The organism is Pseudomonas mosselii (assembly GCF_003205295.1).
GTDB lineage: Bacteria > Pseudomonadota > Gammaproteobacteria > Pseudomonadales > Pseudomonadaceae > Aquipseudomonas > Aquipseudomonas mosselii_B.
Genome location: NZ_QJRP01000027.1, coordinates 1 through 57671, shown reverse-complemented (window position 1 = coordinate 57671; position 57671 = coordinate 1). Strand labels below are relative to the sequence as shown.

At 65.8% G+C, this 57671-nt stretch carries 47 protein-coding genes (1 of these 47 running past the window's edge); 22 read left to right on the top strand and 25 right to left on the bottom strand.

From position 1 onward, the window contains the following. Nucleotides 1-1069: the 5' end (the start) of a bifunctional 23S rRNA (guanine(2069)-N(7))-methyltransferase RlmK/23S rRNA (guanine(2445)-N(2))-methyltransferase RlmL gene (gene rlmKL, locus DMX06_RS20585; protein ID WP_110739101.1), read on the bottom strand. Its footprint begins 1130 nt before the window's first position; only the first 1069 of its 2199 coding nucleotides appear in the window; its start codon is at nt 1067-1069; its stop codon lies off the left edge, out of view. A gap of 550 nt (nt 1070-1619) precedes the next feature. Here rlmKL and rmf point away from each other — a divergent pair. Then, the gene (gene rmf, locus DMX06_RS20580) at nt 1620-1835 is read left to right on the top strand and encodes a ribosome modulation factor (protein ID WP_003248687.1); all 216 of its coding nucleotides are present in this window, start codon (nt 1620-1622) and stop codon (nt 1833-1835) included. Between the two features lie 128 nt (nt 1836-1963). Here rmf and DMX06_RS20575 read toward each other — a convergent pair whose 3' ends face one another. Continuing rightward, a complete protein-coding gene (locus DMX06_RS20575) occupies nt 1964-2986 on the bottom strand; it encodes a quinone-dependent dihydroorotate dehydrogenase (RefSeq protein WP_110739100.1) in 1023 nt (340 codons plus the stop codon). A gap of 66 nt (nt 2987-3052) precedes the next feature. Between DMX06_RS20575 and DMX06_RS20570 the strand changes: the two genes are divergently transcribed. From DMX06_RS20570 to DMX06_RS20555, 4 genes are all read left to right on the top strand, one after another. Next, a complete protein-coding gene (locus DMX06_RS20570) occupies nt 3053-4327 on the top strand; it encodes a CmpA/NrtA family ABC transporter substrate-binding protein (protein ID WP_110739099.1) in 1275 nt (424 codons plus the stop codon). Between the two features lie 10 nt (nt 4328-4337). Then, entirely contained in the window at nt 4338-4913 is a 576-nt protein-coding gene (locus DMX06_RS20565) for an ANTAR domain-containing response regulator (RefSeq protein ID WP_110739098.1), read from the top strand. 324 nt (nt 4914-5237) lie between these two features. Beyond that, complete coding sequence (locus DMX06_RS20560) at nt 5238-6449, top strand: nitrate/nitrite transporter (RefSeq protein ID WP_110739097.1); 1212 nt, start codon at nt 5238-5240, stop codon at nt 6447-6449. Nucleotides 6450-6458: 9 nt separating this feature from the next. Then, a complete protein-coding gene (locus DMX06_RS20555) occupies nt 6459-8117 on the top strand; it encodes a bifunctional protein-serine/threonine kinase/phosphatase (protein WP_110739096.1) in 1659 nt (552 codons plus the stop codon). A 339-nt stretch (nt 8118-8456) separates the two neighbouring features. Here the strand turns inward: DMX06_RS20555 and DMX06_RS20550 are convergent, their stop codons facing one another. The 8 genes from DMX06_RS20550 to ppsA form a co-directional block, all read right to left on the bottom strand. Beyond that, the gene (locus DMX06_RS20550; protein ID WP_110739095.1) at nt 8457-9497 is read right to left on the bottom strand and encodes an OmpA family protein; all 1041 of its coding nucleotides are present in this window, start codon (nt 9495-9497) and stop codon (nt 8457-8459) included. 110 nt (nt 9498-9607) lie between these two features. Next, on the bottom strand, nt 9608-10174 hold the full coding sequence (gene sigX, locus DMX06_RS20545) for an RNA polymerase sigma factor SigX (protein ID WP_050704759.1): 567 nt from the start codon (nt 10172-10174) through the stop codon (nt 9608-9610). 113 nt (nt 10175-10287) lie between these two features. Next, nucleotides 10288-11112, bottom strand: coding sequence for a mechanosensitive ion channel family protein (locus DMX06_RS20540; protein ID WP_110739094.1), 825 nt, complete (start codon nt 11110-11112; stop codon nt 10288-10290). 2 nt (nt 11113-11114) lie between these two features. Further along, a complete protein-coding gene (locus DMX06_RS20535; protein ID WP_028692938.1) occupies nt 11115-11378 on the bottom strand; it encodes a hypothetical protein in 264 nt (87 codons plus the stop codon). 168 nt (nt 11379-11546) lie between these two features. Continuing rightward, nucleotides 11547-12542: a zinc transporter ZntB gene (locus DMX06_RS20530; protein WP_110739093.1), complete on the bottom strand. Its 996-nt coding sequence runs from the start codon at nt 12540-12542 to the stop codon at nt 11547-11549. A gap of 25 nt (nt 12543-12567) precedes the next feature. Then, nucleotides 12568-13059, bottom strand: a complete 492-nt coding sequence (gene rraA / locus DMX06_RS20525) for a ribonuclease E activity regulator RraA (RefSeq protein ID WP_110739092.1) — start codon at nt 13057-13059, stop codon at nt 12568-12570. A gap of 192 nt (nt 13060-13251) precedes the next feature. Further along, complete coding sequence (locus DMX06_RS20520) at nt 13252-14244, bottom strand: alpha/beta fold hydrolase (protein WP_110739091.1); 993 nt, start codon at nt 14242-14244, stop codon at nt 13252-13254. A 136-nt stretch (nt 14245-14380) separates the two neighbouring features. Continuing rightward, complete coding sequence (gene ppsA, locus DMX06_RS20515) at nt 14381-16756, bottom strand: phosphoenolpyruvate synthase (protein WP_028692935.1); 2376 nt, start codon at nt 16754-16756, stop codon at nt 14381-14383. A 178-nt stretch (nt 16757-16934) separates the two neighbouring features. Here ppsA and ppsR point away from each other — a divergent pair, with 178 nt between their 5' ends. Then, the gene (ppsR, locus tag DMX06_RS20505; RefSeq protein WP_110739090.1) at nt 16935-17753 is read left to right on the top strand and encodes a posphoenolpyruvate synthetase regulatory kinase/phosphorylase PpsR; all 819 of its coding nucleotides are present in this window, start codon (nt 16935-16937) and stop codon (nt 17751-17753) included. Nucleotides 17754-17929: 176 nt separating this feature from the next. On the opposite strand, the gene DMX06_RS20500 is transcribed toward ppsR, so the two are convergent. After that, nucleotides 17930-22795, bottom strand: coding sequence for an NAD-glutamate dehydrogenase (locus DMX06_RS20500; RefSeq protein ID WP_110739089.1), 4866 nt, complete (start codon nt 22793-22795; stop codon nt 17930-17932). 271 nt (nt 22796-23066) lie between these two features. Here DMX06_RS20500 and DMX06_RS20495 point away from each other — a divergent pair, with 271 nt between their 5' ends. The 14 genes from DMX06_RS20495 (at nt 23067) to DMX06_RS20425 (ending at nt 40604) form a co-directional block, all read left to right on the top strand. Further along, entirely contained in the window at nt 23067-23420 is a 354-nt protein-coding gene (locus tag DMX06_RS20495; protein WP_110739088.1) for a hypothetical protein, read from the top strand. Nucleotides 23421-23640: 220 nt separating this feature from the next. Beyond that, a complete protein-coding gene (locus DMX06_RS20485) occupies nt 23641-24351 on the top strand; it encodes a FadR/GntR family transcriptional regulator (protein ID WP_110739103.1) in 711 nt (236 codons plus the stop codon). Between the two features lie 103 nt (nt 24352-24454). Then, nucleotides 24455-25648: an L-2-hydroxyglutarate oxidase gene (gene lhgO, locus DMX06_RS20480; RefSeq protein ID WP_110739086.1), complete on the top strand. Its 1194-nt coding sequence runs from the start codon at nt 24455-24457 to the stop codon at nt 25646-25648. Nucleotides 25649-25694: 46 nt separating this feature from the next. Then, a complete protein-coding gene (locus DMX06_RS20475) occupies nt 25695-27023 on the top strand; it encodes an MFS transporter (RefSeq protein ID WP_110739085.1) in 1329 nt (442 codons plus the stop codon). A 229-nt stretch (nt 27024-27252) separates the two neighbouring features. Then, on the top strand, nt 27253-28212 hold the full coding sequence (locus DMX06_RS20470) for an AAA family ATPase (protein WP_050706542.1): 960 nt from the start codon (nt 27253-27255) through the stop codon (nt 28210-28212). A gap of 4 nt (nt 28213-28216) precedes the next feature. Next, nucleotides 28217-29161 (top strand): DUF58 domain-containing protein, encoded by a 945-nt coding sequence (locus DMX06_RS20465; protein WP_110739084.1) that lies wholly within the window; start codon nt 28217-28219, stop codon nt 29159-29161. Then, the gene (locus tag DMX06_RS20460) at nt 29158-29652 is read left to right on the top strand and encodes a DUF4381 domain-containing protein (protein WP_110739083.1); all 495 of its coding nucleotides are present in this window, start codon (nt 29158-29160) and stop codon (nt 29650-29652) included. The genes DMX06_RS20465 and DMX06_RS20460 overlap by 4 nt, the downstream gene beginning before the upstream one ends. Next, nucleotides 29645-30721, top strand: a complete 1077-nt coding sequence (locus tag DMX06_RS20455; protein WP_110739082.1) for a vWA domain-containing protein — start codon at nt 29645-29647, stop codon at nt 30719-30721. The genes DMX06_RS20460 and DMX06_RS20455 overlap by 8 nt, the downstream gene beginning before the upstream one ends. Next, nucleotides 30718-32436, top strand: coding sequence for a vWA domain-containing protein (locus DMX06_RS20450; protein WP_110739081.1), 1719 nt, complete (start codon nt 30718-30720; stop codon nt 32434-32436). The genes DMX06_RS20455 and DMX06_RS20450 overlap by 4 nt, the downstream gene beginning before the upstream one ends. Then, a complete protein-coding gene (locus tag DMX06_RS20445) occupies nt 32433-34055 on the top strand; it encodes a BatD family protein (protein ID WP_110739080.1) in 1623 nt (540 codons plus the stop codon). Before DMX06_RS20450 ends, DMX06_RS20445 begins: the two co-directional genes overlap by 4 nt. A 95-nt stretch (nt 34056-34150) precedes the next feature. After that, nucleotides 34151-35389, top strand: coding sequence for an exonuclease SbcCD subunit D C-terminal domain-containing protein (locus DMX06_RS20440; RefSeq protein WP_110739079.1), 1239 nt, complete (start codon nt 34151-34153; stop codon nt 35387-35389). Beyond that, the gene (locus DMX06_RS20435; protein ID WP_110739078.1) at nt 35386-39030 is read left to right on the top strand and encodes an AAA family ATPase; all 3645 of its coding nucleotides are present in this window, start codon (nt 35386-35388) and stop codon (nt 39028-39030) included. Before DMX06_RS20440 ends, DMX06_RS20435 begins: the two co-directional genes overlap by 4 nt. Next, entirely contained in the window at nt 39027-39620 is a 594-nt protein-coding gene (locus DMX06_RS20430) for a glutathione S-transferase (protein WP_110739077.1), read from the top strand. The genes DMX06_RS20435 and DMX06_RS20430 overlap by 4 nt, the downstream gene beginning before the upstream one ends. 270 nt (nt 39621-39890) lie before the next feature. Further along, the gene (locus DMX06_RS20425) at nt 39891-40604 is read left to right on the top strand and encodes a ribonuclease T2 family protein (RefSeq protein WP_110739076.1); all 714 of its coding nucleotides are present in this window, start codon (nt 39891-39893) and stop codon (nt 40602-40604) included. A 36-nt stretch (nt 40605-40640) separates the two neighbouring features. Here the strand turns inward: DMX06_RS20425 and DMX06_RS20420 are convergent, their stop codons facing one another. The 11 genes from DMX06_RS20420 to DMX06_RS20370 all read right to left on the bottom strand — a co-directional run bounded on the left by DMX06_RS20420 (nt 40641) and on the right by DMX06_RS20370 (nt 52844). Then, entirely contained in the window at nt 40641-40820 is a 180-nt protein-coding gene (locus tag DMX06_RS20420; RefSeq protein WP_110739075.1) for a hypothetical protein, read from the bottom strand. A 288-nt stretch (nt 40821-41108) separates the two neighbouring features. Further along, nucleotides 41109-42239, bottom strand: a complete 1131-nt coding sequence (locus tag DMX06_RS20415) for a lactonase family protein (protein ID WP_181427874.1) — start codon at nt 42237-42239, stop codon at nt 41109-41111. Continuing rightward, the gene (locus DMX06_RS20410) at nt 42205-42495 is read right to left on the bottom strand and encodes a DUF5629 family protein (protein WP_110739073.1); all 291 of its coding nucleotides are present in this window, start codon (nt 42493-42495) and stop codon (nt 42205-42207) included. Before DMX06_RS20410 ends, DMX06_RS20415 begins: the two co-directional genes overlap by 35 nt. A 135-nt stretch (nt 42496-42630) precedes the next feature. Continuing rightward, on the bottom strand, nt 42631-45024 hold the full coding sequence (locus DMX06_RS20405) for an efflux RND transporter permease subunit (protein ID WP_110739072.1): 2394 nt from the start codon (nt 45022-45024) through the stop codon (nt 42631-42633). Continuing rightward, on the bottom strand, nt 45021-46037 hold the full coding sequence (locus DMX06_RS20400) for a WD40/YVTN/BNR-like repeat-containing protein (protein ID WP_110739071.1): 1017 nt from the start codon (nt 46035-46037) through the stop codon (nt 45021-45023). Before DMX06_RS20400 ends, DMX06_RS20405 begins: the two co-directional genes overlap by 4 nt. Before the next feature lie 292 nt (nt 46038-46329). Beyond that, complete coding sequence (gene pepN, locus DMX06_RS20395) at nt 46330-48987, bottom strand: aminopeptidase N (RefSeq protein ID WP_110739070.1); 2658 nt, start codon at nt 48985-48987, stop codon at nt 46330-46332. Between the two features lie 13 nt (nt 48988-49000). Then, nucleotides 49001-49831 carry a DUF2797 domain-containing protein gene (locus tag DMX06_RS20390; protein WP_028692915.1) on the bottom strand — a complete coding sequence of 277 codons (831 nt, stop codon included), beginning with the start codon at nt 49829-49831 and terminating at the stop codon, nt 49001-49003. Beyond that, entirely contained in the window at nt 49828-50088 is a 261-nt protein-coding gene (locus tag DMX06_RS20385; RefSeq protein WP_011532970.1) for a YeaC family protein, read from the bottom strand. Before DMX06_RS20385 ends, DMX06_RS20390 begins: the two co-directional genes overlap by 4 nt. 13 nt (nt 50089-50101) lie before the next feature. After that, complete coding sequence (locus tag DMX06_RS20380) at nt 50102-50986, bottom strand: rhomboid family intramembrane serine protease (protein WP_110739069.1); 885 nt, start codon at nt 50984-50986, stop codon at nt 50102-50104. Then, nucleotides 50983-51954: a metallophosphoesterase gene (locus DMX06_RS20375; RefSeq protein WP_110739068.1), complete on the bottom strand. Its 972-nt coding sequence runs from the start codon at nt 51952-51954 to the stop codon at nt 50983-50985. The genes DMX06_RS20380 and DMX06_RS20375 overlap by 4 nt, the downstream gene beginning before the upstream one ends. After that, nucleotides 51954-52844 carry an NAD(+) kinase gene (locus tag DMX06_RS20370; protein ID WP_023632574.1) on the bottom strand — a complete coding sequence of 297 codons (891 nt, stop codon included), beginning with the start codon at nt 52842-52844 and terminating at the stop codon, nt 51954-51956. The genes DMX06_RS20375 and DMX06_RS20370 overlap by 1 nt, the downstream gene beginning before the upstream one ends. 44 nt (nt 52845-52888) lie before the next feature. Between DMX06_RS20370 and DMX06_RS20365 the strand changes: the two genes are divergently transcribed. Next, nucleotides 52889-53869 carry a DUF1853 family protein gene (locus tag DMX06_RS20365; RefSeq protein ID WP_110739067.1) on the top strand — a complete coding sequence of 327 codons (981 nt, stop codon included), beginning with the start codon at nt 52889-52891 and terminating at the stop codon, nt 53867-53869. Between the two features lie 43 nt (nt 53870-53912). On the opposite strand, the gene DMX06_RS20360 is transcribed toward DMX06_RS20365, so the two are convergent. After that, nucleotides 53913-55532 (bottom strand): WG repeat-containing protein, encoded by a 1620-nt coding sequence (locus DMX06_RS20360; RefSeq protein ID WP_110739066.1) that lies wholly within the window; start codon nt 55530-55532, stop codon nt 53913-53915. 175 nt (nt 55533-55707) lie between these two features. On the opposite strand from DMX06_RS20360, the gene DMX06_RS20355 reads away from it, so the two are divergent. After that, the gene (locus tag DMX06_RS20355) at nt 55708-56253 is read left to right on the top strand and encodes a cytochrome b (protein WP_050704781.1); all 546 of its coding nucleotides are present in this window, start codon (nt 55708-55710) and stop codon (nt 56251-56253) included. On the opposite strand, the gene DMX06_RS20350 is transcribed toward DMX06_RS20355, so the two are convergent. Together DMX06_RS20350 and DMX06_RS26370 are read right to left on the bottom strand one after the other, a co-directional pair. Then, nucleotides 56244-57137, bottom strand: coding sequence for a 1-aminocyclopropane-1-carboxylate deaminase/D-cysteine desulfhydrase (locus DMX06_RS20350; RefSeq protein WP_110739065.1), 894 nt, complete (start codon nt 57135-57137; stop codon nt 56244-56246). The two genes, DMX06_RS20355 and DMX06_RS20350, sit on opposite strands and share 10 nt — an antisense overlap. Nucleotides 57138-57146: 9 nt before the next feature. Beyond that, nucleotides 57147-57368: a hypothetical protein gene (locus tag DMX06_RS26370; RefSeq protein ID WP_110739064.1), complete on the bottom strand. Its 222-nt coding sequence runs from the start codon at nt 57366-57368 to the stop codon at nt 57147-57149. Between the last annotated feature and the right edge of the window lie 303 nt (nt 57369-57671).

The following is a 57671-nucleotide window of genomic DNA, read 5'->3' as shown; positions in this document are numbered from 1 at the left end:
CCGGCGCGCCGGTGAACACCGCCGCTTCCCAGCCCATGCAGGCCTGGCGCAGGCGCTCACCGAGGTTCTGGTAAAGGTACAGCAGACTGGCTTCGTCGCCCAGGCGCTCGCCGTACGGCGGGTTGCTGATCACCAGGCCTTTCTGGTTCTGGTCCGGGCGCGGCTCGAAACTGGCCACCTCGCCCTGGTAGATCTTCACCCAGTCGCCCAGGCCCGCGCGCTCGACGTTGTTGCGCCCGGGCTGGATCAGCCGAGGGTCGGCCTCATAGCCGCGGATCCACAGCGGTGGCTTGGCCAGGCCGGCCTGGGCACGGGTCTGGGCCTCGTCGTGGACTTTGCGCCACAGCGCCGGCACATGGCCGAGCCAGGCGCTGAAACCCCAGCGCTCGCGCTTGAGGTTAGGGGCGATATCGGCGGCGATCATCGCCGCCTCGACCAGGAAGGTACCCACGCCGCACATCGGGTCGGCCAGGGCGCCGCCCTCGGCCGCGATGCGTGGCCAGCCGGAGCGGATCAGCACCGCCGCCGCCAGGTTTTCCTTCAGGGGCGCAGCGCCCTGCTGCAGGCGATAGCCACGCTGGTGCAGGCTGTGGCCGGACAGGTCGAGGGACAGGATCGCCTCGCCACGGTCCAGGCGCAGGTGCACGCGCACATCCGGGTCGACCTTCTCCACCGACGGGCGCAGGCCTTCGCGGTTGCGCAGCTTGTCGACGATCGCATCCTTGACCTTGAGGGCACCAAAGTGGGTGTTGTCGATGCCCGAGCCATGGCCGCTGAATTCCACCGCCAAGGTGCCATCGGCCGCGAGGTGGTCGGCCCAGTCGACGGCATGCACGCCGTCGTACAGGTCGTCGGCGTTCTTCATCGAGAAGCGCTTGAGCACCAGCAGCACGCGGTTGGCCAGGCGCGACCAGAGGCACAGGCGGTAGGCGGTTTCCATGTCGGCGTCGCCGCGAATGGCCGAGGTGTGTTCACGCACCTCGTTCAGGCCCAGCTGGCGGGCTTCCTCGGCGAGCAGGCCTTCAAGACCCTTGGGGCAGGTAAGGTAAAGTTCGAAACGGTCCGACATGAGCAATCCAGAGCCTTTGGCTAGGTAGATGGCAAGCCGACGCATCGGCTGCCGCTGTTTGCCCGCACGCCTTTCCAACAGGCGTCCGGGTGGCCCGACGAAACGCTCGCCAGGCCTGGCCGCCCGGTCGATCATGCCTTTGCCGGATGGCGAAAGAGGCTTTGATCGTCGAGCAGTATGAAAATTGCGTGGACGTCGGGCTCAGATGTGACCCTTCGTCGCATTACCAAATATTTCTGTCATCACCCAGCAACGCTGGCCAATTGACGTCAAGGTTGGGTAAACCCTGATCATAGCGGGCTCAACGGCAAACAAGGTTGAGTCGCATTTATTTACTTATCCCCTCACCCTCGGAAAGGTTACGTCCTTATGACAAATCGATCATTCACACTGTGACTCGCATTCGTTAGAACTGATCTCAGGCCGCACCGCAACGGGGCGGCACTTTCAGCCCGCGACGCCGGCAGCGGGCGCACACCGGCAGAACGATTCTGCCCGGCCTCGGAGAGGCCGACGGGACATTACAGTCAACAAGTGAGGGCAACACCCTATGAGAAGACTTAAGCGTGATCCGTTGGAAAGAGCATACTCACGTGGCTACCAGTATGGGGTCACCGGCAAATCCCGCGAACTTTGCCCCTTCAATCTACCCTCTGTACGCCAAGCCTGGATCAACGGCTGGCGCGAAGGTCGCGGCGACAACTGGGATGGCATGACCGGCACCGCTGGCATTCATAGACTCAACGAAAATCACGCCGTTGGCTGAACGAGGATACTGAATTCGAGTCACCATGCGCGCCCTATCCGGGCGGCGGGCTGCGGCCCAGGGGCCCCTTTTAAGGGGCCCTTTTTTATGCCCTTATCCTGCATCAATGCGCGAAGTTTCCCTCGAAACTACCTTGGCATCGCGGCGATGGCATCCACCGCTTCACGGATCAGCGCCGGCCCCTTATAGATGAAGCCCGAATAGATCTGCACCAGGCTCGCTCCAGCGGCGATCTTCTCAGCCGCATGGCGACCCTCGGTGATCCCGCCCGCAGCGATGATCGGCAGCTTGCCGCCCAGTTCACCGGCCAGCACCTTCACCGTGTGGGTACTCTTCTCCAGCACCGGCGCACCCGACAGACCGCCGGCCTCGCCACCGAACGGCAGGCCTTCAACGCCCTCGCGCCCCAGGGTGGTGTTGGTGGCGATCACCGCGTCCATCCCCGACTCGACCAGCGCTGCCGCCACCAGGGCGGTTTCCTCGTCGCTCATGTCAGGGGCGATCTTGATCGCCAATGGCACGCGCTTGCCGTTCGTCTGCGCCAGTTGCTCGCGGCGCTCGGCCAGGGCATCGAGCAGTTGCTTGAGCGAGTCGCCAAACTGCAGCGAACGCAGGCCCGGGGTATTCGGCGAGCTGACGTTGACGGTGATGTAGCTGGCGTCGTTGTAGACCTTCTCCAGGCAGATCAGGTAGTCGTCCTGGGCCCGTTCGACCGGGGTGTCGAAGTTCTTGCCGATGTTGATGCCCAGCACGCCGGTGTACTTCGCGGCACGCACCCGCGCCAGCAGGTGGTCAACGCCCAGGTTGTTGAAGCCCATGCGATTGATGATGGCGGTGGCTTCCGGCAGGCGGAACAGCCGTGGCTTGGGATTGCCCGGCTGCGGGCGCGGCGTCACGGTGCCGATCTCGACGAAGCCGAAGCCCAGCTGGGCAAAGCCATCGATGGCCGCGCCGTTCTTGTCCAAACCGGCGGCCAGGCCGACCGGGTTGGCGAAGTTCAAGCCCATCACCGTCACCGGCAACGCCGCCGGCTGCTTGCACAGCAGGCCGTTGAGCCCGAGACGGCCACCAGCGCCGATCAGGTCCAGCGAGAGGTCGTGGGAGGTTTCCGGGGAGAGCTTGAACAGCAACTGGCGGGCCAGGGTATACATGGGCGGGCGGACTCGCGGTGTGTGAGGGGGCGATTATAGCCAGCGCGCCGCCGGGGCGACAGGGCCATGGCACATGGGTTGCTAAGTCAGTTGCATGCAACCCTCCGCGAACGCCCGAGGATACTCGTGAACACAGCCCTCCCGACATCGCCCCTGGCCTGGGTCAACGGCAGCGACGCGCCGGAAAAGCCCAGCCTGGACATTGGTTTCATGGCCCTGACCGACTGCGCCTCGGTGGTGGTCGCCGCCACCCAGGGCTTCGCCCAGCAGTTCGGCCTGACCCTGAACCTGCGCCGCCAGGCCTCCTGGGCCGGGCTGCGCGACAAGCTGGTCAGCGGCGAGCTGGACGCCGCCCATTGCCTCTATGGCCTGGTGTACGCGGTGCACCTGGGCATCGGCGGTGTGGCTGCCAGCCCTTTGGCCGTGCTCATGGGCCTGAACCAGAACGCCCAGGCCATCAACCTCTCTCCCACACTGCAGCGCAAGGGCGTGACCAGCCCCGAGGCACTGGCGCGGCTGGTGCACCAGCAAGGGGCACGGCTGACCTTCGCCCAGACCTTCCCCACCGGCACCCATGCCCTGTGGCTGTACTACTGGCTGGCCAGCCAGGGCATTCATCCGCTGCACGACGTGACCAGCGTGGTGGTACCCCCGGCGCAGATGGCCGCCCACCTGCAGGCCGGACGCATCGACGGCTTCTGTGTCGGCGAACCCTGGTCGGCGGATGCCCTCGCCAAGGGTCAGGGCTTCACCCTGGCCACCAGCCAGTCGATCTGGCCCGATCATCCGGAAAAGGTCCTGGCCAGTGCCCTTGGCTTCGTCGAGCAGTACCCCAACAGCGCCCGGGCGCTGATCAAGTCGGTGCTCGCCGCCGCGCGCTTCATCGAGCAAAGCCAGGAAAACCGCCGCGGCACCGCGCAACTGCTCAGTGGCAGCGCCTACCTGGACACCCCGGTTGGCAGCATCGAGCCGCGCCTGCTCGGTGATTACCAGGACGGCCTGGGCCATCGCTGGCACGACCCTCACGGCCTGCGCCTGTTCGACCAGGGCCGGGCCAACCTGCCGTACCTGTCCGACGGCATGTGGTTCATGACCCAATTCCGTCGCTGGGGCCTGCTGCGGGACGACCCGGACTACCTGGCCGTCGCCGGCCAGGTGCAGCAGTTGGCGCTGTACCGCGAGGCCGCCACGGCGCTGGGCGTACCCTGCGCCGACCCGCCCATGCGCAGCAGCCTGCTGATCGACGGCAGCCGCTGGGACGGCAGCGACCCCCATGCTTATGCGCGCAGCTTCACCCTGCACGCCCTGAACGCGGCGCCTGACGCCCGCGCCCATCGCTGAGGGGCTAGCCATGTTGCGCATCCTGCTGATCGACGACACGGAAAAGAAGGTCGGCCGCCTGAAGGCCGCCCTGATCGAAGCCGGCTTCGAGGTGATCGAGGCGGGTAGCCTGAGCATCGACCTGCCCGCTTGTGTCGAAACGGTGCACCCGGACGTGGTGCTGATCGATACCGAGTCACCGGGCCGGGACGTAATGGAACAAGTGGTGCTGGTCAGCCGCGACCGCCCCCGCCCCATCGTGCTGTTCACCGACGAGCATGACCCCGGTGTGATGCGCCAGGCGATCCAGGCCGGGGTCAGCGCCTACATCGTCGAGGGTATCCAGACCACGCGCCTGCAACCGATCCTCGATGTGGCCATGGCCCGGTTCGAAAGCGACCAGGCGCTCAAGGCTCAACTGCTGGCCCGCGACCAGCAGTTGGCCGAGCGCAAGCGTATCGAGCAGGCCAAGGGCCTGTTGATGAAGATGAAGGACTGCAACGAAGAACAGGCCTACACCCTGATGCGCCGCCAGGCCATGAGCCGCCAGCAGAAGCTGATCCAGGTGGCGGAACAGATCATCGCCATGTCGGAGATGCTGGGGTAGTCACGAGGTAGCTGTAAGGCCATGGTGTCGGCGGAACGCCTTCCCTGTAGGAGCGGCCTTGTGTCGCGAAAGGGCCGCGCAGCGGCCCCGGCGATCTTTGCATGAGCACTGAAATCCTGGGGCCGCTGCGCGCCCCTTTCGCGGCACAAGGCCGCTCCTACTACAAAGATTGCGCGAGACTGGATATTGGCCCGCCTCTTGCTCTGAAAACCCCGGTAGCCAACGGCGGTTGCCCCCATACCCCGACAAAGACGTCGCTCGCCCATCCACGGCCGTGGACCGGGCAGCGGCGTCTTTTCGTTTCCGCGCCCAACGAGGTGTTCGATGAATACGAGCTTCTGGAAATCCGGGCATGTGCCCACGCTGTTCGCCGCCTTCCTGTATTTCGACCTGAGCTTCATGGTCTGGTACCTGCTCGGCCCCCTGGCGGTGCAGATCGCCGCCGACCTGCAGCTTAGTGCCCAGCAACGGGGACTGATGGTGGCCACACCGATCCTGGCCGGCGCGGTGCTGCGCTTCGCCATGGGCCTGCTGGTCGATCGCCTGTCGCCCAAGACCGCCGGGCTGATCGGCCAGGTCATCGTGATCGTCGCCCTGGCCTGCGCCTGGCACCTGGGGGTACGCAGCTACGAGCAGGCGTTGCTGCTGGGCGTGTTCCTCGGCTTTGCCGGGGCCTCGTTCGCCGTGTCCCTGCCGCTGGCCTCGCAGTGGTATCCGCCCCAGCACCAGGGCAAGGCCATGGGCATCGCCGGCGCCGGCAACTCCGGCACGGTGTTCGCCGCGCTGCTGGCCCCGGCGCTGGCCGCAGGCTTCGGCTGGAACAATGTGTTCGGCTTCGCCCTGCTGCCCTTGCTGCTGACCCTGGTCCTGTTTGCCCTGCTGGCGCGCAACGCCCCGCAACGCCCCAGCCCCAAGGCCATGGCCGACTACCTCAAGGCATTGGGTGATCGCGACAGCTGGTGGTTCATGTTTTTCTATAGTGTGACCTTCGGCGGTTTCATCGGCCTGGCCAGCGCCCTGCCCGGCTACTTCAGCGACCAGTACGGCCTGAGCCCGGTGACTGCCGGCTACTACACCGCCGCCTGTGTGTTCGCCGGCAGCCTGATGCGCCCGCTCGGCGGCGCCCTGGCTGACCGCTTCGGCGGGATTCGCACCCTGCTGGCGATGTACGGCGTGGCCGCCGTGTGCATCGCCGCGGTGGGCTTCAACCTGCCCAGCGCGGCGGCGGCCCTGGCGCTGTTCGTCAGTGCCATGCTCGGGCTGGGCGCCGGCAATGGCGCGGTGTTTCAACTGGTGCCACAGCGCTTTCGCCAAGAGATCGGCGTGATGACCGGGCTGATCGGCATGGCCGGTGGCATCGGCGGCTTCCTGCTTGCCGCGGGCCTGGGCACCATCAAGCAGCATACCGGCGACTACCAGCTCGGCCTGTGGCTGTTCGCCAGCCTCGGCCTGCTGGCCTGGTTCGGCCTGCATGGCGTCAAGCAACGCTGGCGCACCACCTGGGGCTCGGCGGCGATCACCGCGGCGCGGGTCTGAGGCCGCCCCATGAGCCTGCAACTGAGCTTCGCCCAGGCCAGCGCCACCGGACCGCGCCCGGAAAACCAGGACGCCCTGCGCCTGGTGACCCCCGCGCCGGAGCTGGCCGCCAGCAAGGGCTACCTGTGCGCCCTGGCCGACGGCGTCAGCCAGTGCGCCGACGGCGGCCTGGCGGCACGCTCCAGCCTGCAGGCCCTGGCCCTGGACTACTACGCCACGCCCGCCACCTGGGGCGTGGCCCAGGCGCTGGACCGCCTGCTCACGGCGCAGAACCGCTGGCTGCGGGCCCAGGGCAATGGCCAGCCGCTGCTGACCACCTTCAGTGCCCTGGTGCTGCGCGGAAGGCGATTCACCCTGGCCCATGTCGGCGATTGCCGGGTGTATCGCTGGCAAGCCGACCAGTTGCACTGCCTGAGCGAAGACCATGTCTGGGACCAGCCCGGCATGCAGCATGTGCTCAAGCGCGCGCTGGGGCTGGACCAGCAACTGCTGGTGGACTACCTGGAAGGCGACCTGCGCGAAGGCGAATGCTTCGTGCTGCTCAGCGACGGCGTGTGGGCCAGCCTGGGTGACGCGCACATCCGCTCGATCCTGCGCGAGCAACCCGACTTGCAGGTGGCCGCCGACACCCTGGTCACCAGCGCCCATCACTGCGGCAGCCAGGACAACGCCAGCGCCCTGCTGGTACGGGTCGACCAGTTGGGCCCCGGCACCCTGGGCGATGCCCTGGCCCAGCTCCAGCAATGGCCGTTGCCGGGCGCGCTGCGTGACGGTCAGTCGATCGATGGCTGGCAGGTCGACGGCCTGCTGGCCCAGAGTCGGCAATCGCTGCTGTACCGGGTCCGCGACCCGCACGACCAGCCCTGGCTGCTCAAGACCCTGCCGCAGTCGCGCGATCAGGAGCCCGGTGCCGCCCAGGCCTTGTTGCTGGAGGAATGGTTCCTGCGTCGGGTCGCCGGACGTCACTTCCCTGAGGTACACCCGGCCAGCCAACGCCAGCACCTGTACTACCTGATGCGCGAATACCCGGGCACGACCCTGGCCGGGCGGCCCCCACTACCGCTGGCACAATGGCTGGAGATCGCCCGTCAACTGCTACAGGCGGTAGGCGTGCTGCACCGGCGCAATCTGCTGCACCGCGACATCAAGCCGGACAATCTGCACCACGGCAGCGATGGCCAACTGCGCCTGCTGGACTTCGGGCTGGCGTACTGCCCTGGGCTTTCCGAGGACCCGCCCAATGCCTTGCCGGGCACACCCTCGTTCCTCGCCCCGGAAGCCTTCGACGGCTTGCCCCCCGCGCCACGCCAGGATCTGTATGCCGTGGGCGTGACGCTTTACCATCTGCTCACCGGTCACTACCCCTACGGCGAGGTCGAGGCGTTCCAGCGGCCACGCTTCGGCACGCCAGTGAATCCGGCGCGTTATCGGCCGGATTTGCCGGAGTGGCTGCAGCGCAACCTGTTGCAGGCGGTGGCGGCAGACCCGGCGCAGCGCTTCGAGACCGCCGAGCAGTGGCTGCTGTTGCTGGAGCGGGGGGATCGCCAGGAACTGGCCGAGCGGCCACGGCCGCTGTTGGAGCGCGAGCCGTTGAAGGTATGGCGCACGATTGGGTTGGTGTCGCTGCTATTGAACATGGTGTTGTTGCTGGTGCTGCTCAAACGCTGAGCGCGCAGGCGAGTGACGTTCCATGTAGGAGACTGCCCAGCCCCTCGGGCCACGCTGTCGCGCAGGGAACTGTCCCCCTGTGGGAGCGGCCTTGTGTCGCGAAAGGGCTGCGCAGCAGCCCCAGGATTTCAGCGCTCATGCAAAGAACGCCGGGGCCGCTTTGCGGCCCTTTCCGACCGGTCCGACGCCTCGGCAAGGCCGCTCCCACAGGGATCGCGCTAGCTTTAGCAATTGAGCAAGACAGTTGCTCCTACAAAGGAGGGGCAACCCATGCCCCGAGAAATCGCGGGCAAAGAAAAACCCGGCCAAGGCCGGGTTTTTCGTGAAGCATCAAGCCAATTACTTGGCCTGGGCTTCTACCTGAGCTTCTACGCGACGGTTGACGGCGCGGCCAGCTTCGGTGGCGTTGTCGGCGACCGGACGGGTCTCACCGTAGCCAACCGAGTCAACACGGCTCGATTCGATGCCGTACTGCTGGGTCAGGACTTGCTTGACAGCGCTGGCACGACGCTCGGACAGCTTCTGGTTGTAAGCGTCTGGGCCCACGGAGTCAGTGTGACCTTCCACGGTGGTGGTGGTCTGTGGGTACTGCTTCATGAAGTCAGCCAGGTTCTTGATGTCGCCGTAGCTGTTTGGCTTGACGACCGACTTGTCGAAGTCGAACTTGACGTCCAGCTCAACGCGAACGACTTCGGCAACAGCCGGGCAGCCATCAGCGTCAACGGTAACGTTGGCTGGGGTGTCAGGGCACTTGTCGACGTTGTCGCAGACGCCATCGTTGTCGCTGTCGGAGCAGACTTCGGCAACTGGAGCTGGCGCAGGAGCGGCTTTCTGGCCACCGCTGCCACCGAAGTTCAGACCCAGACCAACGGTCGGACCCCACTCGGTGTTGCCGTTGTCGATGTTGTACATGGCTTCGACGCCGGCACGGGCGAAGAACATGTCGGTGATGTACCACTTGGCGCCAGCGCCAACGTTGGCGAAGGTGGAGTGGTCACGGCCGCCACGAGTGGCCTGGCCCAGGCTCTCGTGAGCGAAACCAGCGGAAACGTACGGACGCAGTGCATCACCGACGGTACCGAAGTGGTAGGTGGCGTCCAGCTTGGTCTTGGAGCCTTTGATGTCTTTGTTGAAGACTTCACCACGAGCGTTGTGGGTCTCGTTGTAGCCCAGGTCCAGGGAGACGTCGTCGGTCAGGAAGTAACCGAGGCGAACACCTGGATTGGTGCCGGTGTTCTTGAAGTTACGTTCGCTGTCGTAGTACTGCTTGGTAACGTTGCCTTCGATTTCGACAGCGCCTTGGCCTTGAGCCAGAACGCCGAACGAAGTAGCGGCCACGAGCGAGCCAATGGCCAAGCCCAAGGTGTTTTTCAATTTCATCCGTTAAATCCCCATCTGGTGATAGTTAAGCAGTCCCACCAACATCCGGGGGACAACTCGACGGCAAGTCTAGCAGAACTTGCCGGTTGGTTAGAGGTATTTGCTGGCCACTAAGTTTCAGCCAGGCCAGCAAATTTCTCTCTAAGCTTGTCGAGCGCACGCTTGTAGCGCATTTTCGTGGCGCTCAGGCCCATGTGCATGATGTCCGCGATCTCCTGAAATTCCAGCTCCGCGACAAATCGCAGCACCAGGATTTCCCGGTCGATCGGATTGACATGCACCAGCCATTTGTCCAGCCCGCCTTTCTCCTCCGGCTTCGGTGCCTTGTCCTCGGACGCCTCTTCAACAGGGTCCAGACTCAGGGCATCCATCAACCGGCGCTTGCGGCGCTCCTTGCGGTACTGGGTGATGCATTCGTTGTAGGTGATGCTGTAGAGCCAGGTCTTGAACTTGGACTTGCCCTCGAAGTTCTTCAACCCGTAGAGCACCTTGAGCATCACCTCCTGACAGACATCGTCGGCATCCCGATCGTTCCCCAGGTAGCGCGCGCAGACGTTGAACAGCGTGCGCTGGTAGCGGCGCATCAGCTCCTCGTAGGCGCGGGTGACGTGAAACAGCTCCTCATGCGAACGCGCCACCAACTCCTCGTCGGTGAGCTCGCGGGGGTCATAGCGCATGGGCGGCGAATGAACTTTATTCAAAACGGATCTGGCCGACAGTCAGGTCAATGTCGCCGCTCGGCCCCCTGGGCCGATTTTTGCGGCGGCATACATTAACAGCTTTTGTGCGGTTAGCGGCTATTCACGCGCTGCTCGAGCAGCTCGCGATTAGACAGCGACACCAATTCGCCATCATCGGTCAGCAGGGTCGTCTTGACCGTGCCGATCTCCTCGATGTGCCCTTCGACCTCGCCAATGCGCACTTGCTGGCCGACTTGATACAGCTCGCGCACATAGATCCCGGCCAGGATCTGCCCGGCGATTTCCCGGCTGCCCAGGCCCATCGCCAGCGCAACTGCCAGACCAACGGTAATCAACCCGATGACGATCACATGGTTCAGCAGGTCGGTCTTGACCTCGAGCTGGCTGATGGCCACCGAGATGCTGATGATGATCACCAGGCCCTGGGCGATGCGCCCGACGCCAGCGGCGTATTCCAGGCCGATACCTTCGGCGGCGCCGCGCACCAGGCCGTTCACCAGTTGCGCCAGGAGCACGCCGGCCAGCAGCACCAGGGCCGCGCCGAACACCTTGGGCAAGTACAGGGCGAGCATGTCGAGGGTCGCCGAAACCCGCTCGAGCCCCAGGGACTCCGCGGCCGAGACCAGGAAAATCAGGAGCACGAACCAGTAGACGATCTTGCCGATCAAGGTCGAGATCGGCACCTGGATACCGACCCGGGCGAGCATCTTGGTCAGCCCGGTACCGCTCATCAGGCGATCAAGGCCGAACTTGGCCAGCACCTTGGACAGCAGGGTGTCGAGCAGCTTGGCCACGACGAAGCCGAGCAGCACCACGACCAGCGCGCCGAACAGGTTGGGGATGAAGTTCGCCACCTTGGTCCAAAGGGCAGTCATGGCGGTGACCAGGCTCTGGGTCCAGAGATCGAGTTCCATATTCAATCGGCCTTATCTGCGTTGCTGCCGGCGGCAGGTTTGCGGGTAGAGTTGCGACGGACCGGCGCGACATGCGCCGAGCCATTGTTCACGGCGATCAGCAGCGCCTGGCTCCAGCGGCCAAGCAGGCTGAACAGATCACCCGCGCCGACCTGGCGGTTGGCGGTCTTGAGCACGCGACCCAGGCAGGCGGCATCGTCACGGTCCTGGCCGGACGGCGACGCCTTGAGCAGGTCGCGCAGGGATTCTTCAAACGGATCGTGCATGGGCACCTCGCGCAATGTCAGTCAAAGACGAGGGCGCCGAGCGATGGGTCACACAGGGATGTGGGACGAATGTTTCAAAATGAGTGTGCGAGCCCATCGCGGGGCAAGCCCGCTTCCACGGAACCACGCTGAGAACGTGGGAGCGGGCTTGCCCCGCGATACGACACATCACACCCACCGCAAACGCCGGAACAGCAACCACTGCCCTACCGCCAGCCCCAGCACGATCAGGCTGGCGAACAGGAATCCATAGGGGCTGTCGGAGCCCGGAATGCCGCCGACATTGATGCCCAGCAGCCCGGTGACGAAGCTCATGGGCAGGAAGATGCAGGTAATGATGCCGAACCGGTACATGGTCCGGTTCATCCGCTCGCTGCGCCGCCGATCCTCGCTTTCCAGCACCAGCGCGGCACGCTCGCGGGCCAGTTCGAGCTCTTCGAGGTAGCGGATCAGACTGTTGTTCAGCTCGTTCCAGTAGTCGGCGTCGGCATCGGCGAACCAGCTGCATTTATTGCGCGACAGTTGGGCATAGATGTCGCGCTGAGGGGCGAGGAAACGCCGCAGGCCGGCGGCGCGGCGACGGATCTGCTGCAGGTTGCCCTGGGCAGGAGAATACCGTTCGTCGGATTCTACCTTTTCCTCTTCCAGATCGACTGCTTCGGCCAGGTCGCTGACCAACGCCTGGACCTTTTCGGTCAACAGTTCACCCATCAGCAACAGCAGTTCGGAAGCCGTCTTCGGCCCCCGGCCCTCGTCCAGTTGCTGCAGGACCTCGTCACTCGCCCGCAGGGGCCGCAGGCGCAGGGAAATGACCCGCCGCGCCTCGGCGAAGATGCGCACCGAGACCATGTCCTCGGGCTCGGCGCCCGGATTGAGGTTGACCCCACGCAGGAACAGCAGCATCTGCTCGTCGGCCAGCGGCAGCAGGCGCGGGCGGGTGTTCTCCTCCAGCAGCAGTTCGCAGGCGAACTCGCTCAGACCACTGTCGTGGAGCAGCCAGGTGCGGGTTTGCGGGTGACTGCGGTCCCAGTGCAGCCACAGGCTCTCCTGGGGCTGCAGTTGCAGATCGTCCAGCTCGGTGCGGGCGATCGAGCGCGCGCCACCCTTGCCATCGAGCACCAGGGCATGCACCAGGCCCCACTGCGCGTTGTCTTCCTCGAACATCAAAGCTCCATCGGTGTACGGCGCGTCACTCGGGCATCTTCAGCGGGCTCGGCGAGACCAGCACGCCATTGTTGTCGGCATACACGTACTCGCCCGGGCGGAAGGTCACGCCGGCGAAGGTCACCACGACGTTGAGGTCGCCGATGCCACGCTTGTCGGTCTTCATCGGGTGGCTGGCCAGGGCCTGAATGCCGACATCGGTCTGCGCCAGCACATCCACGTCGCGCACGCAGCCGTAGATCAGCAAGCCTTCCCAGCCGTTCTTCGCTGCCTTCTCGGCGAGCATGTCGCCCAGCAGCGCGCGGCGCAGCGAGCCACCGCCGTCGACCACCAGGACCTTGCCCTTGCCGTCAAGCTCGACCTGCTCTTTGACCCGCGAGTTGTCCTCGAAGCACTTGATGGTGACGATCTGGCCACCGAACGAGTCGTGGCCGCCGAAGTTGCTGAACATGGGTTCGAGCACCTGGACCAGATCCGGGTAGGCGTCGCACAGGTCGGGCGTTACGTAATGCTGCATGGGAAACTCCTGTCAGTCACAACGAAAGCGGATGTGGAGCAAGGCTACACCGCAGGAGGCCGGCAGTCATCCGGGACCGAGCAGTCAGTTTGCTTTTGTCTGCTCCGGCCTCTTCGCGGGTAAACCCGCTCCCACAGGGTTTCGCACCTCACCTGTGGGAGCGGGTTTACCCGCGAAGAACCCCACGCGGAATCAACTGGCGGGCACCGGCTCCATCACCACCGTCGAAGCATGCACCGGCACCTGCGGATCCCTCAGCCAGCGTTCCACCAGCGGCCACACCTGGGTTTGCGCCGCCTTGCTGACCAGCATGTCGACATGCCCGAAGGCCTCGAAGCCCTCCTCGCGCCCCAGGCGCAGGAACTGCCTGGCGTCACCACCGAACTGCTCGAACAGCTTGCGGCAGGCCCACACCGGGTCCTGGAAGTCGCCGGCCCCGGCCACCGCCAGCAGCGGCACCTCGACCTCGGCCAGGCCCGCCCACCAGTCCTTGTCCTTGTCGCCGAAACGGCCGAACAGGCCATTCCAGCGCAGGCTCTCCAGGGCCAGGCCGATGGGTTCGTCCTCCGGACCACGCTTGAGGCGCGAACCCGAGATCTGCGCGAAGCGCTTGAGCAGCACGCGCGCGCCCCACTCCACCGGCGGTACTTTCAGCGGCCAATAGACCCGGCTGACCTGGGTGCCGAACAGTGCCGCGCTGGCCACCAGCGCGGTGTCCAGGTAACCGCTGCCCAGCGCCGCCGCCAGGGTGGTGCCGCCCAGCGAGTGGCCGACCCAGTGCGGCGCCTGCCCGGCCTGCTCGCGGACGAAGGCACCGATCACCGGCAGGTCGTAGCGCGCATAGTCGGCCACGCGGTTCTGTCGCCAGGCGCGGTTGCGCGGCGACAGGCCATGGCCGCGCATCTCCGGGATCCACACATCGAACCCGGCGCGGGCCAGGTAGGCGCCCAGGCCGATGCCCTTGGGCGAATACCAGAAGCGCCGGTTGGAGAAACTGCCGTGCAGGAGGATGACCGGCACGCCCTGGGCGTGGTCCTGATCGGCCAGTCCCAGGCGGGTGACGGCCAGCTCGACGCTCGGATCGGGGCTGTTGCCGGCCTTGATCCGGTAGACATCTTCGCTGAGGTCGCCGCGGCGCTCGGCACTGAGCAACGCGACGGGGAATTGGGTGGAGCTGCTTTGCATGGGTTCACGAACAAACTGAGGATATGAACGTGGGAGCGGGCTTGCCCCGCGATTGAACCAGACCTGCAGACACTGCTGTCCCATCTGGCGCTATCGCGGGGCAAGCCCGCCCCCACAGCGTGTTGCCTTCAGCGCATCAGGCCGCGCCCTGGCCCTCGGCCAGGAAGAACCAGGTTTCGAGCACCGAGTCCGGGTTCAGCGACACGCTCTCGATACCCTGCTCCATCAGCCACTTGGCCAGGTCCGGGTGATCCGAGGGGCCCTGGCCGCAGATGCCGATGTACTTGCCGGCCTTGTTGCACGCGGCAATGGCGTTGGCCAGCAGCTTCTTCACGGCCGGGTTACGCTCATCGAACAGGTGGGCGATGATGCCGGAGTCGCGGTCCAGGCCCAGGGTCAGCTGGGTCAGGTCATTGGAGCCGATGGAGAAGCCGTCGAAGTACTCGAGGAACTCTTCGGCGAGGATCGCGTTGGACGGCAGCTCGCACATCATGATCACGCGCAGGCCGTTGTCGCCGCGGGCCAGGCCGTTCTCGGCGAGCAGGTCGACGACCTGGCTGGCCTCGCCCAGGGTGCGCACGAACGGCACCATGATCTCGACGTTGGTCAGGCCCATCTCGTTGCGCACGCGCTTCAGCGCACGGCACTCGAGCTCGAAGCAGTCACGGAAAGACTCGCTGATGTAGCGTGAAGCACCGCGGAAGCCCAGCATCGGGTTCTCTTCTTCCGGCTCGTAGAGCTTGCCACCGATCAGGTTGGCGTACTCGTTGGACTTGAAGTCCGACAGGCGCACGATGACCTTTTTCGGGTAGAAGGCCGCGGCCAGGGTGCTGATGCCCTCGACCAGCTTCTCGACATAGAAGCCGACCGGGTCGTCGTAGCCGGCGATGCGCTTGTCGACGCTTTCCTTCAGTTCCGGTGGCAGGCCGGCGTAGTTGAGCAGCGCCTTGGGGTGCACGCCGATCATGCGGTTGATGATGAACTCCAGGCGCGCCAGGCCAACGCCTGCGTTGGGCAACTGGGCAAAGTCGAAGGCGCGGTCCGGGTTGCCGACGTTCATCATGATCTTGAACGGCAGTTCCGGCATGGCATCGACCGAGTTCTGCTTGACGTCGAAGCCCAGCTCGCCTTCGAAGATGAAGCCGGTGTCGCCTTCGGCGCAGGACACGGTGACGCCCTGGCCGTCTTTCAGGACCTGGGTGGCGTTGCCACAACCGACGACCGCCGGGATGCCCAGTTCACGGGCGATGATCGCCGCGTGGCAGGTACGCCCGCCGCGGTTGGTGACGATGGCGCTGGCGCGCTTCATCACCGGCTCCCAGTCCGGGTCGGTCATGTCCGAGACCAGCACGTCACCCGGCTGGACCTTGTCCATTTCCGAGACATCGTTGATCACGCGGACCTTGCCGGCGCCGATGCGCTGGCCGATGGCGCGGCCCTCGACCAGCACGGTGCCCTTCTCCTTGAGCAGGTAGCGTTCCATGACATTGGCGCTGGAGCGGCTCTTCACGGTCTCAGGGCGGGCCTGGACGATGTACAGCTTGCCGTCGTCACCGTCCTTGGCCCACTCGATGTCCATCGGGCGCTGGTAGTGCTGCTCGATGATCATCGCCTGCTTGGCCAGCTCGTTGACCTCGGCGTCGCTCAGGCAGAAGCGCGCGCGCTCGGCACGCTCGACCTCGACGGTCTTGACCGAGCGGCCGGCCTTGGCTTCGTCGCCGTAGACCATCTTGATCGCCTTGCTGCCCAGGTTGCGGCGCAGGATCGCCGGACGGCCGGCCTGCAGCGTCTGCTTGTGCACGTAGAATTCGTCAGGGTTGACCGCGCCCTGCACCACGGTTTCGCCCAGGCCGTAGGCGCCGGTGATGAACACCACGTCGCGAAAGCCCGACTCGGTGTCGAGGGTGAACATCACGCCGGCAGTGCCGGTTTCCGAGCGAACCATGCGCTGCACGCCGGCGGACAGGGCCACCAGCTTGTGGTCGAAGCCCTGGTGCACGCGGTAGGAAATGGCGCGGTCGTTGAACAGCGAGGCGAACACTTCCTTGGCCGCGCGGATCACGTTGTCGACGCCGCGGATGTTGAGGAAGGTCTCCTGCTGCCCGGCAAAGGAGGCATCCGGCAGGTCCTCGGCGGTGGCCGAGGAACGCACGGCCACGGCCATGTTTTCGTTGCCGCCAGCCATCTCGGCGAAGGCCGTACGGATTTCCGAATCCAGACGCGCCGGGAAATCGGCTTCCATCACCCACTGGCGAATCTGCGCGCCGGTCTTGGCCAGGGCGTTGACGTCATCGACGTCCAGCGCATCGAGCGCGGCGTGGATGCGGTCGTTGAGGCCACTTTGCTCGAGAAAATCGCGGTACGCCTGAGCCGTAGTGGCAAAGCCGCCCGGCACCGAGACACCGGCACCTGCGAGGTTACTGATCATCTCGCCCAGGGATGCGTTCTTGCCCCCCACATGCTCCACATCATGGACGCCGAGCTTATCGAGGGAAACTACGTACTCTACCAAGGTGATCTCTCCACTAACTGTATTGGAAAAGCTCAAGGGCGCCCGCCTGCCTGACTGACTGGGCCGGACGCTTGTGGCCTGGACCTGGAAAATAAGTGAGAATGCCGAGCAACCGCGTTCGGCAAACCGAACCTATCATATCCAGAAATCTTCGGCAGCTTAAGGCCCCCAGGTGCAAATGAAACGAACCGCGTTCTTCATCTCCGACGGTACCGGCATCACTGCAGAAACGCTGGGCCAGAGCCTGCTCGCACAATTCGAGAGCATTCCGTTCAATAAATTCACGCGCCCCTACATCGACACGCTGGACAAGGCCCGGGCCATGGTCCAGCAGATCAACGCCGCGGCCGAGCGCGACGGGGTGCGTCCGATCATTTTCGACACCATCGTCAACCAGGACATCCGTGAGGTCATGGCCACGTCCAATGGCTTCATGATCGACATCTTCTCGACGTTTTTATCCCCGCTCGAGCAGGAATTGACCGCCCATTCGTCGTATTCCGTGGGCAAATCCCACTCGATCGGCGGCAGTTCCAACTACATGGAGCGCATCGAGGCGGTCAACTTCGCCCTGGACAACGACGACGGCGCGCGCACCCACTACTACGACAAGGCCGACCTGATCCTGGTTGGCGTGTCGCGCTGCGGCAAGACCCCGACCTGCCTGTACATGGCCATGCAGTTCGGCATCCGCGCCGCCAACTACCCGTTGACCGAGGACGACATGGAGCGCCTGCAACTGCCGGCGGTGCTGAAGAAGCACCACAGCAAGCTGTTCGGCCTGACCATCGACCCCGACCGCCTGACCGCCATCCGCCACGAGCGCAAGCCCAACAGCCGTTACTCGAGCTTTGCCCAGTGCGAGTTCGAGGTGCGCGAGGTGGAGAACCTGTTCCGTCGGGAGAACATTCCCAACATCAATTCCACGCATTTCTCGGTGGAGGAGATCTCGGCGAAGATCCTGGTGGAAAAAGGCGTGGAGCGGCGGTTCAAGTAAGCCTGAACCGGCCTCTTCGCGGGTAAACCCGCTCCCACAGGGATATCACTGGGCTTGAGGCAGTGAGGTCCCTGTGGGAGCGGGTTTACCCGCGAAAGGGCCAGACCTGCTGACAGAAGGCCCAAAGAAAAGCCCCGGCATCACTGCCGGGGCTTTCTTTTACCTCAACGCAAGGCTCAGGACGGAATCACCGCCGCCTGCCCGCTCATCGCCAGGTCGACCAACTCGCGGTTGGCCACCGCGTACATCGCATAGTCGGTACCGGTGGCGTTGCGCAGGTCGTCGAGCATGGCGCGCCAGCGCTCGACCATCACCCGGTGCTGCTCGCACCACAAGGCCACGCGGGCATCCATGTCTTGCGGCGCGTCGGCCATCTGCAGCACGGAGATGGTGATCGCCCGCTGCTGCAGGTCGATGTCGTCGCGGAACGCCTCGCGGGCCAGGGCCTGCCAGTTGTTCTCCACCGGCAGGTTGCTGATCTCCTGCAGGTACCAGGTCAGGTCCAGCGAGCTGCCCACGGCAAAGAACGCCTTGGCCACTTGCGCAGGATCATGCCCGGTCACGTCGGACGCTTCGATGATCGGCAACAGGGTGTACAAGTGCGTGGTGCCGGCGACCATGCGCGCCAGCAGCTCCGGCACACCGGCCTCGACGAAGCCCTGGTAGCGCACCATCCAGCGCTCGCGGGTCGGGCCTTCCAGCAGCTCGTCGAGCTTGAGCCCCAACTGCGCGAGCACCGGCCCGAAGTGGGCGACGTCGCGGCCCGCATCCTGCTCGTTACGGCGGCTGCGCAGGAACCAGCGGGTGGCACGACGGCCCAGGCGCATCAGCTCGTCCATCAGGGTCAGCTGGATCTCGGCCGGGACCTGGTAGTCCAGGGCCTCGATCTGACGGAACCAGTGCGGCAGGTGGAAGATGTCACGCACGATCACGTAGGCGCCGGCGACGTTGGCCGGGCTCATGCCGGTGGACTCCTTCAGGCGCTGGACGAAGGTGATGCCCATGTTGTTGACCAGGTCGTTGGCGATCTGGGTGCTGACGATCTCGCGTTTCAGGCGGTGACGGCGCATCGAGTCGGCGAACTTGCTCACCAGCGACGGCGGGAACGCGGTTTCCATGTCGCGGGTCAGGTAGTCGTCGTCCGGCACCAGCGACTTGAGCAACTGCTCCTTGAGGTCGATCTTGCTGTACGAGATCAGCACCGACAGCTCGGCGCGGGTCAGGCCCTGGCCTGCGGCCAGGCGTTCGGCCAGCTGCTCCTCGGTGGGCAGGAACTCGATGGCGCGGTCCAGCTTGCCACGGGCCTCGAGGTCGGCCATCAGGCGCTTGTACTCGGCGATCCGCTCGCGAGCGCGGCGGGCAGCCAGCGACAGCGCTTGCGTCTGCTTGTAGTTGTTGCCCAGCACCAGCCCCGCGACTTCGTCGGTCATGCTGCCCAGCAGCTGGTTGCGCTGCTTCTCGGTCATGTCGCCCCCCTGCACCACCTCGTTGAGCAGGATCTTGATGTTGACCTCGTGGTCGGAGCAGTCCACGCCGCCGGCGTTGTCGATGAAGTCGGTGTTGGTGGCGCCGCCGTTGAGGCCGAACTCGACCCGGCCGAGCTGGGTCATGCCCAGGTTGCCGCCCTCGCCCACCACCTTGCAGCGCAGCTCGTTGCCGTTGACGCGCAGGGCGTCGTTGGCCTTGTCGCCGACATCGGCGTGGCTTTCGCTGCTGGCCTTGACGTAGGTGCCGATACCGCCGTTCCACAGCAGGTCCACCGGCGCCTGCAGCAGCGCGTGCAACAGTTCGGTCGGGGTCAGGCGATCGGCCTCGATGGCAAAGCGCTCTTTCATCTGCGGGCTGATGGCGATGCTCTTGGCACTGCGCGGGAAGATCCCGCCGCCTTCAGACATGATGCCGGTGTCGTAGTCGCTCCAGGCCGAGCGCGGCAGGTCGAACAGGCGCTTGCGCTCGACGAAGCTGGTGGCCGGATCCGGATTCGGATCGATGAAGATGTGCAGGTGGTTGAACGCGGCCACCAGTTGCAGCTTGTCGGACATCAGCAGGCCGTTGCCGAACACGTCGCCGGCCATGTCGCCGACCCCGACCACGGTGATCGGGTCTTCCTGCACGTTGATGCCGCGCTCGCGGAAGTGACGCTGCACGCCGACCCAGGCGCCACGGGCGGTGATGCCCATCTTCTTGTGGTCGTAGCCGGCCGAGCCGCCGGAGGCGAAGGCGTCGCCCAGCCAGAAGCCGTAGTCGATGGCGATGCCGTTGGCGATGTCGGAGAAGGTCGCGGTGCCCTTGTCGGCCGCCACCACCAGGTACGGATCGTCGTCATCGTGACGCACCACGTTGGCCGGCGGGACCACGCCACCGTCCTTGAGGTTGTCGGTGATGTCGAGCAGGCCGGAAATGAAGATGCGGTAGCACGCCACGCCTTCGGCGGCGATCTCGTCACGGCTGCCGCCCAGCGGCAGGCGTCGCGGCAGGAAGCCGCCCTTGGCGCCCACCGGCACGATCACCGAGTTCTTCACCTGCTGGGCCTTGACCAGGCCGAGCACTTCGGTGCGGAAGTCCTCTTCGCGGTCTGACCAGCGCAGGCCGCCGCGGGCGACGTTGCCGAAGCGCAGGTGCACGCCTTCGACCCGTGGCGAATAAACGAAGATCTCGAATTTCGGCACCGGTTTCGGCAGCTCGGGGATCAGCTTGGGGTTGAACTTGAAGCTGAAGTACGACTTGTTCTGGCCGTTGGCGTCCGGCTGGTAGAAGTTGGTGCGCAGGGTGGCCTTGATCAGGTCCAGGTAGCGGCGCAGGATGCGGTCCTCGTTGAGCACCTGGACCTCGTCCAGGGCGCTGAGGATCGCCTGCTCCAGACGCTGCTGCTTGTCGTCCAGATCCTCCTGGGTCAGCTTGCGCGCCAGGTAGAAGCGGGTCTTGAACAACCGGGTCAGCTCGCGGGCGATGTCGGTGTGGTTGTTCAGGGTGCTGGCGATGTAGCCCAGGTCGAAGCCCAGGCGAATCTGCTTGAGGTAGCGGGCGTAGGCGCGCAGCAGCGCCACGTCGCGCCACGGCAGGCCGGCGGTCAGCACCAGGCGGTTGAAGGCGTCGTTCTCGGCGTCGCCCTTGACGATATGGACGAAGGCGTCCTGGAAGGTATCGTTGAGCTGCTGGATATCAAGATTGAGGCCTTCGCTGTAGGTGAAGGCGAAGTCGTGGATCCAGAACTCGCGACCACTTGCGTGGCGCAGGCGGTACGGGAACTCGCCGAGCACGCGCAGGCCAAGGTTTTCCAGGATCGGCAGTACGTCCGACAGCGCCAGCGGCGTATCGGCGTGGTACAGCTTGCAGTGCAGCTGGCGCTCACCCAGCTGGGTCAGCGGCTGGTAGAAGCTCATGGCCAGCGGCTTGGCTTCCGACAGGTTCAGCACATGCTGCATGTCGACCACCGCCGAGTGCGCGGCGAAGCGCTCGCGGTAGCCGGCCGGGAAGCCTTTCGGGAAGTCGGCCAGGATGTTGGTGCCGTGGGCCTCGCCGAAGTTCTCCACCACCAGCGCCGAGAAGTCGTCCTGCCACGAACGGCAGGCCTGGATCACTTCGTTTTCCAGCTGCTGCGGATCGATGTCGATGCGGTTCTTCGGGTCCACCCGCAGGATCAGCTGCACGCGGGCCAGCACCGATTCGGAGAAGAAGGTCCAGAACTCGCAGTCGGTAGCCTTCAGGCGCTCCATCAGCACCTGCTGGATCTTCTGCCGCACCTCGGTGGAGTAGATCTCGCGTGGCACGTAGGCCAGGCAGTAGCAGAAGCGGCCGTACGGATCCTTGCGCAGGAACACGCGAATCTTGTTGCGCTCCTGGATCTGCACGATCGACATGACGGTGCTGAGCAGTTCGTCGACCGGCGTCTGGAACAGGTCGTCGCGCGGCAGCACCTCGAGGACCTGAGCCAGCTCCTTGCCCAGGTGGGCCTTGGGGTCGAAGTTGGAGCGGCGCTCGACTTCGGCGACCTTGCCACGGATGTACGGGATGGTGTGCACGCTCTCGCCGTACACCGACGAGGTGTACAGGCCCATGAAGCGGCATTCCTTGATGACCTTGCCATCCTGGTCGATCTGACGGATCGACACGTAGTCCGGGTACGCCGGGCGGTGCACGCGGCTCGGCTGCGAGGCCTTGGCGAACGACAGCAGGCGCGGCTCACGCAGGTAGGCGACGGCGTAGTCCTCGATGCGCAGGTCGTCGGCGCCCAGGCCTGCGCGCAGCAGGCGGGCCAGACCGAGGAACGAGGCCTCGTCATAGACCAAATGACCGCCGTCGGTGTCGGACTCGACGGTGAACTCTTCGTAGCCGAGGAAGGTGAAGTGGTTGTCCAGCAGCCACGACAGGAAGCTCTTGACCTCGGCCTTGTCGTTCTGCGCCGGGCCGAAGGCGTTCTGCTCCACCAGTTCCAGCAGCTCGCGGATCTTGGCTTTCATCGGCTCGAAGTCGGCGACCACGCCGCGCACTTCGGCCAGCACCTGTTCCAGCTCCATGCTCAGGGTGTTGAGCTCGGCGGCATTGGCGCAGCGGTCGATCTCCAGGTACATCAGCGACTCATGGCTGACGCCCTCGCCCTGAGTGCCCTTGGGCAGCAGCTCGACCAGCTCGCCCTTGGCGCCGCGGCGCACGCTGAGCACGGTGGTCTGCAGGGTGTGGATGCTGTAGCCGCGGCGGTTGAGCTCGGTGCGCACCGAGTCGACCAGGAACGGCAGGTCATGGTGCAGCACCTCGACCACGGTGTGGGTCGATTGCCAGCCGTGGCGTTCGTAATCGGGGTTGTAGACCCGCACCTGCGGGTGTTCGGGGTCGAAGCGCTCGATGATGCGCCAGGCGGACAGCGTGCAGCCGGCCAGGTCCGACAGCCTGCGCTGGGTGAGTTCGTCCAGAGAGATGATGCCGAAGAACTGCTCGGCGAACAGCGCCACTTGTGGCAGGGACTGTTCGCTGATGTGCTGCGCCAGGGCCACCTGCAGTTGATGCTGGAAGTCGGCTTTGCTGGCTGCGGTGAAAAACGCCATCTGTGGTACTCCGCTTGGGCTTTGTTATAGGTGAAGCGTCGCATACGTCCGCCGGGTACGGATCAACGATAGCCAACCCGCGGCAAGCCGGACGGTAAAACCAGGCGTTGGACACGAGCGTCATGTCCACCGACTGGGGAGCTTAACGACTGAACGGTCACCGCGGCTTGCAGCGCTGCGACAATTTCGGTCAATGCGCGGTAACTTTACGTTTATCGCGGCCGCCAAGGCTGTCAGAATTCCTTTCCCTTGCCATTGACCCGAGCCGCCCATGCAACTGAAAACCGCCCTGCTCTTCGCCACTCCCTGCGACGACGAGGAAGACAACATGGCGACCCTGTGCTGCCACAGCGACAAGGGCCAGATGTTCCTGCTGACCCGTTATCCGGACGAGGACACCGTCGACCTGACCCTGGATGACGAGCCGTCGACGCTGGACGGGCTGAAGGTGACCCTGAGTGCGCAGCGGCTGCTGATCGAGGTGGCGGCTGGGGATCGTGATGCGTTGAAGGGGGACGAGGAACTGGAGATCATCCTGACCAGCGCCGGGACCGACATGGAGGAAGTGAAGGAAACCTTGCAGAACATCCTTGCCGGCACCGGGACGTTCGTGTCCGAAATCTGAGCCGTTACATCGCCCGTGTAGGAGCGGCCTTGTGTCGCGAAAGGGCCGCATAGCGGCCCCGGCAATCTTTGCCTTGGTGCTGATATCCCGGGGCTGCTTCGCACCCCTTTCGCGACACAAGGCCGCTCCTACAGGGACCGCGCAAGCCTTCAGGACATTGACAGGCCACTATCGGAACAGGCATTGTCTGACAACCTGACCTATAAGAACATCCATGTCCATGCTAGAGCTCCAGCGCCCCGACACCCTCGTCGACCGGGTCGTCAGCGCCATCCGCGCCGAGATCGATTCCGGCCGCCTGGCTGCCGAATCGCGCCTGCCCACCGAACAGCAACTGGCTGAACAGCTCAATGTCAGCCGCTCGGTGGTGCGCGAGGCCGTGGCGCAGCTCAAGGCCGACGGGGTGCTGATCGCCCGCCGCGGGCTCGGCTCGTACATCTCGCAGACGCCCAGCGGCACGGTGTTCCGCTTCCCCGGCAGCCAGGGGCGCAAGCCGGACCTGGTGCAGATGTTCGAGATGCGCCTGTGGATCGAGACCCAGGCCGCCGCTATCGCCGCCCGCCGCCGCGACGCCGACGACCTCGAGCGCATGGCCGCAGCCCTGGGCACCATGGAAGACCCGCGCAGCGACTTTGCCAGCGCCTCGGCCGCCGATGTGGCCTTTCACCGCGCCATCGCCGAAGCCAGCAAGAACGACTACTTCGTCGCCTTCCACGATTTCCTTGGTGGCCAGCTGGCTGCCGCGCGCCGTACCGCCTGGGAAAACTCCGCCACCCCTGCGGTGGGCGGTTCGGCCGATGCCCTGCGCGAGCACCGGGCGCTGTACCAGGCCATCGCCGACGGCGACCGCCTGGCGGCTGCCGGCTGCGCCGAAGCCCACCTGCGCGCCTCGGCCAAGCGCCTGAAACTCGACCTTCCCGACCTCGACTGATCCTGGAGAACCCCATCGCGAACCTGGCAAGGCCTTCACGCGCACTACTTAGTCTGACAACCTGATAAGCAGATTCACCGACAAGAATACCAAGGTACCCTGCATGACCTACGACTATTGCATCATCGGCGGCGGCATCGTCGGCCTCGCCACCGCGATGGCCCTGCTCGAACGGCGCCCCGGCGCTTCGTTGCTGATCCTGGAAAAGGAGGCCAGCCTCGGCCGCCACCAGACCGGCCACAACAGCGGCGTGATCCATGCCGGCATCTACTACGCGCCCGGCAGCCTCAAGGCCGACCTGTGCAAGCGCGGCGCCCAGGCCACCAAGGACTTCTGCAGCGCGCACGGCATCGCCTTCGAGGTCTGCGGCAAGCTGCTGGTGGCTTCCAACGACCTGGAGGTGCAGCGCATGCAGGCGCTGTACGAGCGCTCGCAGCAGAACGGCCTGAAGGTCGAGCGCCTGGATGCCGGTGCCCTGCGCGAGCGGGAGCCGAACATCGTCGGCAAGGGCGCATTGTTCCTCGATGCCACCGGCATCGTCGACTACCAGCAGGTGTGCGAGGCCATGGCCAAGGTGATCCGCCAGGCCGGTGGCGAACTGCGTCTGTCCACCACCGTGCGCGCCATCCAGGAACATGGCGACCACGTCGCGATCAGTGCCGACGGCAACGCCTGGCGTGCCCGTCAGCTGGTGGCCTGCGCCGGCCTGCAGTCCGACCGCCTGGCGCGTCTGGCAGGGGTGAAGATCGACCATCAGATCATCCCTTTCCGCGGCGAGTACTACCGCCTGCCGGCGAGCAAGAACCAGATCGTCAACCACCTGATCTACCCGATTCCCGACCCGGAACTGCCGTTTCTCGGCGTACACCTGACGCGGATGATCGACGGCAGCGTCACCGTCGGGCCCAACGCGGTGCTCGGCTTTGGCCGGGAGAACTACCGCAAGTTCTCGGTGAACTGGCGCGATGTCGCCGAGTACGCGCGCTTCCCCGGCTTCTGGAAAACCATCTGGAACAACCTCGGTTCCGGCACCGCCGAGATGAAGAACTCACTGTTCAAGCGCGGCTACCTCGAGCAGTGCCGCAAGTATTGCCCGTCCCTCGAAGTCGAGGACCTGCTGCCCTATGAGGCCGGCATCCGCGCCCAGGCGGTGATGCGCGACGGCACCCTGGTGCACGACTTCCTGTTCGCCGAGACCCCGCGCATGGTGCACGTATGCAACGCACCATCGCCCGCCGCCACCTCGGCCATCCCCATCGGCCAGATGATCGCCCAGAGGATTCTCGAGGCCCGCTGATCCACCCGCTGCATCCACAATTACAAAGACAACAAGGAAAACCCCTATGTCGGTATACGAGGCGGCCCCGACCGCGCCCGAAACCCCCGAACAGCAACGCAAGCGCCTGCGCAAGGTGGCGGCGGCGACCATCTTCGGCTCGATGCTGGAGTGGTACGACTTCTACCTCTACGCGACCATGGCGGCGATCGTCTTCTCGAAGATCTTCTTCGACCCGAGCAACCCGGCGGTGGCCTCGCTGCTGGCGTTCTCCACTTTCGCCATCGGCTTTATCGCCCGCCCCTTCGGCGGCGTGCTGTTCGGCTACCTGGGCGATCGTTTCGGACGCAAGCACGTGCTGGTGATCACCTTCTGCATGATGGGCCTGTGCACCATGCTGATCGGCCTGATCCCCGGCTACGCCACCATCGGCATCTGGGCGCCGATCCTGCTGGTGATCATCCGCATCATCCAGGGCCTGGGCGCTGGCGCCGAACTGTCCGGCGCGGCGGTGACCTCCTACGAGCACGCCAGCGAGGGCAAGCGCGGCAGCCAGGGCGCCTGGCCGGCGCTGGGGCTGAACCTGGGCCTGCTGCTATCCTCGCTGACCGTTTACCTGCTGACCATGAACGGCAATGAGTTCCTCCTCGCCGGCGGCTGGCGCATCCCGTTCATCGCCAGCATCGCCCTGGTGGCCGTGGGCCTGTGGGTGCGCAAGAGCATCCCCGAGACCCCGGACTTCAAGGAGCTGGACAAGGCCGACGACAAGCCGCAGGTGTCGCCGCTCAAGCTGCTGTTCAAGAACGACCTCAAGGGCCTGGCCGTGGTGTTCTTCGTGGCCGTGGGCTACAACGCCCTGAGCTATATCTTCAAGACCTTCTCGCTGGCCTACCTGACCCAGTTCAAGGGCGTCGAGGCGCATGTCACCTCGCTGTCGGTGACCCTGGCCAGCCTGGTGGCGATCTTTGCCGTGCCGTTCTTCGGCTGGCTGTGCGACAAGTGGAGCAGCAAGACCGTGCTGATGCTCGGCGGGCTGCTGTCGGCACTGTTCGCCTTCCCGTTCCTGCAACTGTTGTCGACTGGCGAGCCGATGATGATCTACCTGGCCATTGCCGTGGGCACCGGGGTCCTGGCGCCAATGATGTTTGCCCCGCAAGGTTCGTTCCTCAGCCGGCAGTTTCCGACCCAGACCCGCTCGTCGGGGTTCGGTACCGGGCGCGAGGTCGGCACCGCCGTGGCCGGCGGCCTGGCGCCGCTGGGCGGGCTGGCGCTGGTGGCCGGGTCGGCGACACACTCCACCGATGGCGTGGCGCTGATCCTCGCGGTGGCCGGAGTGCTGGTGGTGGTGTTTGCGTTCCTTGACCAGGGCTGGCGGCATTCGAAGGCGAAGAACTAACAGCGCAGGGAGGTGACGGGCATGGATGCCCGTCAAGCGCTGGGCCCCAGGATGGCCCCTGCAGCGAGGTCCTCACGGGAGCAAGGCAGGATGAACGGAGCACCTCGACCCTTTACACGATTTTTGCAAACCGCCATTGGTCGCCACCCCCCCGGATGGATTAAAGTATCACCCCTCGCCCGGCAAGCGCTCCCAGCGCGCCAGGGCCCATCCCCAGGAACCGCCAACGATGGAACACCGTGAAGCGCTGATCGCGCTGCGCACCTTTCTCTCCTCCCAGATCCTCGGCCAGGAAAAATTGGTCGAGCGCCTGCTGATCGTGCTCCTGGCCGACGGCCACATGCTGGTCGAGGGCGCCCCGGGGCTGGCCAAGACCAAGGCCATCAAGGAGCTTGCCGAGGGTATCGAGGCGCAATTCCATCGTATCCAGTTCACCCCCGACCTGCTCCCGGCCGACATCACCGGCACCGAGATCTACCGCCCGGAAACCGGCAGCTTCGTGTTCCAGCAAGGACCGATCTTCCACAACCTGGTACTGGCCGACGAAATCAACCGCGCACCGGCCAAGGTGCAGTCGGCGCTGCTCGAAGCCATGGCCGAGCGCCAGGTCAGCGTTGGGCGCAGCACCTACGAGCTGTCGCCGCTGTTCCTGGTAATGGCCACGCAGAACCCGATCGAGCAGGAAGGCACCTACCCGTTGCCCGAGGCCCAGCTCGACCGGTTCCTGATGCACGTGAAGATCGGTTTCCCCGATGCCACCGTCGAGCGGCGCATTCTCCTGCAGGCCCGCGGTGAAGCCCTGGGCGGCGAAGTGAAGCCCGAGCGCCGGGTCAGCCAGCAGGCGATCTTCGCCGCCCGCAAGGAAATCCTCGGCCTGTACATGGCCGATGCGGTGGAGGAGTACCTGGTGCAGCTGGTCATGGCCACCCGCACCCCGGCCAAGTTCGACAGCGAGCTGGCCGACTGGATCGCCTACGGCGCAAGCCCCCGCGGCTCGATCGCCCTGGACCGTTGCGCGCGCGCCCACGCCTGGCTGGCCGGGCGCGACTTCGTCAGCCCCGAGGATATCCAGGCGGTGCTGTTCGACGTGCTGCGCCACCGCATCATCCTCTCGTTCGAGGCCGAGGCAGCCGGGGTCGACCAGGACCGCGTGGTCCAGCGCATCCTCGACGTCGTCGCCGTCGCCTGATCCCATGCCCACCGCACAGCTGGTCGAACCCGGCATCCGCATCGGCCTGGCCGACCTGATCGACATGCGCCACCGCGTGCGCGAGATCCAGCTGTTTTCCCGGCCCGGCCAGCGCAGCCCGTTGGTGGGCCTGCACCACTCCAAGCTGCGTGGCCGCGGCGTGGACTTCGACCAGGTGCGGGTCTACCAGGCCGGCGACGATGTGCGCAATATCGACTGGCGCGTCACCGCGCGCACCCAGGAGCCGCACACCAAGCTTTTCCACGAAGAGCGCGAGCGGCCGATCTTCATCATGGTCGAACAGAGCCAGCGGCTGTTCTTCGGCTCCGGACTGGTGTTCAAATCGGTGCTGGCGGCCCAGGCCGCGGCCCTGTTCGGCTGGGCGGCGCTGGGCCACAACGACCGCATCGGCGGGCTGGTGTTCGGCGACAGCGAGCCTCATGAGATCAAGCCACGACGCAGCAAGCAGAGCCTGCTGCAACTGCTCAACCGCCTGGCCAAGGTCAACCAGGCCCTGCACACCGAGGCCGTGCCGCAGCCTGACAGCCTGGGCCTGGCCCTGCGCCGGGCGCGCGAGGTGCTGCGCCCGGGCAGCCTGGCCATCGTCATCTGCGACGAGCGCGCCCTGAGCGCCAGCGTCGAGCAGCACCTGGCCATGCTCTCACGGCACTGCGACGTGCTGCTGATGCCAGTCAGCGACCCCCTCGACCATGCCCTGCCCGCCGCCGGCCTGCTGCGTTTCGCCCAACGCGGCGCGCAACTGGAACTCGACACGCTGGATGCCAACCTACGCCAGGCCTACCGCCAGCAGGCCGAGGCGCGCATCGAGCGCTGGGAACTGCTGGCGCAGAAACTGCGGGTGGTGCTGATGCCATTGAGCACCCAGAGCGAAATGATCGAGCAACTGCGCGAATACTTGAATGCGCAGCGCCCCGGGGGCGCCCGATGAACCCGCTGGACCAACTGCAGCCGCTGATCGCGCCGCCGGCCATCGGCCTGTGGCCGCCCGCGCCCGGCTGGTGGCTGCTGCTGGCCCTGCTGCCGCTGTTCGGCTGGGGTGCCTGGCGCCTGCGCCACTGGCGCCCGGGCAAGCGCAAGGTGGTGCGCGCCGAACTGCCGCTGGACCCGATCCGTGTCGAGGCCCTGGCCGAGCTGGCACGCCTGCCGCGCCCCTACGACGGCGCGCCGGCCGGCGCCTGGCTGCAGCAGATCAACGCCCTGCTCAAACGCCTGTGCCGCAACCAGTACCCCGGCGCCAACAGCCACACCCTCAGCGGCCGGCAATGGCTGGCGTTTCTCGACAACCGCTGCCCGGCCGCCGGCCTGACCCGCTGGATGGTGCTGGTCGAAGGCACCTACAAGCCCGAGTGCAAGCTCGACGACAAGGCTATCGTCGGGCTCGCCCAGGCAGTCGACACCTGGATCCGCAAGCATGTTTGAACTGGCCTGGCCGTTGATCTTCCTGCTGTTGCCGCTGCCCTGGCTGGCGCGCCTGGCGCTGCCCGCCGCCGACAGCGGCGAGCCGGTGCTCAAGGTGGGCTTCCTTGATGAACTCGAAGGCCTGGCCGGGCGCCGCGCACGCTTGAACCTGCCGACCTGGCGCCAGCAAGCACCGTTCATCCTGATCTGGCTGTTGCTGTTGCTCGCCGCCGCCCGCCCGCAGTGGCTGGGCGATCCGCTGCCGGTGTCGGCCAGCGGCCGTGACCTGCTGGTGGCGGTGGACGTGTCGGGGTCGATGGACTTCCCTGACATGCAGTGGAAGGACGACGAGATCAGCCGCCTGGACCTGGTCAAGGCGCTGATGGGTGACTTTCTCCAGGATCGCCAGGGCGACCGCGTCGGCCTGATCCTGTTCGGCAGCCAGGCCTACCTGCAAGCCCCGCTGACCTTCGACCGACGCACCGTGCGCACCTTCCTCGACGAGGCGCAGATCGGCATCGCCGGCAAGAACACCGCCATCGGTGACGCCATCGGCCTGGCGGTCAAGCGCCTGCGCCAGCGCCCGGCGCAGAGCCGGGTGCTGATCCTGATCACCGACGGCGCCAACAACGGCGGGCAGATCCACCCGCTGACCGCCGCCCGCCTGGCCGCCCAGGAAGGCGTGCGCATCTACACCATCGGCATCGGCGCCAACCCCGAGGCCAGCGGCACGCCGGGCCTGCTTGGGCTGAACCCGAGCCTGGACCTGGACGAAGCCTCGCTCAAGGAGATCGCCGAGATCACCCACGGCAGCTACTTCCGCGCCCACGACGGCGCCGAGCTGGGTGCCATCGGCGACACCCTCGACCAGCTGGAACCGGTGGCCCAGCAGCCGACCCAGGCGCGCACCGCCCACGAACTGTATGCCTGGCCACTGGCCCTGGCGCTGTTGCTCAGCATGCTGCTGGTGGTGGCCGTGCAGTGGCCGGACAACCTGCTGCAACGCCTGCTGCGCAAGCCACGCTTCCTGCAGCCCCACCCGGAATGGCGCCAGCGCCTCAAGCGCCTGCGCCTGAGGAGGCGGCGATGATCGAACTCTGGCCCCAATGGCTGCGCCCGCTCTGGCTGCTGGTGATCCCTCTGCTTGGCTGGCTGCTGTTCAAGCTCTGGCACCGGCGCAAGCGCGCCGGGCGCTGGCAGCTGATCCTGCCGCAACCGTTCCACGCGGTCTTGCTCGGCGGCGGCAGCGGCAGCAACAGCAAGCTGCCGTGGATCGCCCTGGGCCTGGCCTGGCTGCTGATCGTCCTGGCCCTGCTCGGGCCCAGCTGGCAGCGCCTGGAGGAAACCCGCCAGCGCCCGGCCGACCCACTGGTAATCCTGCTCGAGCTGACGCCGCAGATGCTCGCCGAGGACAGCGCGCCGAATCGCCTGGAACAGGCCCGGCGCAAGGTCCTCGACCTGCTCGAGCACCGCCGCGACAGCCAGACCGCGCTAATCGTCTACGCAGGCTCCGCCCACACCCTGGTGCCGCTGTCCGATGACCTGGGCACCACGCGCAACCTGCTCGAGGCCATCGATCCGTCGATCATGCCGCAGCCCGGCCAGCGCGCCGACCTCGCCGTGCACAAGGGCCTGGCCCTGCTCGCCCAGAGTGGCCTCGGCCAGGGCCGCCTGCTGCTGATCGGCTCCTCACTGAGTGAACCGGAGCGCGAAGGTATTCGCCAGGCCCTCGGGCGCCAGGGCCCGAGCCTGCTGATGCTGGGCGTCGGCAGCGCCGAGGGGGCGCCGGTGCGCAAGGCCAATGGCGAGTACCTGAAGGACGACCAGGGCGGTATCCTCCTGCCACGCCTGGACAGCGCCTCGCTGAAGAGCTTCATCGGCTCGACCGGCGGCCGCTACCGCCATGCCCGCATCGACGACCTCGACCTGCGCGGCCTGGGCCTGTTCGACAACCCGCGACTGCTGCACAACGATGGCCAGACCCTGCAGCTGGACAGTTGGGCCGACCAGGGCTACTGGCTGCTGTTGCCCCTGCTGCTGCTCGCCGCCTGCGCCGGCCGGCGTGGCTGGCTGTTCTGCCTGCCGCTGCTGCTGGCCTTGCCGCAACCGAGCCAGGCCTTCGAGCTCAACGACCTGTGGCTGCGCCCCGACCAGCAGGGCCAGCGCCTGCTGGAGCGGCAACGCCCCGCCGAGGCGGCCCGGCACTTCGAGGACAGCCAATGGCGTGGCATGGCCCTGTACCAGGCCGGCGACTTCGAAGGCGCCGCTGCCGCGTTCGCCCAGGCCGGCACGGCGACCGCGCACTACAACCGGGGCAACGCCCTGGCCCGTGCCGGCGAGCTGGAGGCGGCGCTGGACGCCTATGAGCAGGCGCTGGAGCGCCAGCCCGACCTGAAGGCAGCACTGGACAATCAGGCCCTGGTCCAGCAATTGTTGCAACAGCGCCAGGCCAAGGCCGATGCACAGTCGAACAACGCCGATGCCCAAGGCACGCCCGGCAACGAGACCGAGGGCAACAGCAGCTCGACCAGCAATCAGGCCCAGGGCACGCCTGGCAACGACGAACAGGCGCAAAACCAGCAGAATGGCGACAGCCAGGGCAACAGCCAGGCCCCGCCCGGCGCCGCCGATGGCGATGACGACAACCTCACCCAGCCGCCCCAGCGGCCGCTCTCCACCAGCCTCGACGCCGAACAGCGCCAGGCCCTGGAGCAATGGCTGCGGGAGATCCCCGACAACCCGGCGGAACTGCTGCGGCGCAAATTCTGGTACGAACAGCAATTGCATCAGGAAACCCCACGATGAGTCGCCTCGGCGTCTTTCTCCTAGGCCTGTTGTGGAGCCTCGCGGCCCAGGCCGAACCGATCCTGCAGGCCAGCGTCGACCGCACGCGGCTGGAAGCCGGCGAAACCCTGGAACTCACCCTCGAGAGCCAGGACGTCACCCAGTTCGGCAAGCCCGACCTGCGCATCCTCGAGCCCGACTTCGAGGTGCGCGGCACCCGCCAGCTCAATAGCTTGCACACCCTGGACGGCGAAACCCGTGCCAGCACCCGCTGGATCATCACCCTGCTGCCCCGGCGCAGCGGCACCCTGCGCATCCCCGAGCTGCAGCTGGGCCAGTCGCGCAGCCAGGCCATCGAGCTGCAGGTGCAGGCCGACAGCCAGCGTCCGGACGTGGCCTCGCAAGTGTTCGTCGAAGCCACCCTGGACAGCAGCGAGGTCTATGTCCAGGCCCAGGCCGTACTGACCCTGCGCATCTACCATTCGGTGGCGCTGTACGACGACAGCAGCCTCAGCCCACTGCAGCTGGAAAACGCCAAGGTCGACCCGCTGGGCGAGTCGCGCACCTATGAGAAAGAGATCAACGGCGTGCGCCACGGGGTGATCGAGACCCGCTATGCGATCTATCCGCAACAGAGCGGCAGCCTTGAAGTGCCTCCGCTGCGCTTCACCGCCACCGCCGCCGACAATGGCGAACAGCCGGCCGGCACACCGCGGGTCGGCCGCCAGGTGCAGGTCAGCTCGCTGCCGCTGCGCCTGACGGTCAAGCCGATTCCGGCCGGCTATCCGGCCGACCGCCCCTGGCTGCCGGCCCGCAGCCTGACTCTGGAAGAGCACTGGAACCCCGACCCCGAACACCAGCCGACGCAGATTGGCGACTCGCTGACGCGCAACATCACCGTGCGCGCCGAGGGCCTGTCGAGCACTCAGTTACCACCGCTGCCGGCCACCGAGGCTGCCGGCCTGCGCCGTTACCCCGACCAGCCGTTGCTGCGCAACGAGATCGGCGAACGCGGCATGGTCGCCAACCGCGAGGAACGCGAGGCGCTGGTGCCGACCCACGCCGGCGAACTGTCCCTGCCCGCGCTGGAGGTGACCTGGTGGAACACCCGCGAAGACCACCTGGAGCACAGCAGCCTGCCGGCCCGCACGCTGAACGTGCAGGACAACCCGGCCCTGAGTGCCGACACCCCGGTCGGCGACAGCAACATCAGCCCCGGCCTGCTCTGGCCCTGGCAGCTGGCCACGCTGGTCCTGGCCCTGACCACCCTGCTCGGTTTCACCCTGTGGTGGCGGGCCCGCTCGCAACCGGCGGTGCTGCGCGCGGCACAGGTCGGCCCGAGCCCGCGCACGCTGCTCGACGACCTCAAGCGCGCCTGCCAGGCCAACGACCCGCAGGCCACCCGTCAGGCACTGGACGCCTGGGCCCGGCAGCAGCCGGAAACCCTGGCCGAGATGGCGGCGCGCTTCGTGCCGCTGTCGGATGCGCTGGATGGCTTGAACGGCGCGTTGTACAGCGAGAGTGGCCAGTACTGGCACGGCGACGAGCTGTGGCGCGCGATCGGCGCGATTCCGTCGGCCGAGCAGGTGCTGGCGCCGTCGGGTGAAGCGGGTAGCCTGCCGCCGCTGTATCCCAAGTAGCCTCATCGCGGGGCAAGCCCGCTCCCACGCCCCGCGATGAGTTACCATACCGCCCTTGTCCATAAGCCCCCTGCCGCCCACCCAACGGATCTTCCATGCGTCTGTTTCATACCTCCGACTGGCACCTGGGCCAGAGCCTGCATGGCCAGGAACGCGACTTCGAACACGCCTGCTTCATCGACTGGCTGCTCGGCCAGTTGCGCCTGCGCCAACCCGACGCGCTGCTGATCGCCGGCGACATCTTCGACACGGTCAACCCGCCGGTCAAAGCCCAGGAGCGCCTCTACGACTTCATCGTCCAGGCCCACGAGCAACAGCCCAAGCTGGATATCGTGATGATCGCCGGCAACCACGACTCCGGCTCGCGCATCGAGCTGCCGGCGCCGCTGATGCGCCGCCTGCGCACCCACGCCCTGGGCCGGGTGCACTGGCTTGACGAAGGCCAGCTGGATACCGAGCGGTTGCTGATCCCGTTGACCAACGCCCGTGGCAAGGTCGGCGCCTGGTGCCTGGCCCTGCCCTTCCTGCGTCCGGCCGAAGTCACCGGCCCCGCGCTGGGCGACGACTACCTGCAAGGCATCACCCAGGTCCATGAACAACTGATCGCCGCGGCGCAGAAGAAGCGCAAGAAGGACCAGGCGCTGATCGCCATCAGCCACGCGCACATGGCCGGCGGCAGCATCTCGGAGGACTCCGAGCGCAGCCTGATCATCGGCAACGCCGAGGCCCTGCCGGCACGGCTGTTCGACAAGGTCATCAGCTATGTCGCCCTCGGCCACCTGCACAAGCCGCAGAAGGTCAACCGCGAGCAGCGCATCCGCTACAGCGGTGCGCCGATTCCGCTGTCGTTCGCCGAGATCAACTACCCGCACCAGGTCCTCGAAGTGGAGCTGGACGGCGCCGAGCTGGTCAGCGTCGAGGCGCGTCCGGTGCCGCGCGCGGTGGCCCTGCAGCGGCTCGGCCCGGCTCCACTGGGCGAACTGCTCGAACAGCTCGGGCAACTGCCGGTGATCGACCTGCTCGAAGATCCCAACCGCCAGCCCTGGCTGGAGGTGCGGGTGCGCCTTGACGAGCCGCAGCCCGACCTGCGCCAGCAGATCGAAGGCGCCCTGCAAGGCAAGGCCGTGCGCCTGGTGCGCATCAGCGCCGAATACGCCGGCAGCGGCCGCGCCGAAGACGACGAGCAGGCTTTCATCGAGCTGGCCCAGATGACCCCGCAGGACCTGTTCGGCCGTGCCTGGGTGCAAGCCTACGGCAACCCCGCCGACGAACAGGCCCTGGCCGATTTCGCCGAATTGCTGCAGGACGTCCTGCAAGAGGAGGAGCAGGCATGAAGATCCTCGCCATCCGCCTGAAGAACCTGGCCTCGCTGGCCGGCCCTGTCGATATCGACTTCACCGCCGAGCCCCTGGCCAGCGCCGGCCTGTTCGCCATCACCGGGCCCACCGGCGCCGGCAAGAGCACCCTGCTCGACGCCCTGTGCCTGGCGCTGTTCGGCAGCGTGCCGCGCCTGAACGACATCGCCCGGGAAGCCAAGGTACCGGACGCCGACGGCGAAATCCCCACCTCGGATCCGCGCAACCTGCTGCGCCGCGGCACCGGCAGCGGCTTCGCCGAGGTCGATTTCGTCGGCATCGACGGCGGCCGCTACCGCGCCCGCTGGGAAGCCAACCGCGCCCGCGAAAAGGCCACCGGCAAGTTGCAGAACAGCCGCCAGAGCCTCTACGATCTGGACAGCGAGCAACTGCTGGGCAGTGGCAAGAACGAATACAAGCAACTGGTCGAGGCCCGCCTGGGCCTGAACTTCGAGCAGTTCACCCGCGCGGTGATGCTGGCCCAGAGCGAATTCGGCGCCTTCCTCAAGGCCGACGACCGCGAGCGCAGCGAACTGCTGGAAAAACTCACCAACACCGCGATCTACACCCGCTTGGGCCAACGTGCCTTCAGCAAGGCGCGGGAAACCGGCGAGGTTCACAACGACCTGAAGAAACAGGCCGAGCACCTGCTGCCGATGGAGGCCGAAGCCCGCGCCGCCCTCGACCAGGCACTGGAACAGGCCCAGCAGCAGTTCAAGGCCGAGCAGACGCGCCAGCGTCAGCTGGAACAGCAGCGCACCTGGTTTGCCGAACAGCAGCGCCTGCAGGCCCAGCACAGTGAAGCCGGCACGGCCCTGCAAAACGCGGAACACCAGTGGCAGCAACTGGCCGAGCAGCGCGTCGACCTGCAACGCCTGGAGCGCCTGGCGCCCCAGCGCCACCAGTTCCACCGCCAGCAGCACCTGGCCGCGCAACTGGCCCCGGTGCTGGCCGATATCGACCAGCAACTGCGCCAGCAAACCGAACTGCAGCAACACACCGACGCGCTACAGCAGGCCCTGGAAACGGCCCGCCAGCACCTGGTCCAGCACCAGGTCCTGCACGGCGAAAACGCCCCGCGCCTGCGCCAGGCGTTCGCCGCCCAGGGCGACCTGGCGCACCTGGACAAGGAGCTTGCCGAGCAACGTGAAGCCTGCACCCAGGTCGAACAGGAAGTCGGTGCAGCCCAGCAGCAACTGCAGCAGCTGGAAGACAACCAGCAGCGCAGCCTGCAGCAACTGGCCCGGATCGACGGCGCGCTGGCCGAAAGCGAACCGCTCGGCAGCCTGGCCGACGCCTGGCAGGCCTACCTGCCGCAACTCAAGCAAGTAATGCTGATCGGCGGCCGCCTGGCCAAGGGCCGCGAAGAGCTGCCCGGCCTGCAGGCCCAGGCCAGCCAGGCCAACGCCCAGCTGCAAGCCCAGCGCGAGCATTTCGAGCTGCTGTTCCGCGAGGCCGGGGCCGAACCCCAGGCGCTGGCCGAGCAGATCGACCTGCTCGGCGCCATGCTCCAGGACAACCGCAAGCAGCAACGCGCGGTCGAGGAGCTGTCGCGCCTGCATGGCCGCGAAACGGAACTGCGCAACGGCCTCGAGGCGCTGCGCGAGCGCCAGCAACAGGCCATGCAGCAGCGCCAGCACCTGATTGGCGAAGGCACGGCGGCCAAGGCCGAACTGGAAAGCGCCGAGCAGGCGCTGACCCTCACCCGCCAGTTGCTCGAGCGCCAGCGCATGGCACGCAACACCAGCGTCGAGGAACTGCGCGCCCAGCTGCGCGATGGCGAGCCCTGTCCGGTATGCGGCAGCGCCGAGCATCCGTTCCATCAACCCGAAGCGTTGCTGCACAGCCTCGGGCGCCACGACCAGGCTGAGGAAGCGGCGGCGCAGCGGCAGGTCGAACAGCTCAATACCAGGTTGGTGGAACTGCGCACCCAGCTGGGCGTGGTCAACGCCCAGCTCAAGGATTACCAGCAGCAACAACAGCAAATGGGCGAGCAGTTGCAGCCCGTGCTCGAGCAGGTTCAGGCCCATGCCCTGTGGCCAGCGCTGGCGCCGCAGGACGACAGCGCCCGTGGCAAGTGGCTCGACGGTCAGCTGCGCCGCCTCGGCGACGAGATCGACCGCGACGAGAAACGCCAGGGCGCCCTGCTCGCCCTGCAAAAGGATGCAGCCCGCCTCACCCAGCAATTGCAGGCCGCAGGCCAAGCCCAGCAACAGGCCCAGCGCCACCTCGACCAACAGCACCAGGCCCTGGCCGCCGACGAGCAACAACTCGCGCAGGCCCTCGAAAGCCTCGAAAGCGTGCTACCCCCGGACATTCTCCAGGCCCTGCGCGACGACCCGGCCAATGCGTTCCTCGGCCTCGACCAGCAGATTGCCGAACGCCGCCAGCAACTCGACCTGCGCAAGGACGAGCTGGAAGAACAACAGGCTCGCCAGGTCCAGCTGGACAAACAGCGCGATCAGCAACAGGCACGCCTGCACAGCCAGCAGCAGCTGCAACAGAAGCTCGCCGTGCTGGACGAACAACGCCACAAGGCCCAGGCCACCCTGGGCGAGCTGCTCGGTGAACAGACCAGCGCCGAAGCCTGGCAGCAGCACATGGACACCCAGCTGGAGCAGGCCCGCGCCGCCGAGGCAGACAGCGCCCGGCAACTGCAGGCGCTGCACACCCAGGGCGTGCAACTGGCCGGCGAGCTCAAGGCCAACCAGCAGCGCCAGCAGGCACTGGAGCAGGAGCACCAGCAGTTGCAGGGCGAAATTGCCCAGTGGCGCAGCGAACACCCAGAGCTGGACGACGCTGGCCTCGACCGCCTGCTGGCCATCGACGACAGCCAGGTGAGCGAACTTCGCCAACGCCTGCAGGCCGCGGAAAAAGCCGTCGAGCAAGGCCGCGTGCTGGTCCTGGAGCGTGAGCAGCGGCTGCAGCAACACACCGCCCTGGCCCATGGCGAACTGCCCGTCGAAGCACTGGAAACCGCCCTCGCCGAGCTGGCCGCACAGCTGGCGACCCAAGAGCAACAATGCGCCGAGCTGCGCGCCCAACAGGCCGAGGACCAGCGCCGACAACAGGCCAGCCAGACCCTGGCCGAACAGATCGACCAGGCCTACCAGCAATGGCAACGTTGGGCACGCCTGAATGCGTTGATCGGCTCGGCCTCGGGCGATGTGTTCCGCAAGATCGCCCAGGGCTACAACCTCGACCTACTGCTGCACCATGCCAACAGTCAGTTGCGCCAGCTGGCCCGGCGTTATCGCCTCAAGCGCGGCGGCAGTGCCCTGGGCCTGCTGGTGCTGGACACCGAGATGGGCGACGAGCTGCGTTCGGTGCATTCGCTGTCGGGCGGCGAGACCTTCCTGGTATCGCTGGCCCTGGCCCTGGGCCTGGCGTCCATGGCGTCGAGCACCCTGCGCATCGAATCGCTGTTCATCGACGAAGGCTTCGGCAGCCTCGACCCCGAGTCGCTGCAACTGGCCATGGACGCCCTCGACGGCCTGCAGGCCCAGGGGCGCAAGGTGGCGGTGATCTCCCACGTGCAGGAGATGCACGAGCGCATCCCGGTGCAGATCCAGGTGCGCCGCCAGGGCAATGGCCTGAGCGACGTGGAGGTGTGCGGGTGATCCTCTACTCGTTCCGCCGCTGCCCCTGGGCCATGCGCGCGCGCCTGGCCCTGCGCTACGCCGGCTGCGACGTGCAGGTCCACGAGGTGAAGATGAAGGAAAAGCCTGCCGAGCTACTGGCACTGTCGCCCAAGGGCACGGTGCCGGTGCTCGATACCGGGGATGTGGTGCTGGAGGAAAGCCTGGACATCATGCGCTGGGCGCTCGCCCAACATGATCCAGAAGATTGGCGCCTGCAGGCCGATCCCGCCGCGGCGCAACAGGCCGAAACGCTGATCACACGCAACGACGGCACCTTCAAGGCGCAGGTGAACCTGTACAAGTACGCCGAGCGCTACCCCGAGCACACACGGGCGTACTACCGCGCCCAGGCCGAGCCCTGGCTGGCCGAGCTGGAACGCCTGCTCGAAGCCAGGCCCTACCTGCTGGCCGCTCACCCAAGCCTGGCCGACGCCGCCTTGCTGCCCCTGATGCGCCAGTTTGCCGGGGTCGAACCCGAATGGTTCGCCGAGGCGGCTTATCCGCGGTTGCGGAGCTGGTTGCAGGGCTGGCTGGAGTCAGCGCTGTTCAGGGCCATCATGGCGAAGTAGCACCTGCCAGAGGCGACGTCAGATCGCCAGGATCGGCGAAGACATCAGCAACAGCACAACCGCCGCGATACGCCACATCATCATTCACCCTCCCGGCATGTCAAAAAATTAGCGCCAAATTTAAACATATGGCCATGTGGCATCACCACGTTCTTTACATTGGAATCAACCGACCTGGCATTTTTGCCAGTGGCCGGAAGTGATCGACGCCGGTATTAGTGTGCCGTGAGCTGCGGCTATCGCTGCGGCCAGTGCCAAGGGACATGGCCAATGGACATGCGTAAAAAGTTGCTTGGAGCACTTCTGCTCGCCTGTATCGGCAATGCCTGGGGGCTGGATACGAACGAGGCCGCAGGCCCCGATCAGAACGCGTTCAAGACCGACTTCCTGGTCTACTCGTTCACCTGGCAACCGACCTTCTGCATCATGAAGCCCGCGACGCCAGGCTGTGAGCAGCCGCCACAGCGGCTGCTGAGCCACGGCATTTGGCCGTACAGCAAATCCGAAGGGGAAGTGACCAATCGCCACCCGCAGTTCTGCACCACCTCGCCTGCCTGTGACAAAGAGGCTTGCACGATGCCAGCAGACGAAATGAAAGTGGTACTGGACAACAAAGCGCTCCGGGCGCTGGTGACCAAGGAGCCGGAAGGCATGTTTGCCCATGAATGGCGAAAGCACGGAACCTGCTCTGGAAAGACCATGCAGGCGTATTTCCAGGACATGGTTACCCTTGCCGGGGTCGCGAAGTTCAAAGACCAGGAAGCGTTCAACGCACTTGTGGGTAGCGCGGCGCCATTTTCCACGATCAGGAAGACCTTCCCGGACAACACGGCGTTTCGCTGCTACAAGAAAGACAACGTGCAGTACCTACACGAGGTCTTCTACCTGATCGACGCCAATGGCGAGCCCTATCATGGGGAAAGGAATCTGCAGATTGGCATTCGCTGCAACGAGGAGCAGACCCGGATCCCCAAAGGCGTCTGAACGCCTTTGGGGATCCGGGTCCGCGACCAGGTCAATTCAGTGCTGCGCCTTATGATCCAGGGCCGCGTAGAAGTTGGCGCTCTGCTGCAGGTACTTCTGGGTATAGCTCTGGACTGAGGACTTATGCTCGGAAACCTGGACCTGGGCATGGGCCGGCAGTACGACGGAGGCGGAAATGGCGGAAGCGGCGATGACCGGGAAGAGATTGAAGTTCATGTGGGCTGACCTCGACTTCGGTGGTTGACGTTGGCCCGTCGGGGGCCTTGGGTCAAAACTTACGCCGATGGACTCGACCACTGAAATTCATTGCAGCAGTAGCGATTATCACGCCTATCGATAATTGGACGCGCCCCCCCCTGTGGGAGCGGCCTTGCGTCGCGAAAGGGCCGCTCAGCGGCCCCGGCGATTTTTGCGTCAACGCTGAAATTCTGGGGCTGCTACGCAGCCCTTTCGCGACGCAAGGCCGCTCCCACAGGGGGCGAGGCGACCCGGCGGGGGGGATGATCACTCCAGAAATTTGAGGTCCGAAGGCGCCTGCTGGGGCAGCTTCTGCACCGTATCCCCCAGCTTGCCGCTGCGCGGATCGCGGTGCATGACCACGATCTGGTTGCTCTTCTGGTTCGCCACCAGCAGGTAGTTGCCATCCGGATCGAGGGCAAACTCCCGAGGATGGTCGCCCTCCACCGAACGTCGCTGCAGCAGGGTGAGCCGGCCATCGTCCTTGCCCACGGCATACACCACGACCTCGTTGGCTGTGCCACGGTTGCTGACATACAGGAAACGTCCATCGGCCGACAGGTGCAGGCCGCCTGCGGCCTTCGCCGCAGCTTCCGTGCTCTCGGTCAGCGGCAGGCGCTGGCGCAGGGTCAGCGCGCCGTCCTGCACATCGAACACTACCACCTCGGCGCTCATCTCCAGGGTCAGGTAGGCATGCCGGCCCTTGGCGTCGAACAGCAGGTGACGTGGCCCGCTGCCTGGAGGCAACTCGACCGCGGGCGGGATCGCCGGGCTCAACGGATGCTCGGGGCTGGCGCCGTCGTAGCGGTAGATGAACACCTTGTCGGCGCCCAGGTCGCTGGCGTACAGGTGGCGGCCATCGGGCGACAACACCAGCGAATGCACATGGGCACCGGCCTGGCGTTCGGGGTTGACCTTGCTCGGTGCGTGCCGGGCCTGCTGCACCACCGGCTTTAGCTTGCCGTCCCGGGCCACCGGGATCACCACCAGGCTGCCACCGGGGTCGGGGGCAACGGCGTAGTTGGCAACGAACAGGTAGCGCTGGTCGTGGCTGAGGCTGGCGTGGGTCGGCTCGTCGCCCTGGCTGGGCACCTGGTTCAGCAGCTTGATCTCGCCCTGCTTGCCCAGCGAGAAACTGCTGACCTGGCCCTTGGGCATTTCATTGACCGCGAACAACTGGCGCTGGTCGGCGGACAGCACCAGCCACGAGGGGCTGACGCTCTTGACCACTTGCCGGGGCTTGGCGTCGATCTGGCCTGTGCGGGAGTCGAAGTCGTAGCGGTAGATCCCTTCGCTGCCGTTGTCGGTGTAGCTGCCTACCAGCAACGTGGCGGCCTGGGCGTTAACTGACAAAGCCATGAGGCTAGCGGTCAGCAGGCGTGTCCATTTCCTGTTCATCGTCTTCTTCATCCGGGGCACGAAAGGCACTCATACAGACTAGACGATGCTCGCCTTCGTCACTGGCCAGGCTCCAATCGTCGCCCGCGCCGGTGGCGGCGCTGATCTGGTCGGGGGTGAAGGTCCAGCGACGCAGCTGGCGGCCATCCATGCACTCGATGGTGAGGCCGGATGCGTCGAAGGTGAAGTCGAAGGCGTGCAGGCCGTCGATCAGGAGCATGTCGCAGGATGCGAGGGCGGTGGCGAGGGTGGACATGGGACGAGAGATTACCGATGGAAAAAAGAGCCGACAGTATACGCTGTGGGAGCGGGTTTACCCGCGAATGCGTCGGTGAGTGCACCATCGTATTCGCGGGTAAACCCGCTCCCACAGACTCTACTGCCGCCTTGGTCAGTGAGCGAAGATCGACCCGCCTTCCTTGCCCGCCAGCTTCTCAGGCTTGATCAGGAACCGCGCCAGCGCCGGCAGCAGCCACAGGGCGCCGAACATGTTCCACAACAGCATGAAGGTCAGCATCAGGCCCATGTCGGCCTGGAACTTGATGGCCGAGAAGATCCAGGTGCACACGCCGATGGCCAGGCACAGGCCGGTGAACAGCACTGCCTTGCCGGTGGAGCGCAGGGTTTCGTAGTAGGCCTCCTGCAACGGCAGGCCGGCGCGCAGGAAGCTCTCCAGGCGGCTGTAGATGTAGATGCCGTAGTCCACGCCAATGCCCACGCCCAGCGCCACCACCGGCAGCGTGGCGACCTTCACGCCGATGCCCATGAACGCCATCAGCGCGTTGCCCAGCACCGAGGTCAGCACCAGCGGCAGGACGATGCACAGCGTCGCGGCGAAGGAGCGGAAGGTGATCATGCACATCACCGCCACGCAGATGTAGACCAGGATGAGGATGGTCAGCTCGGCCGACTTGATCACCTCGTTGGTGGCCGCCTCGATGCCGGCGTTACCCGCCGCCAGGAGGAACTGCAGGCCGTCCTTGTTGTGGCTGTCGGCAAAGGCCTTGGCCGCGGCGGTGACCCGCTCCAGGGTCTCGGCCTTGTGGTCGTTGAGGAACACCAGCACCGGCGCCAGCGAGCAGTCGGCGTTGTACAGGCCGTCGGCGCGGGCGATGGAGTTGTTGAGGATGTCCGGGTTGCGCGACAGGGTCTCCCATTTCAGGCTGCCCTCGTTCATGCCCTTGATGACCTGTTTCGACACGGTTACCAGGGAGATGGTCGACTGCACCCCCGGGGTGTTGTCCATGGTCCACATCAACTCGTCGATCGGCGCCATGGTCGAGTGGATCGAGCAGCTCTCGGCCGGGGTCTTGACCATGATCACCAGCACGTCGGAACTGGTCGAGTAGTTGCTGATGATGAAGCTGTTGTCCTGGTTGTAGCGCGAGTCCGGGCGCAGCTCCGGCGCGCCCTGGTCGAGGTCGCCGATCTTCAGGTTCTGGCTGTACCAGAGGCCGCCGGCGAAGGCCAGCAGCGCCAGCACCACCGACACCGGCGCCACCTTGGCGCTGGCGAAGTTGGACAGCAGGCGCCAGAACGGGTGCTCGCGGGTAGCGTCCTTCTTGCTGCGGGCGATAGCCTTCTGGCTGATGCCGACGTAGCTGATCGCCACCGGCAGCAGGATCAGGTTAGTGAAGACGATCACCGCCACACCGATCGAGGCGCCGATGGCCAGCTCGCGGATTACCCCGATGTCGATGATCAGCAGGGTGATGAAGCCCACGGCGTCGGCGAGGATGGCGATCATCCCCGGCAGGAACAGCTGGCGGAAGGTGCGCCGCGCTGCGGTCAGGGCGTTGTCGGCATCGCTCGACTGCAGGGCGATGCCGTTGATCTTCTGCACCCCGTGGGAGATGCCGATGGCGAAGATCAGGAACGGCACCAGCATCGAGTACGGATCCAGGCCGAAGCCCACCGCATGCATCAGCCCCAGTTGCCAGACCACCGCCACCAGGGTGGTGATGAGCACGGCGATGGTGCTGCGGATGCACCAGGTGAACCAGTACAGCAGCGCCCAAGTGATCACCAGCGCCACGCCGAAGAACATCGCCACCATCACCAGGCCGTCGATCAGGTCGCCGACCTTCTTGGCGAAGCCGACGATATGGATCTTCACGTCGGGGTTCTGCGCCTGGAACTTGTCGCGGATCTTCTCTTCCAGCTGGTGCGAGAACTGCTGGTAGTCGAGCTTTACCTGGCGCCCCGGGTCCTGCGGGTCGGGGTAGCTTTCCAGCAGCGGGATATCGATGATGCTGGACTTGAAGTTGTTGGCCACCAGGCGCCCGACCTGCCCGGACTTGAGCACGTTGTCGCGCAAGGTGTCGAGGCTGTCCTGGGATCCGTTGTAGGTGTTGGGGATCACCTCGCCGCCGGAGAAGCCTTCTTCAGTGACCTCGCTCCAGCGCACGCTGGGGCTCCACAGCGACTTCAGCCCCGCGCGGTCGACGCCGGGGATGTAGAACACCTCGTCATGGATCTGACGCAGGGTCTCCATGTAGTCCTTGTCGAAGATGTCACCCTTGGTCGACTCCACCGACACACGCACGGTGTTGCCGAGGTTGGCCAGGTCGTTGCGGTGCTCGAGCATCTGTTCGATGAACGGATGCTGCAGCGGAATCATCTTCTCGAAGCTGGTGGAGGGGCGGATCTGCGTGGCCTGCCAGAACAGGAAGATGCTCACCAGCACGCAGATGGCGATGACGATGGGGCGGTTGTTGAAGATCAGGCGTTCCAGCAGGGTGGCCTTGTCCTTGTGCTGCATGTCGAAGCTCTCCCGGCTGGTCATGGACGCGCCTCCTGGGTACCGTCGGCCGAGGCCAGGTGCACGCCCCCTTGCCCGACCAGCAGCAGGCCGCCACCCCCCAGGCCGCTGACGCCCGACAGGGCGATGCGGTCGGCGCGGTTGCGCACGCTGAAGCTCTGCCCGTCGTCATGGCTGCGCAGCACGCTGCCGCCGTTGCCGACCAGCACCAGGCTGCCGTCTTCGAGAAGCGTAGCGCTTGCCAGGCCGAATTCGAGCGGACCGCGTTCGGCCTTCAGCTCGATCGGCTGCCAGCTGTCGCCGAAATCGCTGGAGCGGAACAGGTTGCCGCGCAGGCCGTAGGCCAGCAGGGTGTTGGGCTGGGCGGTGCCGATCACGCCGAACAGCGAGCCCTCGTAGGGGCCCTGGACCTTGGTCCAGCTCTGGCCTGCGTCGCTGGAACGGAACATGCCGCCCTGCTCGCCGACGATGAACAGGCCGGCATCCTTCACCTGGGTGATCGCGTTGAGGTGCAGTTGGTCGGGGTTGTCCAGGCGCTCGGCGACGTCCTGCCAGTGCTGGCCGCCATCAAGGGTTTCCAGCAAGGCACCGTAGGCGCCCACGGCGAAGCCGTGCTGCGGGTCGAGGAAGCGTACATCGAGCAAGGGTGCCTCGCGGGACAGGTCTTCGAATTGCTTGCTCCAGGTCGCGCCGCCGTCGCTGCTGGCGAGGATCTGCGCGTCGTGGCCGACGGCCCAGCCGCGCTTGTCGTCGAGGAAGAACACGGCGGTGAGTAGCTGCCGGGTGGGGACCCGGGCCTGGGTCCAGGTCTTGCCCTGGTCGTCGGAGAACAGAATGTGGCCGCGGTCGCCGACCACCACCAGGCGTTGCCCGGCATGGGTAGCGCCGATCAACAGGCTCTGACTGGCCTTGGCCGACTCCACCGAGTATTGCTCGGCGGCCACCGCCGCCAGGACATGCCCGGCCCCGATACCCAGCGTCAGCGCCAGCATCGCGCTGGCCGCCAGGCTGTAGCGTGCCCTTGCCCGCTCTCTCATGACTGCCCCCTGTTGTGTTCTTGTGCTGGGTCAATCTATTGCCAGGTACTGCGAAAACCCTGTTCCAGAGCCCTGGAATAGCTTCGGGCCATCGTATCGGGGATGTTCGGCGGAACACAACGAGCGGGACGTTATGTTTTGTTAACCACAAGAACAATTGGGGCCGCCGTGCGGCCCATCGCGACGCAAGGCCGCTCCCACAGGGATGGCGCCAGGGCAGAACTGGTGCATATCCTGTGGGAGCGGCCGTGCGTCGCGATGGGCTGCGCAGCAGCCCCAATATCTACCCAGCTTACGCCAAGCTCTTGCTCACCACCTCATACACATCGCTGGACAGCGCCCCGGACGCGAGAATCCGCTCCAGCTCGCCCTTCATCAACGCCTGGCGCTTGTCGTCATATTTGCGCCAGCGGGTCAGCGGTGCGAGTTGACGCGAAGCGATCTGCGGATTGAGCGCATTGAGCTTGATCACCAGGTCCGCCAGGAAGCGATAACCCGAACCATCGGCGGCGTGGAAGTTGACCAGGTTCTGCCCGGCGAAACCACCGATCAGCGCACGCACCTTGTTCGGGTTCTTCAGGGTGAAGGCCGGGTGCTCCATCAACGCCTGGACCCGTGCCAGGCCGCCCGGCAAGGTGCTGGCCGCCTGCACGCTGAACCACTGGTCCATGACCAGCGGGTTGTCCTTGAAGTGCTCGGCGAAGGCTTCCAGCGCCTTGGCCCGCTCGGCTTCGAACGGCGAATTGACCAACACCGCCAGGGCGGTGAGGCGCTCGGTCATGTTGTCGCAGTGCTCGAACTGCTCCAGGGTCGCCTCGAGCACCGGCGTCTTGCCGGTCAGCATCAGGTACGACAGGGCGATGTTCTGCAGGCTGCGGCGGGCGAAATGCTCGGCCGAGGCCACATAGGCGGTTTTGCGCGAGGCCTCGCGGTTGGCCTGGTAGCGCGCCCACAGGGCGTCGAACAGCTGCTCGGCGATCTGCTGGCGGGCGAACTCGCGGGCGGCGTGGATCGCATCGACATCGGCCACCTGGCTGATTTCGGTGAGGTACGCCTCGCCCGGCAGCGAAAGCATCTCGGCGACCATGGCGGGGTCCAGCGACGCATTGCCGAGCACGGTGCCCAGGGCGGTGATCAGGCGCTGGTCAAGCGTGAGCGCTTCGCCGCGCTGGTGCTGGCCGATCAGTTCCTGCAACACCTGCACCGACAGTTGCTGACCGGCTTCCCAGCGGTTGAAGCCGTCGCTGTCGTGCTGCATGAGGAACATCAGCTGGTCGCGGTCGTACGGGAAGCTCAGCTTGACCGGCGCGCTGAAGCCGCGCAGCAGCGACGGCAGCGGCTTGGCCTTGATCCCCTCGAAGGTGAAGGTCTGCTCGGCCTCGGTCACCGACAGCACGCGGCTGCTGCCGACGGCCTGCGCCTCGCCCACCAGGCGCAGCGGCAGGTCGTTGCCTTCGGCGTCCAGCAGGCCCAGGGCCACCGGGATCACGAACGGCAGTTTCTCGACCTTGTCCGGGGTCTGCGGGCAGCTCTGGCGGAAGGTCAGGCTGTAGGTCTGCGCAGCGGCGTCATAGGCCTCGCTGACTTCCAGGCGCGGCGTGCCGGCCTGGCTGTACCAGCGCTTGAACTGGGTCAGGTCGACGCCGTTGGCGTCTTCCATGGCCTTGATGAAGTCGTCGGTGGTCACCGCCTGGCCGTCATGACGCTCGAAGTACAGGTCGCTGCCCTTGCGGAAGCCCTCGGCGCCCAGCAGGGTGTGGACCATGCCCACGACCTCGGCGCCCTTCTCGTACACGGTCAGGGTGTAGAAGTTGGAGATCTCGATGAAGCTCGCCGGGCGCACCGGGTGGGCCATGGGGCCGGCATCCTCGGCGAACTGGTGGGTGCGCAGGTAGGCGACATCCTCGATGCGCTTGACCGTGCGCGAGTTCATGTCGGCGCTGAACTCGGCGTCGCGGTACACCGTGAAGCCTTCCTTGAGCGACAGCTGGAACCAGTCGCGGCAGGTCACGCGGTTGCCCGACCAGTTGTGGAAGTACTCGTGGGCGACCACACCCTCGACCCGCTGGTGGGCGGCGTCGGTGGCGGTCTCGGCGCGGGCCAGCACACAGCTGGAGTTGAAGATGTTCAGGCCCTTGTTTTCCATGGCGCCCATGTTGAAGTCGTTGACCGCGACGATCATGAAGATGTCCAGGTCGTACTCGCGACCGTAGACTTCCTCGTCCCAGCGCATGGACTTCTTCAGGCTGACCATGGCGTGGTCGCACTTGTCGAGGTTTTCCGGCTCGACATAGATGCGCAGGGTCACATCGCGGCCTGACTGGCGAACGAACGTGTCTTCCTTGCACCAGAGGTCACCGGCCACCAGGGCGAACAGGTAGGCCGGCTTCTTGAACGGGTCTTCCCAGGTCGCCCAGTGGCGGCCGTCCTCGCCCGGGCCGCTGCCGACCGGGTTGCCGTTGGACAACAGCACCGGATAGCGATGCTGCTCGGCGATCACCGTGGTGGTGAAGGTGCTCATCACATCCGGGCGGTCGAGGTAGTAGGTGATCTTGCGAAAGCCCTCGGCCTCGCACTGGGTGCAGAACATCTTGCCGGACTTGTACAGGCCTTCCAGCGCGGTGTTGCTCTCCGGGTGGATCTTCACGCTGGTGTCCAGGGTGAAGCGCTCGCCCTTCGGCTGCACGGTGAGGCTGTCGTCGTCGAGCTGGTAGTCGTCGGCGCCCAGCGCCTGGTCGTCCAACTGCACGCCCAGCAGCTCCAGGTGCTGGCCATCGAGCACCAGCGGCGGCAGGCCGGCGCCGCGCTCGGGGTTGCGGCGCATGACCAGCTGCGCATGGACCAGGCTGTGGTCCTCGAACAGTTCGAAGGTCAGGTGGGTCTCGTCGATCAGGTACTCGGGGGCCTGATAGTCCTTGAGGTAGATCACTTGCGGTTGTTCGGTACGCATGGTGACGATCCTTTTACTGGAGCACGGCCAGCTGGTAGGCCGTGTACTTGCGAATGTTGATCACGCCGGTGTCGAAGATCAGGTACTGGCCCTTGATGCCCAACAGTGTGCCTTCCACGACCGGGTCCTTGTCGAGGTTGAAGCTGACGATCTTTTTCGGGTAAGCCTCGACCGGGTAGCGCATCTGCACCACCTCGGCGTCGGGCAACGGCTGGATGGCCTGCAAGCCGAAGCGCTCCTGCAGGCCGCGGATGCCGTCGGCGCAGGCGTCGAAGATCTGTTCGCGGATGGCCGGCAGGTCGAGCACCTCGGCGTCGCCCTTGAGCAGCGCGCGCCAGTTGGTGCGGTCCGGCACCTGGCTGCGCAGCACGTCCTCGACCAGCCCGGATTGCTGGCGGGTGGCCACGCGCATGATCGGCAGCGCCTGGCTGGCGCCCTGGTCGAGCCAGCGGGTGGGCAGCTGGGTGGCGCGGGTGATGCCGACCTTGATGCCCGATGAGTTGGCCAGGTAGACCACGTGGTCGGTCATGCAGAACTGCTCGCCCCACGAAGGCTCCCGGCAGGTGCCGGCGTCGTAGTGGCATTTCTCCGGGGCCATGATGCACACATCGCACTGGGCCAGCTTGGTCATGCACGGGTAGCAGTACCCCTGGCTGAAGCTGGTCTTGGTGCGTTTGCCGCAGTGGGTGCAGTGGATCGCGCCGAGGTATTCCAGGCGGATCGACTGGCCGATCAGCGGGTTGACCGGCACCTCGGCGTCATCCAGGCGGAAACTGTATTGAACGACCGGTGCGTCCAGGCGCACCGCCATCTTGCTCAAAGAGCCACGAGCGAGTTCGATCAATGTACCGAGTCCGACTTGAACAGGATGTTGGCGATTGGCGCCGACTTCGAAGCGCACTCCTGCGGGCCCATGTAGCCGGTGCGCTGCTCTTCGGGGAGGTTCTTCATCTCCCAGGCGATCACCGCCTGCAGCGACAGCTCCTTCTGCTCGGCGGTCAGCTTGCGGCCGTCGGACCATTTGCCGATCTCCACGGCCGTCTTCAGGCTCTCGTAGATCTCGGGGGTGATGTTTTCGATCATTTGCGCGAACGTGGACATGGTGTCTCCTCAGTCAGGCGGTCAGTTTACGCCGGGCAAGCCATCCGCCCAAGAGGCCGGTCAGGCATCCGATGAGCAACCCGCCGACATGGGCGGCGTTGGCGATCTGACCGAAGCCCAGTTGGCCGACCACGCCGCTCAGGCAGATCACCAGCCAGATCAGCATCATCACCAGCACGCCCTTGGGCAGGTTGAACTGCGGATTGGGCGCCAGCCACTGGTACAGCCAGACATGCCCGAGCAAGCCGTAGAGCACCCCGGACAGGCCGCCGAACAGGCTCGGGCCGCTGGTGAAATGCTGGGCCAGGTTGGATACCAGGCTGAACAGCAAGGTCAGGCCCAGCAGCATCCACGGGCCCTGGCGCAACTCGATGCGCTTGCCCAGTTCCCAGTACCACAGGCCGTTCATCGCCAGGTGCAGCACGCCGAAGTGCAGCAGCATCGGCGACACCAGGCGCCACCATTGGCCTTCGGCCAGGCCTTGGAGCAACGGAGTGAAGTACAGGTAGTCGCCCTGCACCTTGAACGACAGGAAGGTGAACCAGCCGATCGTCGACAGGTTGTCGCCCAGGCCGGTTACCCCGGCGACCACCAGGCTCAGGATCAGCACTGCGGCGGTGACCTTGCAGGCCAGGGCCTGCTCCTTCAGCGAAGGAGGCGCCGGGGCATTGGTCGGGCCGGCTGTCACAGGTTCGGGCAGGGCTTCAAGATCGGCATTGCCGTCAGGGAAACGCCGGTACAGCTCGAGCACCTCGCCGGCCATGGCCGGCGGCGCCCACAGCACCTGCTCCTCGCCCTCCTCCACCACCCTGTGCGGCACCTGCAGGCGCCGCAGCAAGGCAACGAAACCACTGAGATCGACCGCCAGCGGCAGGCGCAGCACTTCGATCACGTTCATTGGCTGGCCTGCGGGCGGTCGACATCGACCCAGACGAACTTGTGCGGGTCGATGCGGGTTTCGTCATCCAGGCGGTAGGCCGCCAGCTTGCCGTACAGCACGGCGCTGTAGTCCAGGCAGGCGAGGTTGGCGCGGATCGGTGCCGGACGCCCACTGCGCCAGTAATGGCCGACGAACAGCAGCGGCTCGTCCTCGTCGTAGCGCAGCAAGGCGTTCTTCTGGCTGTGGCTGAGGGGCGTGCGGGCCACCTCGTCGGGCAGCGCGTCGGGCTGGAAGACGATGTCGCCGTAGGTCTGCGGGTCTTCTTCCCAGAACTTGGTGCGGAAGAAGGCGCGGGTCAGGCCGTCGCCGCCGGTCAGCGTCAGGCCGTCCGGCAGGCGCATGTCGGTGCCGCGCAGCAGGCGATTGCACACCGTGGCGGCGAAACTGCCGGACACCGCCGACGCCTGCACGAAGTGCTCGTCGATGCGGCCCGTGGGGTACTGCCGGCGCAACGGCTCGATCAGCCCCGGATCCCAGCAGGCATGCACCAGGCGGAAGCGTCCGGCGTCGACGAATAGCGGCAGTTCGTAGAACCACTGGATGAAATCGTGCCAGTCGCCCGGATGCTGGGCGAACTGGGTGAGGGTCTCGTCGATCAACCGGGCATGGCGCGGGGTGTGCTCGCGCACGAAAGCCTTGCCGCTGCCGGGCAGTGCCGGGGTGACCCAGCCCAGGGCGTTGTACTCATGGTTGCCCATGATGCAGAAGGCCTGGCCCGCCTCGACCATGTCGTGGACGATGTGCAGCGCCTCGCGGATACGCGGGCCACGATCGACGATATCGCCGAGGAACAGCGCCTGGCGCCGCGGGTGGCGCCAGACCCCGCCGACCCGCTTGTAGCCGAGCGCGTCGAGCAGGCGTTCGAGGGTGAGCGCACAACCATGCACGTCACCGATGATGTCGAAACTGCGCGCCGGATCGAGCATCAGTCGTCCCTGCCGCCCAGGCGGCTGCCCCAGCCGAGCTTGGTGCGGCAGACCTCGTAGTAGTTGTGGTCCAGCGGGTGGATCAGGCGCAGTTTCTGCGGTTTCTTGCTCACCGTGATGGTATCGCCGGGGGCACAGGTGAAGTGGTTCTGGCCGTCGCAGGAAACCTGCGGGTAGATCTGCAGGTCCTTGGACACGACGATCTTCAGCTCGCTGTTGCCGTCCACCACGATCGGCCGGCCCGACAGGGTGTGCGGGTACATCGGCACGATGACGATGGCGTCGAGCTTGGGGTGCATGATCGGGCCGCCGGCCGACAGCGCATAGGCGGTGGAACCGGTCGGGGTGGCGACGATCAGGCCGTCGGCCTTCTGGCTGCAGACGAACTGGCCGTCGATGTAGATCTCGAACTCGATCATCCGCGTCGACTTGCCCGGGTGCAGCACCACATCGTTGAGCGCGTCGCCCTGGCCGATGGCCTCGTGGTGGCGGCGCACCTCGGCCTGCAGCAGGAAGCGGTTCTCCACCAGGTAGTGGCCGTCGAGCACTTCGGCGACTTTCTCTTCCAGCTCGTCGGGGCGGATGTCGGTGAGAAAGCCCAGGTTGCCGCGGTTGATCCCCAGTACCGGGATGTTGTGCCGGGCCAGGGCGCGGGCTGCCCCAAGCAGGCTGCCGTCGCCGCCGACCACGATGACCAGGTCGCAGACCTCGCCCAGCAGCTTGCGCGTGGAGGTCTGCAGGCCGTGGCCGGGCAGGACTTCGGCGATGGTGTCCTCGAGGATCACGTGCAGGTGGCGCTCGAGGAGGAATTTTTTCAGTCGGCGAATGGTGTCGAGCACCTGGGAGCTGCCAAGGCGTCCGATGATACCGATATTGCGAAATTGCTCCATGGTGCTCCTGCAAGGCTCTGCGGCGGGGTGACAATGCCGGGATTATGGGCGAAAGGACCGGCCAGCGGCAAACCGGCTATGCTCGCAGGATGATGCCCTTCGCCGACCTCGAGCCCCTGCCCCGCCAACTGCGCCACCCCGCCGTGCGCGACCTGGCCTGGGCGCTGCTCTCCCCCCCGCTGCTGGCGCAGGCCGGCTGCCCCCAGCGTCACCCGCTGCAGGGCAGTGCCTGGGCCGATGATCCACAGCGCCTGGGCCAATGGCTCGCGTCGCTCGACCAGGAGCCTGCGCCGCTGCTGGCCTGGCTGACACGCTTGAACAGCCGGCGCCTGGGCCTGTACTACGAAAGCCTGTGGCAGTTCGCCCTGCAGCAGGCGCCGGGCATCGAGCTGCTGGCGGCCAACCTGGCGATCCGCAACGGCGGGCATACCCTGGGCGAGCTGGACATCCTGCTGCGCGACCGCGAGGGCGATCATCACCTGGAGCTGGCCATCAAGCTCTATCTGGGTCCACCGAGCGGTGACGGCGGCAACCCGGACCTCTGGCTCGGCCCCGGTTGCCATGACCGGCTGGGGCGCAAGCTGGCGCACCTGGTGCAGCACCAGTTGCCCATGTCGAGCGGACCGCGGAGTCACTCGGTGCTGGCCGGACTGGGCCTGGATCGGGTGCAGGCCCACCTGTGGCTTGGTGGCTACCTGTTCTACCCACGATCGGGGCAGACCCGACCACCTGACGGGGCCAACCCCCAACACCTGCGCGGTGGCTGGCTGCGTCAATCTCAATGGAGCGAAGCCGAGAACGGATGCTGGCAGCCCCTGCCACGCCAGGCATGGCTGGCACCGGCGCGCCTTGAAGCACAGGCCTGCTGGGACACAGCGCGCTTCACCGCCTGGCGGGAAGGGCTGGAGCCCGATGCCCACGCACACCTGCTGAGCAGGGTGGAGGAACAGGCGGACGGGATGTGGGAAGAGGTCGAACGGATGTTCCTGGTGGCCGACAACTGGCCGGACCTCCCCCCGCGCTGAAACAGCTCCTGCCGCCGATTCACCGGCGACGGGAGCTCAAGCGTCAGGACGCCTCGGCCACCGGCTCAGGCGCCGGGCAGTGAGCCTGGGCATCCTTCGGCCACAGCACCTGGCCCTTGCCGTCGACCACCTGTTCCGCACCACAGGGCAGGCGGTTGGTGTCGAACACCACGCTGCCATCCAGGCGATACAGGGCGCGCAGCGTACGCACGGCGTCATCGCCATTGCCCTCGACCCGATAGGCGAAGATCGCGCCACGCGCCTCGTCGACTTCCAGGTCTTGCCATTTGGCGGGCACCAGCAGTTTGCCATCGAGGTCATACAGTGCGCGCAAGTTGTCCGACCTGCTACCCTCGGCAGCGAGCAGGTGATGGCCATCGGCCAACAGCTTGAACGACACGAACTGTTCCGGCTTGACCAACACCTTGCCCTGCTCGTCCATCAGGCCCACGGTATCAGTCTCACTCGGGCTACCGAGGAGCATGACCGTCTTCTTCGGCGATTTCAGCTCGGTGAAGGCATAGCGCTTGGGCGCGACCACACCGATCTGCTTGTAGGTGGGCTGGAACACAACCTTCCCCTGGTCCAGGTCGATGGTTCCGTAGGTTGCCAGGAACATGTTCTGCAGCTTGCCGATATGGTTGAAACCAGGGCGGTGCCCACTCATGCCGAGCAGGCCAATACCCGCGTCGCCGATCGAGTCGTACTCGGGCTCGATCAGCCATTTGCCGTCATGCCCGATCATCCCGGCTTTGCCGCGGTCTTCGTCGGTACGCGGCAACTGCACCATGCCGCCAACCTTGCCGAACGTCTCGCAGTTCTGGTACTGCGCCTCGATCACGACCTTGCCTTGATAATCCAGGTAGCCACAAGGTTTGTCGTAACCATCCCGATACGCCACCAGGCCACCGCCTGGCGTGCCCAGCCAGCCCTTGTCGAGCGCAATTACCAGGTCGCCGTTGGCATCAGCCAGGCCCTTGCCTGCGCCGCCTTCGCGGGAGACCACCAGATACCCGTCGGCCGCGCTGACAATGGTGTCGAAGTCCAGCTTGCGCAACACCTTGGTCTTGAGGTTGTATCCCCAGCTTTCGCCTTGGCGCTCGGCGAGCACCCAGTTGCCGCGCTTGGCGAAATCCTCGCGCACGTACATTGAGTCGAATACCGCCTCGCTGACCTTCTCGCCCTGAGGCGTGAGGATGCCGCGCAGTTCGTCGATCTCGTAGACGATAAAGTCGTTGTCGCCACCGACATAGACATTGTCGAAGATGGCCGGCTGGACTTCCTTGCCCTGCTCGTCCATCACTCCGACCTTGCCATTGCGGACGTAGCCGAACAGGCCAGGGGTCAAGGTGTAGAGCTCGTCGGTGAGGTCGGCGCGAATCACCTGCTTGCCGTCACCACTTGCCAGGTGCCAGTAGTCGCCACGCCCGAAGATGAAGGCGTTGGTGAAGGGTTGGGTATAGATCTGGGTGAACTCGCTGCCTGGGGCGACTCGGAATTCGCCGTTCTGGTCCAGTACGGCGCATTCGTCGTTCACGCACAGCGGAATGGTCAGGGCGGCAATCGGTGGCGTCTTGACCGCCGGGGTTTGCTCGCAGCCGGCGAGCAGGAGGGACAGGGCGCCGAACAGCGCTACCCGAGGGGTGGAGATGAGGCGTTTCATTGACACAGGATCCTTGTGCGATGGAGATCGGGTGCAGGCCCAAAGCCATCACCCAAGCCTGCTGTGTCGGCCGCATTTGATAGATCTGAAGCAAACACATTTCCACGCCAGCGATTAGAGTTAGGGGCAGGCGCCAGCAAGAGCGCCCTTTTTGACCTGATGACGAGGACCCACCATGGTTTCATCCACCCCCGCGGCCCACTATGCGCGGCTGTCGATTGCCCTGCACTGGCTGATGCTGGTGCTGTTGGCCGCCGTCTACGCCTGCATCGAGCTGCGCGGCCTGTTTCCCAAAGGCAGCGCCGAACGCGACCTGATGAAAGACCTGCACTTCATGCTCGGGCTGACGGTGTTCGTGCTGGTCTGGCTGCGCCTGGCCCTGCGCCTGTCGCGCCCCACGCCGCCGATCGTGCCCAGGCCACCGGCCTGGCAGACGGGCCTGTCGCACCTGGTGCACCTGCTGCTGTACCTGATGATGATCGGCCTGCCGCTGGCCGGCTGGGCGATCCTTAGCGCCGCCGACAAGCCGATCCCGTTCTATGGCCTGGAGCTGCCGGCCATCGTCGCCCCGGATCCGGACCTGAGCAAGTTCATCAAGGGCTGGCACGAGCGCATCGGCAGTTGGGGCTACTGGCTGATCGGCCTGCATGCGCTGGCCGGGCTCTATCACCACTATGTGCGGCGCGACAACACACTGCTGCGCATGCTGCCCTACAAGTAGCCGCGTCGTCCCTGCAGGCCTCCGGTGTGCAGGAACACCAGGCGGGTGCCGGGGGCGAAACGCCCGGCCTCGATCTGGTCGCGCAGGGCCAGCAGGGCCTTGCCGGTATAGAGCGCCTCCAGCGGCATGCCGGTGTGCCGTTCGCTGTCGGCGATGAACGCCAGCAGCGCGTCGTCGATACGGGCAAAGCCGCCACGGCTGGCGTCGTGCAGCTCGTAGCCCTGCACGCCCGCCAATGTCGCGACGGTTTCCGGCACGCCGCGGTCAAGCGGCACGGCGAGAGCGCCATGGACGGCGTGCCTGCCCGCCTCTTCCAGCACCAGGCCCGCCAGGGTCGTACCGGTTCCCGCTGCCAGCCACCAGGCGTCGTAGTCCGTCCAGCCGAGCGTTGCCAGTTGCGCCCGGCATTGCTCGACGATCAACCCGCAGCCCTGGGCACCGGCCAGGCCGCCACCGCCTTCGGGGATACAGTGCCAACCTGGGTACCGGGCCTGCCAGGGCTGCCAGAAATCGGGCTCATGGCGGGCGCGGTAGCCGCCGAAACCGAGCCAGTGCAGTTCCATGCCCAGGGCGCGCAGGTCCTGTACCGTGGGTGTTTCCTGGGGGTGGCCACGCAACAGGCCGGCCGTGGCGAAACTGAAGCGCTTGCCGGCCGCCGCCAGGGCGTGGAGATGGTTGGAGTGGTTGCCACCCAGGCTGATCAGACCCGGTGCATCTGCCTTGCGGGCCTGAAGCAGGTGATGACGCAGCTTGAACCATTTGTTGCCGCTGATCAGCGGGTCGATCAGGTCCAGACGCAGGACCGCGGCTTTGATTCCCGCGTGGCGCAACCAAGGCAGGTCCAGGCGTTGCAGAGGGGCTTGGGGGAGAGAAAAATCATACATGAAAGCAGTTTATCTGATCGCGCAGATGCAGATGTGCTGCTCGTTGCCGTTGCCGTTGCCGTTGCCGTTGCCGTTGCCGTTGCCGTTGCCGTTGCCGTTGCCGTTGCCGTTGCCGATCAAGAGTCTAGCCTCATACCTCGCTAGCGACAGCTGCGTCACCCCAGGCGCCGCCCGTAACTTCGCGACTTCAGGAGGCCGAACGCAGGCCTTGCGCAGGGAGGTGACGGCCATGGATGGCCGTCAAGCGCTGCGCCCCAGGATGGGGCGTTCAGCGCGGTCCTCCCGGGAGCAAGGCCGGAGTGAGGGGACCCGGAGCGAAGCGTAGGGCCGGATGAATGGAGCGAGGATTTTTTGGTTCCTTTTTGATCCTTCTGTATGGACCGGACACATGGTGGACACGTGTGCGGAGACATGGTTGACACATTATGGTCCGTAATCAGGTTTATTCACGTCGATGGTGCGCAGGCGTTGATGGCAGAAATAGACATCGAACATGTCCCCACCGTCTCGCCCAGGGCGTATCGCTATGGTCTG

Bases quoted from the DNA above. Each gene is read 5' to 3' on its own strand.
- DMX06_RS20375 (WP_110739068.1), bottom strand. From the start codon at position 51,954: ATGCTCGATCCGGCGCGCAGTTTCGACATCATCGGTGACGTGCATGGT.
- DMX06_RS20450 (WP_110739081.1), top strand. From the start codon at position 30,718: ATGATCGAACTCTGGCCCCAATGGCTGCGCCCGCTCTGGCTGCTGGTG.
- DMX06_RS20360 (WP_110739066.1), bottom strand. From the start codon at position 55,532: ATGAAACGCCTCATCTCCACCCCTCGGGTAGCGCTGTTCGGCGCCCTG.
- sigX (WP_050704759.1), bottom strand. From the start codon at position 10,174: ATGCGCTATGACCCCCGCGAGCTCACCGACGAGGAGTTGGTGGCGCGT.
- DMX06_RS26370 (WP_110739064.1), bottom strand. From the start codon at position 57,368: ATGGCCGTCACCTCCCTGCGCAAGGCCTGCGTTCGGCCTCCTGAAGTC.
- DMX06_RS20470 (WP_050706542.1), top strand. From the start codon at position 27,253: ATGGAACACCGTGAAGCGCTGATCGCGCTGCGCACCTTTCTCTCCTCC.
- DMX06_RS20485 (WP_110739103.1), top strand. From the start codon at position 23,641: ATGCTAGAGCTCCAGCGCCCCGACACCCTCGTCGACCGGGTCGTCAGC.
- DMX06_RS20475 (WP_110739085.1), top strand. From the start codon at position 25,695: ATGTCGGTATACGAGGCGGCCCCGACCGCGCCCGAAACCCCCGAACAG.
- DMX06_RS20555 (WP_110739096.1), top strand. From the start codon at position 6,459: ATGAGCCTGCAACTGAGCTTCGCCCAGGCCAGCGCCACCGGACCGCGC.
- lhgO (WP_110739086.1), top strand. From the start codon at position 24,455: ATGACCTACGACTATTGCATCATCGGCGGCGGCATCGTCGGCCTCGCC.
- DMX06_RS20575 (WP_110739100.1), bottom strand. From the start codon at position 2,986: ATGTATACCCTGGCCCGCCAGTTGCTGTTCAAGCTCTCCCCGGAAACC.
- DMX06_RS20570 (WP_110739099.1), top strand. From the start codon at position 3,053: ATGGCACATGGGTTGCTAAGTCAGTTGCATGCAACCCTCCGCGAACGC.
- DMX06_RS20440 (WP_110739079.1), top strand. From the start codon at position 34,151: ATGCGTCTGTTTCATACCTCCGACTGGCACCTGGGCCAGAGCCTGCAT.
- DMX06_RS20465 (WP_110739084.1), top strand. From the start codon at position 28,217: ATGCCCACCGCACAGCTGGTCGAACCCGGCATCCGCATCGGCCTGGCC.
- DMX06_RS20460 (WP_110739083.1), top strand. From the start codon at position 29,158: ATGAACCCGCTGGACCAACTGCAGCCGCTGATCGCGCCGCCGGCCATC.
- DMX06_RS20425 (WP_110739076.1), top strand. From the start codon at position 39,891: ATGGACATGCGTAAAAAGTTGCTTGGAGCACTTCTGCTCGCCTGTATC.
- rraA (WP_110739092.1), bottom strand. From the start codon at position 13,059: ATGCAGCATTACGTAACGCCCGACCTGTGCGACGCCTACCCGGATCTG.
- DMX06_RS20370 (WP_023632574.1), bottom strand. From the start codon at position 52,844: ATGGAGCAATTTCGCAATATCGGTATCATCGGACGCCTTGGCAGCTCC.
- ppsR (WP_110739090.1), top strand. From the start codon at position 16,935: ATGAAACGAACCGCGTTCTTCATCTCCGACGGTACCGGCATCACTGCA.
- DMX06_RS20530 (WP_110739093.1), bottom strand. From the start codon at position 12,542: ATGTTCGAGGAAGACAACGCGCAGTGGGGCCTGGTGCATGCCCTGGTG.
- DMX06_RS20435 (WP_110739078.1), top strand. From the start codon at position 35,386: ATGAAGATCCTCGCCATCCGCCTGAAGAACCTGGCCTCGCTGGCCGGC.
- DMX06_RS20365 (WP_110739067.1), top strand. From the start codon at position 52,889: ATGGGCGAAAGGACCGGCCAGCGGCAAACCGGCTATGCTCGCAGGATG.
- DMX06_RS20540 (WP_110739094.1), bottom strand. From the start codon at position 11,112: ATGGAACTCGATCTCTGGACCCAGAGCCTGGTCACCGCCATGACTGCC.
- DMX06_RS20550 (WP_110739095.1), bottom strand. From the start codon at position 9,497: ATGAAATTGAAAAACACCTTGGGCTTGGCCATTGGCTCGCTCGTGGCC.
- DMX06_RS20520 (WP_110739091.1), bottom strand. From the start codon at position 14,244: ATGCAAAGCAGCTCCACCCAATTCCCCGTCGCGTTGCTCAGTGCCGAG.
- DMX06_RS20420 (WP_110739075.1), bottom strand. From the start codon at position 40,820: ATGAACTTCAATCTCTTCCCGGTCATCGCCGCTTCCGCCATTTCCGCC.
- DMX06_RS20500 (WP_110739089.1), bottom strand. From the start codon at position 22,795: ATGGCGTTTTTCACCGCAGCCAGCAAAGCCGACTTCCAGCATCAACTG.
- DMX06_RS20560 (WP_110739097.1), top strand. From the start codon at position 5,238: ATGAATACGAGCTTCTGGAAATCCGGGCATGTGCCCACGCTGTTCGCC.
- DMX06_RS20415 (WP_181427874.1), bottom strand. From the start codon at position 42,239: ATGAACAGGAAATGGACACGCCTGCTGACCGCTAGCCTCATGGCTTTG.
- DMX06_RS20455 (WP_110739082.1), top strand. From the start codon at position 29,645: ATGTTTGAACTGGCCTGGCCGTTGATCTTCCTGCTGTTGCCGCTGCCC.
- DMX06_RS20350 (WP_110739065.1), bottom strand. From the start codon at position 57,137: ATGTATGATTTTTCTCTCCCCCAAGCCCCTCTGCAACGCCTGGACCTG.
- DMX06_RS20405 (WP_110739072.1), bottom strand. From the start codon at position 45,024: ATGACCAGCCGGGAGAGCTTCGACATGCAGCACAAGGACAAGGCCACC.
- DMX06_RS20355 (WP_050704781.1), top strand. From the start codon at position 55,708: ATGGTTTCATCCACCCCCGCGGCCCACTATGCGCGGCTGTCGATTGCC.
- DMX06_RS20495 (WP_110739088.1), top strand. From the start codon at position 23,067: ATGCAACTGAAAACCGCCCTGCTCTTCGCCACTCCCTGCGACGACGAG.
- DMX06_RS20400 (WP_110739071.1), bottom strand. From the start codon at position 46,037: ATGAGAGAGCGGGCAAGGGCACGCTACAGCCTGGCGGCCAGCGCGATG.
- DMX06_RS20410 (WP_110739073.1), bottom strand. From the start codon at position 42,495: ATGTCCACCCTCGCCACCGCCCTCGCATCCTGCGACATGCTCCTGATC.
- DMX06_RS20535 (WP_028692938.1), bottom strand. From the start codon at position 11,378: ATGCACGATCCGTTTGAAGAATCCCTGCGCGACCTGCTCAAGGCGTCG.
- pepN (WP_110739070.1), bottom strand. From the start codon at position 48,987: ATGCGTACCGAACAACCGCAAGTGATCTACCTCAAGGACTATCAGGCC.
- DMX06_RS20385 (WP_011532970.1), bottom strand. From the start codon at position 50,088: ATGTCCACGTTCGCGCAAATGATCGAAAACATCACCCCCGAGATCTAC.
- DMX06_RS20380 (WP_110739069.1), bottom strand. From the start codon at position 50,986: ATGAACGTGATCGAAGTGCTGCGCCTGCCGCTGGCGGTCGATCTCAGT.
- DMX06_RS20565 (WP_110739098.1), top strand. From the start codon at position 4,338: ATGTTGCGCATCCTGCTGATCGACGACACGGAAAAGAAGGTCGGCCGC.
- rmf (WP_003248687.1), top strand. From the start codon at position 1,620: ATGAGAAGACTTAAGCGTGATCCGTTGGAAAGAGCATACTCACGTGGC.
- DMX06_RS20445 (WP_110739080.1), top strand. From the start codon at position 32,433: ATGAGTCGCCTCGGCGTCTTTCTCCTAGGCCTGTTGTGGAGCCTCGCG.